The following is a 55,796-nucleotide window of genomic DNA, read 5'->3' on the forward strand; positions in this document are numbered from 1 at the left end:
GCTCGCTCGCGTACTGGCGCGTGGCGTCGATCGAGGCCACCACGGCCGGCGGCAGCGGGCGCACCGTGCGGTACTTCCACGCGGGCACCGAGGAGAGAAAGATCACGCCGTTGTCGTCGGTGACGAGCAGCGGCTCCGAGGCATCGGTGCCCGGAAACCATTCGAGATTGAGCTTCACCACGGCCACGCCGACGATCTTGCCGTCGCGCCGCACGGGCTGCGACACGTAGTAGCCCGGATCGTGCGAGATCGTGCCGATGCCGAAGAAGCGCCCCACGCCGCCGTTCATCGCGTCGATGAAATACGGCCGGAAGCGGTAGTCCACGCCCACGAAGCTATCGGGGTCGCGCCAGTTGCTCGCCGCGATGCTCATGCCGTCGGCGCGGATGATGTAGGTCGTCGTGGCGCGCGCGTGACGGTTCACGTCTTCGAGATAGCGGTTCGCGGCGGCCACCCACTCGGGTCTCGGATCGACCAGCACGTCCTGCACGAGCGGATGCTCGCCGACGATATAGGGCAGCGAGTCGTAGCGCTCGAGCGTGCTCTTGAGCGAAGCCGCGGTGCGGTCGCCGCGCACGGCGGCGTTGCGGCGCAGCGCGTCGATCCCGGTCTGCCACGTGAGCGCCCACGTCAGCGCGCAGACCGCGACGAGGCCGGCTGCGAGCGCGAAGAGGATGATGAGGCGGCGCGTCACGTGAGCGGCTTCCAGACGGTCGAGGGGGATGAGAGAGATTGTGGCACACGGCCGCGCCGCGCCGGGGCGTCCGGCTGGACTAAGCGCTTCGGACCCACTCAGCCAAACTGCGGCGAAGTCAGACGAGAAACAAAAACGGACGGCGCTCGCGCAGGGGAAACGCTCGCGCCGCCCAGCGGCCATGGCCGCGAAACATCGAGAGAACAGACATCGACGGGCGGCGCGCCTCACGGCCTGCGCGCGCCCGCCCAGCGCGGCTTACGCGCCTGCGCTTTCCTTCATTTCTTCGACCTCGCCGGAGAGCACGGCGCGCAGCTTGTTGCGGTCGAGCTCCTTCTCCCATGCCGAGACCACGACCGTCGCCACGCCGTTGCCGACGATGTTGGTCAGCGCACGGCACTCGCTCATGAAGCGGTCGATGCCGAGGATCAGCACCATGCCCGAGAGCGGAATGGTCGGCACCACGGCGAGCGTGGCCGCCAGCGTGATGAAGCCTGCGCCGGTCACGCCGCTCGCGCCCTTCGAGGTGAGCATCGTCACCGCGAGCAGCGTGAGCTGCTGCGTCCACGTGAGATCGGTGTTGGTCGCCTGGGCGATGAAGAGCACCGCCATCGTCATGTAGATGTTGGTGCCGTCGAGGTTGAACGAGTAGCCGGTCGGCACGACGAGGCCCACGACCGACCGCGAGCAGCCAAGGCGCTCGAGCTTCTGCATCAGTTGCGGCAGGGCCGATTCCGACGAGCTGGTGCCGAGCACGATCAGCAGCTCTTCCTTGATGTAGGAAACGAAGCGGATGATCGAGAAGCCCGTGAAGCGCGCGATCGCGCCGAGCACGACGAGCACGAACACGATCGACGTGAGGTAGAACGTGCCGATGAGCTTGAGCATCGGGATCAGCGAGCCCACGCCGTACTTGCCGATGGTGAACGCCATCGCGCCGAACGCGCCGATCGGTGCGAGCTTCGTGACGATCTTCACGACGCCGAACAGCACGCCCGAGATGCTGTCGATGAACTCGGTCACCACGCGGCCACGCTCGCCCAGTTGCGTGAGCACGGCGCCGAACAGCAGCGCGATCAGCAGAATCTGCAGGATTTCGCCCTGCGCGAACGCCGAGGTGATCGTGTCCGGAATGATGTGCATCAGGAAGTCGACGCTGCTCTGGCCATGCGCCTTTTCGGCGTAGCTGGCCACGGCCTTGGCGTCGAGCGAATGGACGTCGACGTTGAAGCCCGCACCGGGCTTCAGCACGTGCGTGGCGATCAGGCCGAGCACGAGCGCGAAGGTCGAGACGATCTCGAAGTAGAGCAGCGCCTTGCCGCCCACGCGGCCCACTTTCTTCATGTCCTCCATGCCGGCGATGCCGGTCACGACGGTACAGAAGATGATCGGCCCGATCACCATCTTGATGAGCTTGATGAAGGCGTCGCCGAGCGGCTTCATGTCGATGCCGATGGCGGGCCAGTAATGGCCGAGGATCACGCCGATGACGATCGCCACGATCACCTGGAAATAGAGGACTTTGTGGAGAGGTTTCTTCACGATGGTTCCTGCAAATGAGTTAAGCCAATGGCCGAACGAATCGAGTTCGGGCCGCGACAGGTCGAAACTGGGGATCAGCGAAACCGGAAGAGGGGATCGGACATCGGCTGTCTCCTTGCTGTTTTTTTGTCGCGGCCGGGGTGGCCGCGCGTTCTTATGTGCAAGGAGAATGCCAGCTAGCGCAACCGCTCACGCCATTGATTTATAAGGTTTTTTATCCAACGAACCAAGGCGCGAATCTGGTTTTCCAGAATCGCGCCCTATGAGCGTTCGGATTTCCAGAAAGACGGGAGCCGCCTTAGCCGCGTCCCTTCCACGGCACGAGGCGCCGTTCGAGCGCGCGCATGGCGAGGTCGAAGAACCAGGCAATGAGCCCGATCAGCACGATGCCCATCACCACGACGTCGGTGCGCAGGAAGCTCGACGCGTTGAGCACCATCTGCCCGAGACCTGCCGTCGCGGCGACCATCTCGGCGGCCACGAGCGTAGTCCAGCCGAAGCCGATGGCGATGCGCAGGCCCGTGAGGATCTCCGGCAGCGCGGCGGGCAGCACGACGAAGCGCACGATCTGCGCGAGGCTGCCGCCCAGCGACGCCGCCGCGCGTATCTGCTCGACGCTCGCGCTCTTCGCGCCGGCGCGCGCGGCCATAGCGATGGGCGCGAAACACGCGAGCCAGATCACGACGATCTTGGCCGTTTCGTCGATGCCGAACCAGATCACCACGAGCGGCAGGTAGGCAAGCGGCGGCAGCGGCCGGTAGAACTCGAGCGGCGGATCGAGCAGGCCGCGCGCGATGCGCGAGACGCCCATCAGAATGCCGACGGGCACGGCCGTCACCACCGCCAGCAAGAACGCACCGAACACGCGCAGCGCGCTCCAGAACAGATGCTCGGAGAGCGGCAGGCCCCCCTGGATGCGGCCGTGCAGCGCGTCCGTGAAGGCTTGCCAGACGGCTTCCGGCGTCGGCAGGAAAAGCGGCGGCAGCCAGTGCAGGTGCGTCGCGAGCCACCAGAGCAGCGCGAGCGCCGCCACCGACGCCGCGCTCAGCGCCGCCGTGGGGCCTTCGCCGGGCATGCGCCAGACTTTGGAGCGCGCCGTTTGCGCCGCGTGCGCCTCGTCAGTGCGGGGCAGCGCGCGGGCCGCTTTAAGCGCGACTTCTCTCAACGATTCGTGCGACACGCTCATACCGGCTCCTCGTGTGCATGTGCGCCCGCGTCTGCATGCAGCAATTCCACCAGCCGCTCGCGCCACGCGATGAACTCCGGCGACGACTTCACGGCGCGCGCGTCACGCGTGGCGAAATACCGGCGCGCGAACGGCACCTCGTACTCGCGCTCGATGCGGCCCGGGCCCGGCGTCATGACGACGATGCGCGTCGCCAGAAAGAGCGCCTCCTCCACGCTGTGCGTGATGAAGAACACCGTCTTCTGCGTGCGCGCCCAGACGTCGAGCACGAGCGTCTGGACCTGCTCGCGCGTCATGGCGTCGAGGGCGCCCATCGGCTCGTCCATCAGCAGGATCTGCGGATCGCTCGCGAGCGCGCGCGCAATGCCCACGCGCTGCTGCATGCCGCCCGAGAGCGCATACACGCGTTCGCGCGCCTGGGCTTCCAGGCCCACGAGCGCAAGCTGCTCGCGCGCGATGCGCTCGCGCTGCGCCTTCGGCACGCGCCGAAAGCGCAAGCCGAGCGCGACGTTATCCAGCACGTCGAGCCACGGCAGGAGCGCGTGCTTCTGGAACACCACGCCGCGCTCGGCGCCCGGCCCCTCCACGCGCGCGCCGTTCACGCGCACCTCGCCAAGCGCCGGCTCGATGAAGCCCGCGATGCAGTTGAGCAACGTGGTCTTGCCACAGCCCGAAGCGCCGAGCGCCACGACGAACTCGCCGCTCGCCACGTCGAGGTTCACGTTCGCGAGCGCGACGTTCGGCGCAGCGTCACGTCGAGCGCCTTCGTAGATGACGGTGAGATCGCGGATCTCGAGCGCGCTCATGGGTTGCTCCTTGCGTTCAATGCGCAGCGGCGCGCTGCACGTACTGCGGATCGACGCCTACCGAATAGTCGGGCAGCACGTTCTGGATCGTGCCTTGCTCCTTGAGGAAGGCCGCCGTGGCGAGCAGCGACTGCGCCGCCCCCGACTGCGCGCCACCGCCCAGCCAGGTCTTCGAGGCCTGCTCGGCGGGCGTGGGGAACGCGTAGAGCGCGAGGCTCGCGGGCACTTCGGCGGCATTCGCACCCGACTCTTTCGCCACCGCCAGCACCTGCGGCGAAGCCGCGTTCCATGCCGTGCGATGCGCGCTGTAATCGGCGTCGGCGGCGGCCAGCACCTTCACGAACCTGGCGACGAAATCGCCGTTGTCCTTCGCGAACTTGCGATCGACCACGAAGCCGTCGAAGGTCGCCTTGCCCGTGGCCTTCGCCACCTGGCCCGAAGTCACCAGCACCTTGCCGTTCTTCTTCACCTGCGCGAGCACGGGGTCCCAGATGTAGGTCGCGTCGATGTTGCCGCGCTGCCAGGCGGCCGCGACCTCGGGCGGACGCAGGTTGACGATCTTCACGTCGGCGGGATTCACGCCCGCGTTCTGCAGCGCGACGAGCGCGTGAAAGTGCGAGGTCGAGACATACGGCACGCCGATCGTCTTGCCCTTCAGACCCGCGATGCTCGTCACGCCCGAACCGTCGCGCGCGACGAGCGCTTCGGCGTCGTTGATGTTGTCGAGAATCCAGAAGAGCGAGAGATCCACGCCCTGCGAGAGGCCCGCCGCAATCGGGCTCGAACCGGCTTCGCCGAGCTGCACCGAGCCCGAGGCGAGCGCGCGGATCACATCGGCGCCGCTCGCGAGCTTACGGTAGGTGACCTTGTAGCCCGTTTCCTTCTCGACTTCGCCGGTTGCCTGCGCGTAGCGCCACGGCACCACCATGTCCTGATACGCGATCACGACCTCGCGCGTTTCGGCGTGCGCGCGCGGCGCGCCGAACGCGCTAGCGAGGCAGGCGGCGGCGAATGCGACGGCGGCGATGTGCGGGCGGCGTGCGAATGCAGGGATAGCGCGAGGGTTCATCGGGAGACTCCGGCGAAACGACGTTCGAGTGAATGAAGGTTCCGACTATAGGGAGTCTGGCGGCGGCCGGTTCTAACTTATCCGCGTTAGCTAATGACGCTGCTGGAGCATTGCTTTTCGCGTTGAGGTGGATGGTGCGGGAATCGATGCATGCATCGCGCTGTTCGAGCGCGGCGCGACGCAAAAAAGCAAAAAGCCCGCTTTTCAGCGGGCCTTTCGACTGGGTGCTTGCGAGAAGCGGGGAATTGTTTAAACCACCCCTGCCCCATGCGCCTGCAGATCGGCGTGATAGCTCGAACGCACCATCGCGCCAACGGCCGCGTGCGTGAAGCCCATCTTGTACGCCTCTTCCTCGTACATCTTGAAGGTGTCGGGATGCACATACGAACGCACTGGCAGATGGTGCTCCGAAGGCTGGAGGTACTGGCCGATCGTCAGCATGTCGACGTCGTGCGCGCGCAGGTCGCGCATCACCTGAAGAATTTCTTCTTCGGTTTCGCCGAGTCCCACCATCAGGCCCGACTTCGTCGCGACTTCGGGATGCAGCGCCTTGAAGTCCTTGAGCAGCTTGAGCGAGTGCGCGTAATCCGAACCCGGGCGCGCTTCCCTGTAGAGGCGCGGCACCGTTTCGAGATTGTGGTTCATCACATCGGGCGGCGCGGCATTGAGGATCTGCAGCGCGCGATCCAGACGGCCGCGGAAGTCCGGCGTGAGAATCTCGATACGCGTTTCGGGCGATTGCTCGCGCACCTGACGGATGCACTCCACGAAGTGGCCGGCGCCGCCGTCACGGAGGTCGTCGCGGTCCACACTCGTGATCACGACGTACTTGAGCTTGAGCGCGCCGATCGTGCGCGCGAGGTTCGCCGGCTCATCCGGATCGAGCGGATCGGGGCGGCCGTGGCCCACATCGCAGAACGGGCAGCGGCGCGTGCACTTGTCGCCCATGATCATGAACGTCGCGGTGCCCTTGCCGAAGCACTCGCCGATGTTCGGGCAGCTCGCTTCCTCGCACACCGTGTGCAGGTTGTGCTCGCGCAGGATGTTCTTGATTTCGTAGAAGCGCGAGTTGCCCGTGGCCGCCTTCACGCGGATCCACTCGGGCTTCTTCAGCTTCTCGATGGGAATGACCTTGATCGGAATGCGCGAGGTCTTGGCCTGCGCCTTCTGTTTTGCGGTGGCGTCGTAGGCAACGGCGTCGGCGCTCGTGCCAGCGGAGTTTGCGGCGGGGTTCGCGGTTACGTCAGTCATGCTTTCGATCCAGTCAGGCCGCCGGTGCAACGCCAGCCTGCGGTTGCGGCGGTTGCCCGCCTGATACGGCCGCTTCGGCCGGGTCCATCGCGGCCGCGTAAGCGGCCGCTTCCTTTTCAGCCGCCTCTGCGACCGGTTTCGTCCCGGCCGCTTCGGCTGAAGGGTCTGTGGCAGCCGCTTCGGCTACCGCGAGAAGTGTTGCTGCGTGCGCCGCGAGATTCGCCTCGAGCCGCGCCGCCAGCGTGGCGGCGACGTCGCGCCAGTCCGCCCGGACGCCAAGCGTGGCCATATCGACGGTTTCGAGACCGGCGTATCCACACGGATTGATCGCCAGAAATGGGTTCAGATCCATCGACACGTTGAGGCTCACGCCGTGATAGCTGCAGCCGTTGCGGATCTTCAGCCCGAGGGCGGCGACTTTCGCGCCCGGGTGCGCGGCGCTCGCGCCGCTGGCGCCTTCTGGCACGTAAATGCCGGGCGCGCCGGCCTTGCGCTCGCCCGCGAGATTATACGCCGCCAGTGTTTCGATCACGGCGTCCTCGATGAGCGTGACGAGCTCGCGCACCATCAGCTTGCGGCGCCGCAGGTCGAGCAGCAGGTAGGCCACCACCTGGCCCGGCCCGTGATACGTGATCTGCCCGCCGCGATCGATCTGTACGAGCGGGATGCCGCTGTTCGCCACCAGCAGATGCTCAGGCTTGCCGGCCTGGCCGAGCGTGAACACGGGCGGATGCTCGACGAGCCAGATTTCATCGGGCGTATTGGCGTCACGGGCGGCCGTGAACTCGCGCATGGCGTCAAAGCTTGCTTGATAAGCCTCGTTGCCGCGCCAGCGCACGACGATGGACGAACTTGCCGTTCGAGACGCGACCGCGGCCGCGCCGGGGTCGGAATGAATTTGCGAGGGTGAAACCGGGGTGGCGCACATGATTTCGGGAGTTTACCGAATTCGGGGCGAGCGCGCCGGGCATGCTGCGGACAACGGCGGCGATGGGTGGCTTTCCCATCGTCGCCGCTTTCGAGTGACGAGCCGTCAGGTCAAACCGTGCGCCAGCCGTCGCCGATGTGAACGCCTGCGCGCTGTGCGGCGCGCGCGGCCAGGTCGACCACGCGCTCACTCAGGCGCGCCGGCGCGGCGAACCCCACCCACGCGGGCGCGCCGCCTTCCGCGCCGATCCACAGGCGCTCGCCGCGCCGCAGCCGCATCGTGTGGCCGGGTTCGAGCCAGTAGTCGGCGGTGTCGTCGCTGCGCGTGACCCAGACGGTGCCGCACTTCACGCTCAGCCGCGTGCTGCGCGCGACGCGCACTGAAGCCGTTTGGCCGGCCGCCACTTCAAACGTGATATCCGAAGAAATTTCTCTCATTTTCGACTCCGAATGACCTGCTTCGATAGCTACAATCGTAGACACCATAAGGGGTCGAGCAAAACGATCAATTTTCACGCCTATGTGAGAAAAAATACGATATGGATCTGCGCCAGCTACCCGCGCTGAATGCGCTCAAGGCCTTCGAAGCCGCCGCCCGCCACGAAAGCTTCTCGCGCGCCGCCGACGAACTCTTCGTCACGCACGGCGCCGTGAGCCACCAGATTCGCGCGCTCGAAGCGGAACTGGGCGTGGCGCTCTTCGCCCGCGACGGCAAACGCGTGCGCGTAACCGACACCGGCCGCCGCTACGCCGGCCAGGTGCGCGACGCGCTCAGCCAGCTCGCGCACGCCACCCAGGAAATCCGCGCCGGCGACCGCGACCGGCGGCTCGTCGTTTCAATGCTGTCGTCGTTCGCGGCGCGCTGGGTCACGCCGCGCATCGGCCGCTTCATCGAGGCGCATCCGCAGTGGGACGTCGAGTTGCAATCGACGAATTCGCTCACCGACTTCGCGCGCGACGACGTCGATGTCGCCATCCGCTTCGGCTACGGGCACTATCCGGGGCTGCACGCCGAACTGCTGCTCGACGAAATCTTCTTTCCCGCCTGCTCGCCCGAATTCAACGGCGGCAATCTGCCCACCGATCCACACGAACTCGCGAAGCTGCCGCTACTGCGCTCGGACGACGAACTGTGGCGGCCGTGGTTCGACGCCGCTGGCCTCCAGGACCTGCCCGAGCCGAAGCGCGGCGTGCTTTACCAGGATTCGTCGAACCTGCTTCAGGCGGCGATGGACGGCCAGGGCATCGCGCTCGTGCGCCGCTCGCTCGCCATGCACGAGATCACACGCGGGCGCCTCGTGCGCCTTTTCAAGGACATCGACGGACCGAGCCCGTGGCGCTACTACTTCATCTGCCCGCCGCAACGCATGCAGACCGAGCGCGTGCAGGCGTTCCGCGACTGGGTGTTCGACGAGGTCGCGCGCTTTCGACGGCTCTACGAGGACGCTTGCGAAGCCGGTCCGCTGATGACGGCCGCCGCCGCGGCGCAGCGCGCGCGCATCGGCGACATGCCTTGATGATCCACTGGACGCCAGATGCGGCGCCCGATGCAAAAAGGGCCGCATATTGCGGCCCTTTTCGTTCGAACGCCTTCTGCTCGCTTACAGCACGATCTTCACCATCGGATGCCCGGTGAGGGCGCGATAGATGTCGTCGAGATGCGCCTGGCTCGTGGCGCGCACCGTCACGGTGAGGCCCGTGTAGTTGCCGCCGCTCGACGGACGCGTCTCGATGGTCGCGGCGTCGAAGCCACCGTCGAATTCGCGCAGCACCGTCACGATGGTGTCCTGGAATTCCGGATGCGTCTTGCCCATCACCTTGATCGGGAAGTCGCAGGGGAATTCGATCAGCGATTCTTTCGCTGCGGGGGTGTTTGCCTGTTGTGTCACGTTCATTTCTCCACTTCCTGTAGCTCGGCAACTGCTGCACGCAATGCCTGCGCCTCGCGTTGCTTCGCGCGCTGGTACGCCGCGTGAAGCGCCGCATAGACCGGGCCCGGCTTGCCGCCGCCTACCGGCTTGCCGTCGAGCGCGACGACCGCCAGCACTTCCTTCGTTGCCGAGGTCACGAGAATCTCGTCCGCCTCGCGCAGTTCGGCTTCGGCGATCTCTCGCGCTTCGAAGCGCACGCCGCACTCCCCGGCCAGCTCCTCGACCAGGCCGTAGCGAATGCCTTCGAGAATGCGGTTGCTGCGCGGCGGCGCAAAGAGCGCGCCGCCCTTCACGACCCACACGTTCGACGAGGACGCTTCGGTGAGCCAGCCGTCGCGCAGCTGGATCGTTTCGAACGCGTCGTTTTCCGCCGCGTGCTGCGCCATCAACACGTTGCCGAGCAGCGAGGTCGACTTGATGTCGCAATTGAGCCAGCGCTTGTCTTCAGCCGTCACGCAGCGCACGCCTTGTTCGCGCTGTGCAACGCCCGGCAGCTTGAGCGGATTGACCATCGCGAACACGGTGGGCGTGGCCGCCGCCGGGAAGGCGTGGCCGCGCGGCGCCACGCCGCGCGTCACCTGCACGTAGAAGTTGGCGTGGGCATCGCGCGCGAGCGCACCCGCCGCTTCGTTCGCCTCGACGAGACGCGCGAGGAGCGCGCGCCAGCCTGCTTCGTCGAACGGATTCGCGATGCCGACCTTCTCGAGCGAGCGCTTGAGCCGCGCGAGATGCTGCGCGATGCGAAACGGCACGCGCACCGTGCCTTCATCATCGGCGAGCGCATAGACGGGCACGACTTCGTAAATGCCGTCGCCGAAGATGAAGCCGCGATCGAGCACGGGAATGCGTGCTTCGGAAAGCGGCGTGAGCTCGCCGTTGAGCCAGACGAGCGGCTCGGCCGCCTGCGTCGCTGAAGCGGACGTCATGACTTCTTCTTGTTGACCATGAGCATGAGCGAATCCCACACGCGGCCGACGACACCGGCCTGCGGCACGGCTTCGAGCGCGACGAGCGGAACCTGCGCCAGCACCTTGCCGTCCGCACCCACGAACTTCGCCGAACCGACCTGCTGGCCAACGGCGAGCGGCGCGATCAGCGGGCTGCTGAGTTCGACCTGCGGCTTGGCCTTCTCGGCGGCGCCCTTGGGCAGCGTGACGAACTGATCCTTCTGCACGCCGACCTTCACGGCGTCGAGCGTGCCCTTGTAGATGCGCGGCGTCGCCACGGCCTGGTTCGCCTGATAGATGCGCGTGGTGTCGTATGCGCTATAGCCGTAGTTCAGCATTTTCAGGCTGTCCTGCACGCGGTCGTGTTCCTTCGGCTCGCCCATCATCACCGAAACGAGACGGCGGGAGGCGCCGCCCGCGATTGGACGCTTGGCCGATGCGATCAGGCAGTAACCCGCAGCTTCGGTGTGGCCGGTCTTCAGACCGTCGACGGTCGGGTCGATCCACAGCAGGCGATTGCGGTTCGGCTGCTTGATGTTGTTGTACTTGAATTCCTTGACCGAGAAGATTTCGTAGTACTCGGGATAGTCGCGGATCAGGCGCGCGGAGAGCCTGGCGAGGTCGCCGGCCGTCGTGTAGTGATTCGGGTCGGGCATGCCGTTCACGTCGGCGAAATGCGTGTGCGTCATGCCGAGCTTTTGCGCCTCGGCATTCATCATGTTGGTGAAGTTCGCCTCGCTGCCGCCCACGAGTTCGGCGAGCGCGATGGCCGCGTCGTTGCCCGACTGCACGATCATGCCGTACACGAGGTCATGCACCGAGACCGGCTTGTTGGCTTCGATGAACATGCGCGACTCGTCGTTCTTCACGCGGCGCACGGCTTCGCTCGGCTCGATGATCTGGTCCATCGAGATCTTCTTGCTCTGCAGCGCCTCGAACACGAGGTACGCGGTCATGAGCTTCGTGAGCGATGCGGGCTCGACGCGCTCATCGGCGTTGCCGGAGGCGAGCACCTGGTTCGCGGTGGCGTCGACGAGCACCCAGGAGCGCGCGTTCACGCCGGGCGGCGGCAGGCCGCCAAGCACCTGGTCTGCGGCGGCGCCGGCAGACACCTGCGCCTGCGGCTGTGCCTGCGCTTTCGCGCCGGCGGGTGCGGGCGTGCGGGCAAACGCGCTCGCGCTCACGAGAAGTGTGGCGGGCAGCAGCGTTGCGAGCGTGACATTGCGGACGACGGAGGAAGGAACGAAAGAAGACGGTTGGCCGGAGGAGAGAAAACGCATAGGTTCAGGTCGGGCTGAATTGGGACGGGATGAACGTAGCGCGCCATGCGGCGCACGGTCGGTGAAAGCCGGAATGCGGGTGCCGTGCATGCGCCGGTCGCGGCGCAGCAAGCACAAAATTGGCGAACATTATACGCGTCACGTCGTGGCGAATTTTCGCTAAGTCACACGTTTGCGCATACCTGTCGTGCATTTTTCACGCATTTCGGCAGACATACGCGAGGTGACGAAGGGCTAGCATCGGGCCCCGAAACTGTGGGGCCGACGCTTCAGCGCCACGCTTCGACGATGATGCGCTTGAGGATATGCAGCTTGCGGTGCAGGAAATGTTCTGCCCCCGGAATCACGACGACCGGCAATTCCTGCGGACGCGCCCATTCGTACACCGAGAGAATCGGCACGGTGTCGTCGAGCTCGCCGTGGATCACCAGCGTGTCGTCGCGCACGGGCGCGACTTCCCAGCGGCTCGCAGCCGTGCCGACGAACACCATGCGCTCGATCGCACCGCCCGCTTCGAGGTAGCGCTTCGCGACGTGCGAGAGCACGAAGGTGCCGAACGAAAAGCCCGCGAGCACGAGCGGCACGTCGGCGTGGCCCGGTTGCGCGCGCATGTAGGCGATGAGTGCGAGCAGGTCGTCCTGTTCGCCGATGCCGTTGTCGTGCGTGCCCGCCGTTTCGCCCACGCCGCGAAAGTTCGAGCGATAGGTCGTGTAGCCGAGTTGCACGAGCGTGCGCGCGAGCGTTTGCGCAACCTTGTTGTCCATCGTGCCGCCAAAGAGCGGATGCGGATGCGCGACGAGCGCAATGCCGCGCGGTGTCGTGCCGGCGTCGGGCACGTCGAGCGCGCACTCGATCTTGCCGACCGGACCGTCGATCTGGAATTTATGTGTCTGGGCGTTCATCGTGCGGCAGTCCTTACGGGTACTGTTTGGCCGTGCATTGGAGCAATCAGCGATCGATTTTCAGGCGCTCGACCACCTGGCCGTTCTGCAGATGCGAGACGACGATTTCGTCGATGTCGCTCTCGTCGATATACGTGTACCACGTGCCTTCCGGATACACGACGACGGCCGGGCCCTCCTCGCAGCGATCGAGACAGCCCGCCTTGTTGATGCGCACCTGGCCGGGACCGGCGAGGCCCAGCTGCTTCACGCGCTTCTTCGCGTACTCCTGCATGGCCTGTGCGTTGCAATTCGCGCAGCTCGGGCGGTCCGCGCCGGGGTCGCGCTGGTTCAGGCAGAAAAAGACGTGGTACTTGTAGAACGAATCGGTCATGGCGTGGGGCACCGGTGAGTGTCGCGCAGTGAGCGCGGGCTTGCTGAAAGCGTGTGGCCCGCCTTGGCGGCAATACATTGCGTGGCGCGCGAGCGTGGCTGCGCGGCGATCCGGTCGATTATAGCGAGCGCGGTGTGAACGCTCTTGCGAGCGCCGCGCGCCCTCACCGGTCGTGGCGAGCGCGCTTCGCGGCCCGGCGCGCGCGCCGCACGAGCCACGCGCGTTCGAGCGAGAACGCCGTCCATGCGAGCGCGGCCCAGGGCCACGTCCACGCGAGCCAGCGCGCGAGGCCGTTGAAGTGCAGGTAGCGGCCCTGGCGCCAGTCCGCGAGCACGACGTCGAAATACGGATTCACGGGCAGCACATTCACGAACACGAGAGCCGCCGCGAGCGCGAGCGTCGCCGCCGCGGCGCGCACGGCGCGCGGCAGACGCAAGGCGAGAAACGCGAGCAGCGTGCCCCACACGAGGCCCGCGAGCGCCCCCGGCGTCGCCCAGTCGAAGATCAGGCCGCTTTGCGACTGCAGAAAGGTCGCGCCTACCTTGACGACGAGTGTCACCGCAATCAGCGCAATGACGAGCCGCGCGCGCGGCGCCCGCGAGCGCATGGGGAGCGTCGCGAACGCCGCCGCGCCGAACAGGTTCAGCGTCGTGACGATCGCCTCCCAGCCGCTATCGGGCAGGCGCGCGGCCAGCATGTCGGGCAGCGAGCGCAGATGCCAGGCGGCAGGCGTCCAGGCGAGCACAGCGTCCTGCATCGAGACGTCGAGGCGCTGCCAGAGCGCACGCGCCCACTCGCCCAAGCCGAAGAGGCGCGGCGTGGGATACATCGTCGCGAACGGCCAAAGCCCCGCGAGCACCATCAGCACGGCCGCGTCGCGCTCGAACCAGCGAAAGCGCAGGCGGCGCAGGAAGCCGCGCTCGAGCAGCGCGCCGGTGGCGGGCGCCGCCACGAGCGCGCCGAGCAATGCGCCGAGCGCGTTCGAGGCGAGATCGAGATTGGACGCCACGCGCGTGGGCAGCCAGGTCTGCACGGCCTCCATGACGCCCGAGAGCAGCGTGCCCGCAATGGCGGCGAGCAACACGGCGAGCCAACCGCGCCAGCGCGGCCACGCGGCGAGCACGACGAGCGCGCCGAACGGCATGTAGCCGAGCACGTTGGTGACGATGTCGAACACCGTCCAGTAGCGTGGCCACGGATCGCCGAGATAGGCGAAGGGACTGAGGCCGAGCGAGCGCCAGCCAGTGAACGGATACCAGGAGCCGTAGACGATCAGCGCCGTGTAAAGCGCGAGTGCCTGGCGCGAGAGCGTCGAGGCCTGGCGCGGCAGCGGCTCGCGTGCGGCGGCAGGCGATGGCGATGGCGATGGCGCTGACGACGCGGGCGTGTCGCCGCTGGCGATCGCACCGCGTTCGTCGCCAGCGCCCTGGCCGTTGCTTTGGCCACCGCTTTGACCACCCTCGTCGCCGTCCATCCCGCGCCGCCCGCCGTGCGGGGCGCGCAGCCGGAGCCGTCCCGCTTCGATCATGCCGCTATCCCGCCCTTGCCCCCGATGTCACGCCGCACATCGCAATCGCGCGACGCCTCTCTATATCCCTCAAGGCGTGCCCGCGAACGACTGCGTGCTCAGCCACGCGCCCACTTGATTGGCGAAATCGTCACTGGCCGCCTGCAGCGCACGCACGCCGCCCGCGGCGTCGGGCGTGGGCGCCGGCGCGCGCGTGGCGAACGAGCGCTGCGCCAGCACCCTGCCGCCCTGCATGAGCGTTGCGCGCGCAGCCAGCACGCCCGCGCTTTGCGTCGGGCTCTCGAACACCTGCTCGAACTCGTACAGCTCGACCTTGAGCATCGGCGCCTGCACGGCGTCACCGCCCGCGAGCACCGTCGCGTGCGCGCCGAGCGACGTGCGCAGACGTTCCGTGAGCAGCCGCGCGGGCGACATCGTCCAGCGGCTGTTCGCGTAGCGCGCCGTGCGCTGCGAGTCGAAATTCATCCGGTAGAGGATGCCGTCGTTATCGAGCGGCGGCGGCGCGCTCACCGCCAGCACCTTCAAAAGCGGCCTGGCACCCGGCGCGCCGGGCGCCGTCGGGGCGGCCTGGGCGCCAGGCGCTTCCTGCGACGACTGCAGGCCGAGGTCGTAGCGAGCCTCGTTGATCGCCGGATTGCTCGCACAGGCGGCGAGGAGCGCACCGAGCGCGAGCGCCGCCAGCCAGGCTGAGCCGGCCGCTGCAGCGCGTTGCATCGATGGTGGCAGGCGTGATGTGCGTGACATTGCGTTTCCTTCTTTGGCGCGCGGCGCATGCGCCGCGCGAAGTGCATCGAATGGGTGTCCCGTAGGACCGTCAGGCAGCGGCGCGGCCTACCTCGTCCCCGCAGTAGCCGGCCACGCAAAGCCCGCCTCGCCGGGCCCGGGCGCCGGCTGCGGCGCGCCGCCGAACAGCACGCTGCGCGGGCTCGTGCTGAAGGTGCCCGCCGCGCGGTCCACGGCGCGCATGGCCGAGCGCACATCGTCGGTGAGCGAGTCGACGCGCGGCAGCGTGTCGTAGCCCACGCGCGCCGACAGGTCCTGGATCGAGGTGTCGATCGAGGTGAGCGCCGCGCCGGCCTGGGCCGCCGCCGTGCCGGCCTTGTTCAGGTTGGTCTGGAACGGGCCGTCCGGGCGGTTCATGCTCGTGATCAGCGTGTTGGTCGACTGCAGCGTGTGCTGCAGCTGCGTCACCGCGCCCGGTAGCTGCTTCGTGGCGGGCTGGAGCTGCTCGGCGAGCACGTTCACGCTGCTCGCGGCCTGCTGCAGGCTGTTCACGGCCTGCATCACCTGCTTGCGGTTGTCCTCGGAGAGCATTTCGTCGATGTCGCCGGCAATGTTGTCGAGCTTGCGCAGGAGCGCGTCGCCGCGGCGCTGGAGCTGGTCGAGCAAGCCCGGGCGCAGCGGCAGCTCGGCCACGCGCGCTGGCGAAGAATGCAACGGCGAGAGGTCCACGCCGTTGTCGTCGAGCTGCACGAACGCGATGCCCGTCACGCCCTGCAGCGCGAGCGAGCCGAAGGTGGAGCGCGTCATCGGCGCCTTCTGGTCGACGAGAATGCGAATGCGGATCTGGCCCGGATGCTGGGTATCGAACTTGATCGACTGCACCTTGCCCACGTCGATCCCGCGAAACCGCACCGCCGCGTCCGGATAGAGGCCCGTCACGCTCGAGCGCGAAATGAGGTCGTACGGCACGCGCACGGCCCGATCGGCGCTGAAGAAGACGACGACAAGCGCGATCACGATGAGCAGCCCTATCGTGAACATGCCCGCCCAGAACGCATGCGGTTTGTTTTCCATCGTCAGATTCCTTCTTTGGCGGCCGCGGCGCGCCGGTTGAGCCGGTCAGGCCGATCGAGCCGGATAGCGGCGCGCGCGGGCCCTACCACGGCTTGTACCCCACGGCTGCGGGAGCGAGCGCCGCCGGCGGCAGCTTTGCGCGCCGCTCGGGCGGCAGCGCCTGGAGCGCGCGGCGACCGCGCATGCCCAGAAAGTACTCGCGGATGAACGGATGATCGACGCTCGCCGCCTCTTCCACGGGCGCCGCCACGAGCACCCTGCGCTCGGCGAGCACGGCCACGCGCGTGGAGAGCGCGACCATGGCGTCGAGGTCGTGCGTGACGAGCACCACCGTGAGCCCCAACGCCCGGTGCAGCGTGCTGATGAGCTCCACCACTTCGTCGGAGGAGCGCGGGTCGAGCCCGGCCGTGGGTTCGTCGAGAAAGAGCAGCTCCGGCTCCAGCACGATCGCGCGCGCGAGGCCCACGCGCTTGATCATGCCGCCCGAGAGCGCGGCCGGCATTTTTGACGCGTGCTTGCACGGCAGCCCGACCATTTCGAGCTTGAGCATCACTATGTCGCGCAGCAGGCCGGCCGGCACCTTGCCGAGTTCGCGCACGGGCTGCGCGATGTTGTCGAACACCGTGAGCGACGAGAACAGCGCGCCCTGCTGGAACAGCATGCCGGTGCGCGTGCGCATGAGGCGCGCACGCTCGGCGTCGATGGTCGAAATGTTCTCGCCGAACATCTTGATGGTGCCCGAGGTCGGCTTCTCGAGCCCGAGGATCTGGCGCACGAGCGTGGTCTTGCCCGAGCCCGAGCCGCCTACCAGCGTGACGATCTCGCCACGGCGAATTTCCAGGTTCAGATGCTGATGGACGACGTTGCGCCCATAGCGCTTCGAGAGGTTGTGGACCTCGATCACCGGCTCGCCGATGGTCGGCAGCGGCAGATCCTGCGCGACCTCCTTGAGCGGCGTGGTGATCGTGCCGGTCGTTTTCGTCTCGATCGTCGTAACCGTCGTGCCAGTCGTGCTCATGAAAGCCCCACGTTCTGGAACAGGATCGCGAACACGGCGTCGGCGAGGATCACGATCGTGATCGACGTGACGACCGACGTGGTCGTGCCCTCGCCCAGGCTCTGCGAATTCGCCTTGATGCGAAAGCCGAAGTGACAGCCCACGATCGCCACCAGCATGCCGAACGCCACTCCTTTGCCGAGGCCGATCCAGAGATTGGCGATCGGCACGACGCTGGGCATCGAGCGCATGAACCACGAAATGTCGATGCCCAGCACGATCTTCGCCGCGATCGCGCCGCCTAGCAACGCAATGATGTCGGTCCAGATCACGAGCAGCGGCATTGCGATGCCGAGCGCGATCACCCGAGGCAGGATCAGACGCAGGCCGTGCGAGATGCCCATCACGCGCATGGCGTCGAGTTCTTCGGTCACGCGCATCACGCCGATCTGTGCCGTGATGGCAGAGCCCGAGCGCCCCGCCACGAGAATCGCCGAGAGCACGGGCCCGAGTTCGCGGATCACCGCAAGGCCGAGGATATTGACGATGAACTGGTTCGCGCCGAACAGGCGCAATTGCTGCGCCGAGAGGTACGACAGCACGATGCCGATCAGAAACGCGACGAGCGCCGTAATCGGCAGCGCGCGCGCACCGGCGTTGTAGATGTTTGCCGAAATCTCGATCCATGGCGTGACCTTGGGCTTGCGCACCACGAGCAGCAGATCGAGGATCACGCGCCCGAACATGGCGATGCCGCCGTACAGGTGGTCGAAGAACGAGAAGATCGCGAGGCCGAGCTGCGTGACCGGATCGATGCGCACGATGCGCTCCGCCGGCTCGCGCACGGAGTCGAGCAGGGCGATGCGCTCGAAGATATCGCGCTGCGTTTGCGTGAGGTCGACGAGGTCGGCCGGCAGCTTGTGGCCCCAGACGCGCCAGAGCGCCTGGCCGCCGACGTGATCCATGCGCTCGACGCCCGAGAGGTCCCAAGCGCCCACGCGCTCTTCGGCGAGCGCACGCAGACGGCGCGCGGCGCCGCCCTGATCGCGGTCGCGCGCGAGCGCGAGCGCCGTCCACTGGCCAGACAGGCGCACGGTCTTTCCGTGGGTGCCGGCCGAGACTTCAAGGCCGGGCGGCGTGTCTTGATTCAAGGGTAAGCACTCGACGGACGGGGTGAGCAAACATTGTAGCGAACGCGCCCCGTTTCGTCGGTCCGAAAGCGCACGGTTGGCTTTCAGACGCGAGGCGAACTGTGGGCAACTCTCTGGATAACTTGTGGACTGCCTGTGGGCGGCCTGTGAATTGCCTAAAGATTGGGCAAATTGCGGGGAATCGACGGGGCGATTGCCACCTTCGCGCCTGTGGACGATTCCGTGGATAACCTGTGAGCTGCCTGTGGGTGGCATGTGGATTGCCCACCTTTCGGGTCGAAACCAGCGTTGCGGGCTGTTCCCGCGCCCCAGCCACTACAATATGAGACATGAATGCGACGCCCCCCACCCCCGAGACTCCGAGCGCCGGCGACTGGCGCATCGACCGCGACCGCGCGATCACGCTGTTCGGCCCGGCCGCACACGACTGGCCCATCGAGATCGTCGAGGAAACCGGCTCGACCAACGCCGACCTCATGGCGCGCCTGAAGGCGCTGCCGCAAAAGCGCGACGCCCTCGCACGTCCGATCGTGCGCGTGGCCTATCTGCAGACGGCCGGCCGGGGCCGGCGCGGCCGCACCTGGGTCGCGCAGCCCGGCGACGCACTGCTGTTCTCGATCGGCTGCGTGCTGCCGCGCCCGATCGAAGGGCTTGCGGGCTTGAGCCTCGCCGTCGGCTCGGCGTTGGTGGACGGCCTGCGCACGCTGCCCGTCACGGCGCCCGGACAAATCGCGCTCAAGTGGCCCAATGACGTGCTGCTCGAAGGCGACAAGCTGGTGGGCATCCTCGTGGAAACCGCCTGGACCACCGCCGACGCCACAGCGGTCGTGATCGGCATCGGCACGAACGTGCGCGGCGAAGATGCGCTCGCCGCCAGCGTCGAGGCGCTCAACGCCGCGGGCGGCAGCGCGGCAGTCGTGCCCGGCACAATGCCCACGGCGCTTTCGCGCGCGTGGCCGAACGCCAATCTCACCGACACGCTCGCCGCCGAACTCAACGCACTCGAAGCCGCGCTGCAACGCTTCGGCGCGGCGGGCTTTGCGCCCTTCCAGGCGCGCTGGAACGCGTGCCACGCGTACGCGGGCCGCGAGGTCGCCATCTACGAGCAGGGCAAGGAACTGCTGCGCGGCACCGCGACCGGTGTGGACGAGCGCGGCCAGTTGCTCCTCGATACGCCGAACGGGCGCGAGACCGTCACGGCCGGCGACGTGTCGCTGCGGCTCGCGGACAGCGGCGCATGAGCCGCGGCCCCTTCCTCCTCATCGATGCAGGCAACAGCCGGATCAAATGGGCGCTCGTCGCGCAGGATGGGTCGCGCCTGCACGCGGGAACGATGGATCATGTGCGCGACGACGGCGCGCAATCCGCGCCCATCGCTCATGAAGCTGGTAGCAGCGAAGAATGGGCGACGCTGCCCCGGCCCGCCGGCGCGTGGATATCGAACGTCGCGGGCGCGGCGGTGGGCGATCGCCTCGGCGCGCTGGTCGAGGCGCACTGGCCCGGTCTCCCGCGCACTGTCGTGCGGGCCTGCGCGCAGCAGTGCGGCGTGACGAACGGCTATGCCACGCCCGACGCGCTCGGCAGCGACCGCTGGGCCGGCATGATCGGCGCGCACGCCGCCTATCCGGACGAGCCGCTCCTGATCGCAACATTCGGCACGGCCACCACGCTCGAAGCGCTGCGCGCCGACGGCACCTTCGTGGGCGGCATGATCGCGCCGGGCTTCACGCTCATGATGCGCTCGCTCGGCGAGCACACCGCGCAGCTGCCCGTGGTCGCCGGCGGCATGGCGAATGCTGCCCAGCCAGGCATCGTTTTCGCCACCGACACGCGAAGCTCGATTGCGGCGGGCTGTGCGCTCGCGCAGGCCGCGCTCATCGAGCGCGCCTGGGCGGATCTACAGGATGCGTGGAGAATGCCAGTGCGGCTCGTGGTGAGCGGCGGCGCAGCGGCCGAAATGACAGCGGCGCTCAAGGTGCCGCATACTCGCCACGACGCACTGGTGCTGTCGGGCCTGGCGCTCATCGCGGCGCAGTCCTGAGACGCGCGTCACCCGCGCGCCGCTTATATCCGGCCCTGAAACTGAACGAACGTTTTCGAAGGAGCTTCACACGATGCTGCGCTGGCTGATCGCCATTCTGATTCTCGCCAACGGCCTGGCCTTTGCGGCCATTGGCGGCGTGTTCGGCCCGACGCCCTCGTCGGGTTCGCGCGAAACCCAGCACCTGAACCGGCAGATCCACCCCGAGCGGCTCGTGGTGAAGCCGATCCGGCCGTCCGAATCGGCCGACGTGCCGACCGTCGGCGGCCCGGTGACGGAACCGTCGGTGCAGGCGTCGACCCTCACGCAGTAAGCGACAGCTCAAACGCAACCGGCCGGGGGTCGGGCGCGCCCATGCGTTGGGCGGGCCGGCCTGCGGCCGGTTTTGCATCGTCCGCCACATCGTGCGGACGTACGTCGCGACTTACTTCGATCCTTCCTGCGCGCGCACTTTCTGCAGCAGCTTCGTCGTGGAGCGGTCGTGCTCGAAGGCGATCGCGAGCGCCCGACCGCCCCAGCCGCGCACCAGCGCCGACTCGGGCAGCGCGTCCATGTCGTAGTCGCCGCCCTTCACGAGAATGTCCGGGCGCAAGGCTCCGATCAGCTCGACGGGCGTCTGCTCACCGAACTGCACGACCCAGTCCACACTCTCCAGCGCCGCCAGCAGCGCCATGCGGTCGTTCTCGTTGTTGATGGGGCGGTCGTCGCCCTTGCCGAGCATCTTCACCGACGCGTCGCTGTTCACGCCGACGATCAGCGTGGCGCCCAGCGCCTTCGCATCGGCGAGATAGGTGACGTGTCCGCGGTGCAGGATGTCGAAGACGCCATTGGTGAACACCACAGGGCCGGGCAGCGAGGCGCGCAGTTGCGCGAGCGCCTCGCGGGTCGTGATCTTGCGTTCGAAGGAAGCGGGCATGGAATGAGGCTCGGATAAAAAATAGGCGCGGATCGATTTGGGCTAGCCGCATTGAGCAAGCCAGTGAGACGCGCGCCAACGAAAACGGCCCGTCACGCGAGAAGCGCTTCGGGCCGTCCCGGTCGCGGCGCGCCACGAAAGCACGCACGCGAGATGTCCCGGCGCGTCAGGCCGGCTGTTGCGTGCCTTGCTCGGCCTGCAGGCGCTGCACCACTTCCTTGCGATAGCGGTTCAGTTCCTGCGCCGTGGTGAACGTGCGCTCGAACAGGATCGAGAGGTTGTGCAGAATGCGCTCGATCACCTTCTTTTCCCAGCCGTCGTCGAAACGGATCTGCTCGTCGAGCCAGCGCTCGAGCCATTCCGGGTCGGGCAGGCGCGACTGCACGGTGTCGCGCGGGAACAGCGCCTGGTTCACGTGCAGATTCGTCGGGTGCAGCGGCTTTTCGGTGCGGCGCGCCGAAGCCATCAGCACGCCGATCTTCGCGAACGCCGCGCGCGCGACGTCGCCGAAATTGTTGAGCGCCTTCTTCATGTAGCGCAGATAGGCGCCGCCGTGGCGCGCTTCGTCGCGCGAAATCGTTTCGTAGATGGCCTTGATGACCGGTTCCGTGTGCCATTCGGCGGCACGGCGATACCAGTGGTTCAGGCGGATTTCGCCGCAGAAGTGCAGCATGAGCGTTTCGAGCGGCGGCGCCGGATCGAACTCGAAGCGCACGGCGTGCAACTCTTCTTCCGTCGGCACCATTTCCGGCTTGAAGCGGCGCAGGTATTCCATGAGCACGAGCGAATGCTTTTGCTCCTCGAAGAACCACACGCTCATGAACGCCGAAAAGTCGCTGTCGTGATGGTTGTCGCGCAGGAACATTTCCGTGGCCGGCAGCGCCGACCATTCGGTGATCGCGTTCATCTTGATGGTCGCGGCCTGCTCATCGGTAAGGAGCGACGCATCGAACTTGTCCCAGGGAATGTCCTTTTCCATGTCCCATCGGACCGATTCGAGCGATTTGTAAAGTTCCGGATAAAGCATCGTGTTCATAGTCCCGCCCCTGATCTGCGCAAAACGCGCGCATGACGAATTCGTAGCGTGCCGCGTGCCCGCATACAACGCGGCCGCGCAGGCAAAAAGCATTTAATTTTACGCGGTATCCGGCCCTCTGGACGCAATCGCAGACCGGCGAACGCAACACGCGTTGCCCCACGACAATCCAGCCAACCGGAATGAAGGCGCCGTCGTGGATTCTGGGTAGCTGCTCCGTTCCTCGAACCCGGCCGCCTGATACCGCTGATCACTACCGATACCGGCAAGGCATGCAAGCCATCGCCGCGCGGCTATGCGACACAATGCCGCATTCTCGCACCTCACGTCGACGTCTTTTTGACACACCTGCTGGCTGATTTTCCAATGGGCCGACATCCCGCCCGTCAAGGCCGTGGAACCTGCGCGGCGGAGCGTCGCAACGCCGTCCGCAACTCCCACAAATGACCGGAAAAACCTTACACAATAATAGCATGCCGATGTTTCAGTTCCGCCGCGCCCCGAAATCCATGATCGCGCCGTCTGTCGGAGCTTTGAGCCAAGTCAAAAGAACGTCGCATTGAGCGAGCGTGTCGTGGTCACCCAGCTCGATCAATTCAGCCGTCGCCGAAATATTCGTGGCGGCCGTCGAGTTCGAGACGCACGGCCGGGAACACGAATGGAATCGCCGCCGAAGCGAGCAGATGCGCGAGCGTGAGCGCGACCATGCGCGCGGTGCGTTGCACGCGCCGCCACGACAATCGGCTTGCACCTGGTAGAACGTGACGTGCCGCCCCGACGAATAGCTGCGCCGTGACGGCGACCGCCGCGGCGCGCCTTATTCGGGCTGCGCCGGCGCCTTCTTCGCGCCGCGCGGCGCGCTGCGGCCTGCGCCGCCGCTGTTGCCATTGCCGTTGCCATTGCCGTTGCCGTTGCCGGTGTTGCTGCTCCGCTTGGCGGTGCTGCTGCGTTTGGCCGTGGCGGCTTCGGTCTTCGCCTGCGCCTCGCTCACCGCTTGCGCCGCCGCTTGCGCGGCCTGCGCCGCGGCGGCGGGCTGCGCCATCGCGAATTGCGCAAGTTGGTTGAACTGCGCCTGGACGAGATTCCACCACGAACCCGCGTCGAAGCCCGGCGGCGCGGCTGCCGCACCTTCGGACGCAGCGCCTGCGTTCGCGGCCTCGGGCTCGGTAGCCCGCTCGCGCGCGGCGCCCGCTCTCGGCGCTTCGGATTCGGCGTGCGTCGGAGTCATCTGCGCCTGCGCGAACGCGCCGAACGCACGCAGCGTGGTGAGCGTGGCGCGCTGTACCTCGAGCGCCTGGATGGCGGACTGCAATATACCGAGATTGAGCTTGAGCCACTGCTCGACGGCGCGCAGATCGGTGATCCGCTTGTCGAGTTCCTCGATGTTGGTGAGCGGCGTCATCATGTCGGTCATCATCGAAAGCGGCGGGCCAAAGGCTTGCGCCACGCCCGGTTCGCCGCCTGGAAACGCGCCGCCGAACGGCGTGAGGCGCATCATCCCCCACATCTGGTCGAGCATTTCGGCGGGCGGAAAGCCCGGAAAACCCGGGAACGGCGGCATGGTGCCTGCTGAGTCGGTCATGCGGTACTCCCTCGCATAGATAGGTGGTCAAATGCGCGCGCGCGGGCGGCACGAAACGATCTCTTCGATGATAGCGCGCGTAAAACCAGAAATCGGCAGAAAGCGCGAATCAGAATGGATCGCCGCCCGGAAACTCCGGCGCGCGCCGCTCGCGCAGCGACTTCACGCCTTCGCGCACATCGGGTCCCGCGAAGCCCATGAATTCGAGCGCGAGCGACGTGTCGAAGTTCGGCCCCGCCATGCGCAGCCAGTTGTTGAGCGCGTACTTGGTCCAGCGCAACGCGGTTTGCGAACCGTTGGCGAGGCGCTTCGCCACTTCGAACGCTTTCGGCAGCAAGTCGTTCTCGTCCACGGCGAGCGAGACGAGGCCGATGCGCTCCGCCTCCTCGCCGCTCACCGGCTCGCACAGCAGCAGGTAATACTTCGCCTTCGCCATGCCGCACAACAGCGGCCACACGATCGCCGCGTGGTCGCCCGCCGCGACGCCCAGGCGCGTATGGCCATCGATGATGCGCGCCGTTTTGGTGGCGATGGAAATGTCGGCCAGCAGTCCCGCGACGAGCCCCGCGCCCACCGCCGGACCGTGCATGGCCGAGACGATCGGCTTGCCGCAGTTGATCACGTTGTAGACGAGGTCGCGCGCCTCGCGCCACACACGCGCGCGCACGTCGAAATGCGTGGCCATGTCCTCGACGAGCTGCAAGTCGCCGCCCGCCGAAAAGCCCTTGCCCTCGCCGCGAATCACGGCGACGCGCGCGTCGGGATCGCGATCCACGTCGCGCCAGATCTCGGCGAGTTCGCGGTGCATGTTGGCGTCGGCGGTCGCGAGGCCGCTCTTGTTCGTGCCCTCGCCGCTCATCACGATCTCGACGATGCCGTGCTCGTGCCGCCGCACGCGCAAAGCGTGATAGTGGGCGTAAAAAGGATCGTTCATGGGCGGACCTCCTTTGCTTCGGATTACTGATTACGTGAAAGCGATGGCACTGCCGCTCATCAATGCGGCTGATACATCCACTTGCCATCGTGGATCTCGACCATCACGCGCGCTCGCGCGTCGAGGCCGAGGTGATCGGTGGCGCTCATGTTGACGACGCCATTGGTGTCATGCAGCCCGTGCGTCGCTTCGAGCGCGTCGCGCAGCGCGCGGCGAAACGCGGGCGTGCCGGGCGCTGCCGACTTGAGCGCGACGGGTATCGCGTTCTGCAGCAGGAGCCCCGCGTCCCACGTGTAGGCGCCGAATGCCGACACGGTGCCCGCGCCGTTACGGGCCTCGTAACGCGAAATATAGTCGAGCGCGAGGCGCCGGCCGGGCTGGTCCTCGGGCAGTTGCGCCGCCACCAGCACCTGGCTTGCGGGCAGGAACGTGCCGTTGCAGTCGGCGCCGCACACGCGCAGGAAGTCGCGGTTGCCCACGCCGTGGTTGTGATAGATGACGCCCTTGTAACCGCGCTCCTTGAGCGCCTTGGGCGGCAGCGCGGCGGGCGTACCGGCCGCGCCGACCACGACGGCATCCGGGTGCGCCGCGACGATCTTGAGGACTTGCCCCGTCACGCTCGGATCGGTGCGATTGAAGCGCTCGTTCGCGACCAGCTTGATGTCGTGCTGCTGCGCGGCCTTCGCAATCTCGGCGTAGAACGTCTCGCCGAGCGCGTCGGCCTGGCCGATATAGGCGAGCGTCTTCACGTTGTGCGCGGCTGCGTGCTCCATGATCGCGCCGGCCATCATCGCGTCGGTTTGCGGCGTCTTGAACATCCAGTGGCGCTTGTCGTCGACGGGCTCGATGATCTTCGCCGACGATGCGAGCGAGATCGTGGGCGTCTCGCCTTGCGCGATCACGTCGAGCATCGCGAGCGAGTTGGGTGTGATCGACGAGCCGATGATCGCATCGACATGCTGCTCGTCGATGAGCTTCTTCGTGTCCTGCACGGCCTGGGTCGTGTCGGAGGCGTCGTCGAGCACGATGTACTGAACTTTCTGACCCGCGATCTCGGTGGGGAACATCGCGGCGGTCTCGCGCGCGGGAATGCCGAGCGAGGCGGCCGGACCCGTGAGCGAAAGCACGAGACCGATCTTGACCTGCGCGAGCGCGATCGTGGGCGCACAGACAGAAAAAAGCAGGGCGATGCGTACAGCAAGACGGCTGGGGCGAGAAGCGTTCACGGTGTCTCCTTGTCGTTTTACGTTCGGATGCTGCGTGCTTCTACGGCTCGTACCTTGACTGCTCTGCCCGATGCGCTCGAAGAAAAAGGGCGTTCGCCAGTGTAGCCGCACGCGTGGCGCGCGGCATCCGGCGAAACCCTTCAGCGTTTGCGTGTCAATGCTCGCCGTGGAGCGACGCCACGGCCTGATCGATCGCGCCGAAAATCGACTTGCCCGCTTCGTCGAGCATCTCGATCTTCACGCTGTCGCCGAATTTCATGAACTCGGTGCTCGCCTGTCCGCTTTCGATCGTTTCGAGGCAGCGTTTCTCGGCAATGCAACAGTAGCCGCGCTTTGTGTCCTTGTTCGAGACCGTGCCCGAACCGACGATGGCGCCCGCGCGCAGATTGCGCGTTTTCGCAGCGTGCGCGATCAGCTGGCCGAAGTGGAACACCATGTCCGTGCCGGCATCGGGCTGACCCACCTTCTTGCCGTTCCAGTGCACGATGAGCGGCAGGTGCACGCGCCCTTCGCGCCAGTGCTCGCCGAGCTCGTCGGGCGTGACCATCACCGGCGCGAATGCGCTGGCCGGCTTGCTCTGGAAAAAGCCGAAGCCCTTCGCGAGTTCCGCGGGAATGAGATTGCGCAGCGAGACGTCGTTGACGAGCGCAACGAGCCGCACGGCCCGCAGCGCTTCGTCGGGGCTCGCGCCCATCGGCACGTCGCCGGTCACGACGGCGACTTCGGCCTCGAAGTCGATGCCGAACGCCTCGGACGCGCACACGATGTCGTCGCACGGCCCGATGAAGTCGTCGCTGCCGCCCTGGTACATGAGCGGGTCGGTCCAGAATTCGGCGGGCATCTCGGCGCCGCGCGCGCGACGCACGAGTTCGACGTGATTCACGTACGACGAGCCATCCGCCCATTGGTACGCACGCGGTAGCGGCGCCATGCAATTGCGCGCGTCGAAGCTGAACGCGTTGCGCGCGCGCCCGTAGTTGAGCGCGTCGTACAGCTCGGCGAGCTGCGGCGCGTAAAAGCGCCAGTCGTCGAGCACGCGCTGCAGCGTGGGTGCGATCGCGTCGGCAATGGCGGCGCTGCGCAGGTCGCGGGAAACGACGATCAGCTGGCCGTCGCGGGTGCCGTCCTTCAGCGTGGCAAGTTTCATGGAATCAGACGTGAGTGACGATAAGGGAAATGTATTCTACGATGGTGAATCGGCGGGCCCCAAGCGGGCGTGCCGTACGCCCCCAGTCGCCGTACGTTCGAACACCACAACGCATCCCATGCCGCCAACCGTCCGATCCGCCTCGCCGCGCGCGAGCGCCCCAGACGCCACGAACGCCGAAGATCTCGCCGATCCCCTCGACACCGCCGAAGCTGCGGAAGGCGCCGAAGCCGGCGAAGAAAAACTGCGCTCGGGCATCCAGTCGATCGAAGTGGGGTTTCGCCTGCTCGAAGTGCTCACGAACGAACCGCGCGCGATGATGCTGCGCGACCTCGCGCAGCGCGCGGGCATGAGCCCGGCGAAGGCGCACCGCTATCTCGTGAGCTTCATGCGCCTTGGCGTGGTCGCGCAGGACCCGCTCTCGGGGCGCTACGAACTGGGCGGCTTCGCGTTGCAGCTCGGACTCGCGCGCCTCGCGCGCGTGGACGGCGTCAAGCTCGCGCGCCTCGCGCTCACCGAATTGCGCGACGCGCTCGACATCACCGTGGGCATCGCCGTGTGGGGCAACCAGGGGCCGACCGTCGTGCACTGGCTGGAGTCGAGCCACCCCGCGAAAGCGTCGCTCAAGCTCGGCGATGTGATGCCGATGCTCAGTTCCGCCACGGGCCTGCTGTTCGCCGCCTACCTGCCGCGCAGCAAGACGGTCCCCATGATCGAGCGCGAACTCGCGGGCGCGCAGCAGTACTCATACGGCTCGACGCCGCGCACGGCCGATGCGCTCGAACAGGCGCTCGCGGAAGTGCGCGAGCATGGCGCAGCGCGTGTGGAAGGCATGTTGCTGCCGACCATCCACGCGTTCTGCACGCCCGTGTTCGACGCGAGCGGCGAACTCGCGCTCGGGCTCATCGCGCTCGGTCACGAAGGCGCGTTCGATATCGCCTGGAACGGCGCCGTGGACACCGCGCTGCGCGCGTGCGCCGAAAAACTGTCGTACGAATTGGGGTACAGTCCAACGCCGCGCTGAGGGCTGTGTCCCCGGGGCCGGCACATGTGACCCTGCTCGCGCGCGTCTGCGTTTCTGCAAGCACCCGGCGGGTTGTGTCACATTAACGTACGACCGATACCGACTCACGAACCGCCGATGTCCACGCCAGCCGCCCCGCGCGAGGCACGCCGCCTCGACACCGACTCACGCACGCCGCAGCACATGCGCGCGTGGCGCTGGGTCGGTGTGTTCGTCGCGGTCACGGCGCTGCATTGGCTCGCGGCCGAATGGTTCGAGCGGCATCACGGCGCGCCGCCGCCTGTCGCGCACGTGCGCGTGCCCGTGCAAGTGGCGCTCCTCAAACCCGAACGCATCGAGCGCGAGGCCAAGCCCGCGGGCCCCGCGGCAGCGCCCGCGCATGCCGCGCCCAAACCCGCACCGAAGCCTGCCGAGCCGCACACGCTGCACGCGGTGACGCCGCCCAAACCGCACCCCAAAGCGCCGGCTGCGCCGCCGGATACGCAGGCGGCGTCCGCGCCCGCAGCCGCGTCGCCAGCCAGCGCGAGCGCCGCCGGCACCAGCGGGACCGCTGGCACGGCGCCCGGCAACGGCAAGCAGCCTTCGGCGCAAGCCACGCAGGCCTCGCACGGACTGAAGTTTTCGGTGCCCCCATCGGGCGAACTGCAGTACGACACGTTCTATAACGGCGTGCGCAATCAGCCCGGCACGATCCACTGGTCGAGCGACGGGCAGCGCTACGAGATGGTCGTGCGTGTGCCCCTGCCCTTCGTCGGCGAGTTCAGCTGGACGAGCAAGGGCCGTGTAGACGCCTTCGGCCTCGCACCCGATCAGTACATCGAAAAGCGCGGCCATCGCCCTTCGGATGTGACGGTTTTCAATCGCACCGACAAGCAGATCGTGTTCACGCGCACGCCGAACTCGCTCGCGCTGCCCGATGGCGCGCAGGACCGCTTCAGCATGGTGATGCAGCTTGCGAGCCTCGTGCGCGGCGACCCCGACGCGTACAAGCCCGGCGTCACGCGCGAGTTCTATGTCGCGGACAACGACAGCGGCGAGACCTGGCCCATCACCACGATCGGCGACGAAACCGTGAGCACGGATCATGGCTACGTCACCGCGCGCCACTTCATGCGTCTGCCCCGTCGCGAGGGCGACAAGCGGCGCATCGACGTGTGGCTCGCGCAGTCGCTCGGCTGGTTGCCCGTGCGCCTCGTGCAAACCGAACCGAATGGCAACCAGTTCGAACTGGTGTGGCGTGGCGCACTCACGGTGCCGAGCGCATCGAACGCGCCCGCGCCAGCGCCCGATTCTGCGGCGGCCGCAACCGCCCCGGCGCCCAGCGCGGCAACCGACACAACATCGGCACAATCGGCAACACCGGAGGCGGCGCCGGCTTCTGCGCCTGCTGCATCACAAGCGCAACCGCAACCGTCTGCGCAGCCGGCGCCACCCGCCAATTTGCAGACAGAACAGCCAACAGAATCACCGCCTCAACCGTCTACTGGCGATGCGCAACCCTCATCCGCTTCGCCAGGCCCGGCGGCCGAGCATCCCTGAGCGCGCAAGCGCACGCACCACTTGATCCGGACGGCCCGCTTCACAACACAAATTCGCGAAATAGCGCATACTGGAATCGAGCCATGCGTCAAGGATCGCAAGGCATCGCGCGCATCACGAAGGGCCAAAGAACAAGCAGACGAAACACGGCAGCACGACGCCGCGCGCAAACAACGGACCAGTGAACGGACCGACAAACTGACCAGCAAACGGACCAACAAACGGACCAGCACGAACAAACCGATACACCGCTGCACAAGACGGACAAAATCGGCACGACACAATAAACAGCGCAGCAAACAGGGACGCGACACACAAGCTAACGAACATCGCATCGCGCATCGTCTGCGCGCGCCAGGCGCGCGGATTGCTCCACCAGCATCGCGTGCATGCAGTACCTCGCAAACGGCTTGACTCCCAGCCTGGAAGGCGAAGGAGGAACCCATGCAAGTGACTGTCAATGGCATCGATACGCACTATGTCTTCGACGACAGGAGCGGTGGGCCCGCGCTGGCGTTCATTCACCAACTGGGCGGCGACCTTGGCGTGTGGGACACGCTCGCCGGACATTTCCGCCACCGCCACAGCGTACTGCGCTATGACGTGCGCGGCCACGGCGCGAGCGCCGTCGCGAGCGAGCCTTTCGGCTTCACAGAACTCGCCGCCGACCTCGATGCGCTTTTCGACGCCACTGGCATCGAGCATGCGCATCTCGTGGGCATGTCGATGGGCGGCATGATCGCGCAGCAGTTTGCGCTCGATTTCCCGGAACGCGTGACAACGCTCACGCTTTGCGACACGGCGAGTCATACGCCGCCACAAGCGCGCGAAACATGGAACGAGCGCGCCGCCACAGTACGCAGCGAAGGCCTCGGGGCGCTCGTCGACGCAACGATGGCACGCTGGTTCACCGCCGACTTCCGGCATGCGCATGCGCCGACTGTCGAGCGCATTTGTGACGTTTTATTACGGACCCCTTCAGAAGGTTATGCGATGGCATGCGAGGCGCTACGCGATTTCGACGTGCAAAAGAGGCTCGCGCAACTGCGCGTGCCGACGCTCGCAGTCGCGGGTCGCCACGACAGCGGCACGCCAGTGGCCATGACGCAGGCCCTTGCAAGCGCGATAGAAGGGTCGCATTTCGTGGTGCTCGATGCCGCGCATCTGGCCCCGGTAGAGGAGTCGCACCGTTTCACTGCTTTGCTAGAAACGTTTCTCAAGCAGTTGGTCTAAGCAGTTCGAAGTAAAAGCATCATGGCAGTGGCAGCAGACACAGTTGTGAATTGAAGTAAAAAGGGAGAGCAGTCCACATAAGAGGTGATGCGGGACCCACCCCTTGAATTCCAGAACGAACGCTCCATGTATTGACCGAGAAGGTCAGGGGAGCACAGGAAAAAGGAGTGTCGCCATGCAAATGATCTACAACAGTCCCAACTATTGCGTCGTCGAGTTCCCACCGCAGGACGGCCACAGCGCGATGCGCGCAGGAGGCTACGAGATCGTCGACAAAAACGCACGCCGCGAGATCTTCATCGACGGCGTGATGGCGGCACGTTTTCGCGAAGACGTGCAAAAGCTGATGGATGAAGACCAGTCGCTCGACGAAGTCGACGAATTCCTCGGACAGTTCGACAGCCTCATGCAGCAACCCGTCGTGCTTCACTGACGCTAGCGCACCCCGCGGCACTCAACGCGCAGCGTCCTTCACACGAAACCCCGTCCGGCTTGCCCGGCCGGGGTTTTCTTTTGGCCGTCCGGCGCGAGCCACAGCGGTTGCCTGCGCGCGACGCCGCCCGCAGCGGCGCGTTGCCGCAGCGGCTACAATGTGGGGTTTCCCAGTTCAACCGGCACCACGCCCGCCCGCGATCCATGAACCAGCCCGCAGCCCTTGCCCCGCGCCCCGCCGGGGACGCCAAATACACGCGCGGCGCAGCGCTTCCCGCGCTGCTCGCCTCGCGTATCGTGATCCTCGACGGCGCGATGGGCACGATGATCCAGCGCTACAAGCTCGACGAAGCCGCCTATCGAGGTAAAGGCGGCGTCGAACGCTTCAAGGACTACCCGCGCGATATCAAGGGCAACAACGAACTGCTCTCACTCACGCAGCCGCAGATCATCAGCGAGATTCACGAGCAGTATCTCGCGGCGGGCGCGGACATCATCGAGACCAACACGTTCGGCGCGACCACGGTGGCCCAGGACGACTACGGCATGGGCGATCTCGCCATCGAGATGAACGTCGAGTCGGCGAAGCTCGCGCGCGCCGCGTGCGCAAAGTATTCGACGCCGGACAAGCCGCGCTTCGCCGCGGGCGCGATTGGGCCGACGCCGAAAACGGCAAGCATCTCGCCCGACGTGAACGATCCGGGCGCGCGCAACGTCACGTTCGAAGAACTGCGCAATGCGTACTACGAGCAGGCGAAGGCGCTCATGGACGGCGGCTGCGACCTCTTCCTCGTCGAGACGATCTTCGACACGCTCAACGCCAAGGCCGCGCTGTTCGCGCTCGACCAGCTCTTCGAAGACACGGGCGAGAATCTGCCGATCATGATCTCGGGCACCGTCACCGATGCCTCGGGCCGCATTCTCTCGGGCCAGACCGTCGAAGCGTTCTGGAATTCGCTGCGCCACGCGAGACCGCTCACGTTCGGCCTGAACTGCGCGCTGGGCGCGGCGCTCATGCGCCCGTACATCGCCGAGCTTGCGAAGCTCTGCGACACCTACGTCTCGTGCTATCCGAACGCGGGCCTGCCCAACCCGATGAGCGACACGGGCTTCGACGAAACGCCCGCCGATACCTCGGCACTGCTCAAGGAATTCGCGAGCGCCGGTCTCGTGAACGTGGCGGGCGGCTGCTGCGGCACGACGCCCGAGCACATCGCGGCCATTGCCAAAGCGCTCGCCGAGGTCAAGCCGCGCCGCTGGCCCGGCCAGTATCGCGACGCCGCCTGAAGGCAATTTCGACCGCTGCTTCCGAGTCCCGCTCCAACACCCTACGATCCGGTCCCACGCCATGACTGACCATACCCTGCGCCTTTCCGGCCTCGAACCCTTCAACGTGACCGAAGGCACGCTGTTCATCAACGTGGGCGAGCGCACCAACGTGACCGGCTCGAAGGCTTTCGCGCGGATGATTCTCAACGGCCAGTTCGACGAGGCGCTCGCGGTTGCGCGCCAGCAGGTCGAAAACGGCGCACAGGTCATCGACGTCAACATGGACGAAGCCATGCTCGACTCGAAGGCGGCCATGGTGCGCTTCATGAACCTCATTGCCTCCGAGCCCGACATTGCGCGCGTGCCGATCATGATCGACTCGTCGAAGTGGGACGTGATCGAGGCGGGCCTGCAATGCGTGCAGGGCAAGGCCATCGTCAACTCGATCTCGCTCAAGGAAGGCAAGGAGCAGTTCGTGCATCACGCGAAGCTGATTCGCCGCTATGGCGCGGCGAGCGTGGTGATGGCGTTCGACGAGCAGGGCCAGGCCGATACATTCGCGCGCAAGACCGAGATCTGCAAGCGCTCCTACGACATCCTCGTGAACGAAGTGGGCTTCCCGCCCGAGGACATCATCTTCGACCCGAACATCTTCGCGGTGGCCACGGGCATCGAGGAGCACAACAACTACGCGGTGGACTTCATCGAAGCCACGCGCTGGATCAAGCAGAACCTGCCCTACGCGAAGATCAGCGGCGGCGTGTCGAACGTGTCGTTCTCGTTCCGCGGCAACGACCCCGTGCGCGAGGCGATCCACACCGTGTTCCTCTACCACGCCATTCAGGCCGGCATGGACATGGGCATCGTGAACGCGGGCCAGCTCGGCGTGTACGCCGACCTCGACGCCGAGTTGCGCGAGCGCGTGGAAGACGTGGTGCTCAACCGCCGCGCCGACGGCACCGACCGTCTGCTCGAGATCGCCGACAAGTTCAAGACCGGCGCCGCGAAGAAGGAAGAGAACCTCGAGTGGCGCAACCAGGCGGTCGAAAAGCGTCTTGCGCACGCACTCGTGCACGGCATCACGAACTTCATTGTCGAGGACACCGAAGAAGCGCGCGAAAAGATCATGGGCGGCGGCGGCCGCCCGATCAACGTGATCGAAGGCCCGCTCATGGACGGCATGAACATCGTCGGCGACCTGTTCGGCCAGGGCAAGATGTTCCTGCCGCAGGTCGTGAAGTCGGCGCGCGTGATGAAGCAGGCCGTGGCCCACCTCATTCCGTTCATCGAGGAAGAAAAGCGCCTGCTCGCCGAGTCGGGCGCCGACGTGCGCGCGAAGGGCAAGATCGTCATCGCGACCGTGAAGGGCGACGTGCACGACATCGGCAAGAACATCGTGTCAGTGGTGCTCCAGTGCAATAACTTCGAAGTGGTCAACATGGGCGTGATGGTCCCGTGCAACGAGATCCTCGCGAAGGCCAAGGTCGAAGGCGCGGATATCGTCGGCCTCTCGGGGCTCATTACGCCCTCGCTCGAGGAAATGGCTTACGTTGCGAGCGAAATGCAGCGCGACGACTACTTCCGCATCAAGAAGATTCCGCTGCTCATTGGTGGCGCGACCACCTCGCGCGTGCATACGGCCGTGAAGATCGCGCCGCACTACGAAGGTCCGGTCGTGTACGTGCCGGACGCGTCGCGTTCGGTTTCGGTGGCGTCGAGCCTGCTGTCGGACGAAGGCGCGGCGAAGTACCTCGACGAGCTCAAGGCCGACTACGAGCGCATTCGCGACCAGCACGCCAACCGGAAGGCGACGCCGCTCGTGACGCTCGAAGAAGCGCGCGCGAACAAGACGAAGATCGACTGGGCGAACTTCCAGCCCGTGAAGCCGAAGTTCATCGGCCGCCGCGTGTTCAAGAATTTCGACCTGAACGAACTCGCGAATTACATCGACTGGGGTCCGTTCTTCCAGACGTGGGATCTCGCCGGCCCCTATCCGCAGATCCTCAACGACGAGATCGTGGGCGAGTCGGCACGCCGCGTGTTTTCCGACGCGAAGTCGATGCTTTCGCGCCTGATTCAGGGCCGCTGGCTGCAGGCCAACGGCGTGATCGCGCTGTTGCCCGCGAACACGGTGAACGACGACGACATCGAGATCTACACCGACGAGTCGCGCAGCGAAGTCGCGCTCACGTGGCGCAACCTGCGCCAGCAGTCGGTGCGCCCGGTGGTGGACGGCGTGATGCGGCCGAACCGGTCGCTTGCCGACTTCATCGCGCCGAAGGACTCGGGCGTGGCGGACTACATCGGCATGTTCGCGGTGACGGCGGGCATTGGCGTGGACGTGAAGGAAGCGCAGTTCGAGAAGGACCACGACGACTACAGCGCGATCATGCTCAAGGCGCTCGCGGACCGCTTCGCGGAAGCGTTCGCCGAAGCGCTGCACGCACGCGTGCGCCGCGACCTGTGGGGCTATGCGGCGAGCGAAACGCTCGACAACGACGCCCTGATCGCCGAAAAGTACGCGGGCATTCGCCCGGCGCCCGGCTACCCGGCCTGCCCGGATCACCTCGTGAAGCGCGACATGTTCGACTTCCTGCAGGCGGGCGAGATTGGCATGAGCGTGACGGAATCGCTCGCCATGCTGCCGGCCGCGAGCGTTTCGGGCTTCTATCTCGCGCACCCGGACAGCACGTATTTCTCGGTGGGCAAGATCGGCCAGGACCAGCTCGCCGACTATGCAAAGCGTATGTCGCTCTCCGACCAGGACGCCCGCCGCGCGCTCGCGCCGCAACTCTAGGCCGCACGGCGCGCCGCCCCGCGCGGCGCGCTTTTCCCCCGTTGCGCTACCCCCTGTTGTCGCCGCCCGACATACGCCATCCGGCAAGGTGAAGATTACGCGCGCGCGATTTTTCGGCTTTGTAAGATGGCCCGGCAAGACCCGGTATCACCTGCATGACACCCGGCCACATGCGGCAAGGCCGCGCCGGCTCGCTCATCAGCAAATCCTTAAAACGCAAAATCGAAGCAACCTCGACGGAGAAATCGTATGAAGAAGCTGATGTTGATGTTGACTGCCTTCGGCGTCGCGGCGCTTGCGCAGCCGTCGTTCGCCCAGCCGGCCGCGCCGGAGCAGGCGAGCCCGGCGACGTCGTATTCGGCGCCCACCGAAAAGCACGTGAAGAAGCCGAAGAAAAAGAAAATGATGAAGTCGGAGGCTTCTGCTGCCGAACCGGCGGCCGCCAGCCAGTAAGGTGAGCCGAAGGTGAACATAAGCAAAGAGCCCGCGAGATTGCGGGCTCTTTGCTTTTGGAACGTTGAATTGGGCGGGTCAACCAGGCGCAATGGCGCGCTCGCCCCCAGTCATGTCACGCAAGGACGTCAAGCACGGACCTCAAATGCCCCACAAAACGTCGTTGTCTTCCTTCTTCGCGGCGCGCAGCATATCGAGGAACGGAAAGGCGCGTTGCGCGAGGCCGACCGGCAGTTCGTGATGCACGTGGTCATCCTCGCCTTCGTGAAAGTGGCCTTCCTGCTCGTGGCGCTCTTTCTTGTCAGTGGCGATGGCTGCTTCGAGCTTGGTGATGGCGGTATCGAGTTCGTCGTGGGTGATCACGCCGCGCGGGCCGAGCCGCTTGCCGATGATGCCGAGAAGGTACTGTGCGAGGTTCTCCAGCATCGTGACGTCGGGCGCCGCGTGACATTTAAAAGTAACCAGCATGTCTGTTCCCTTTATGATTTTTTGGATCTGCGCGTGACGTTCCGGCCTGCGAAGCCAGACGGGCCAAGGCGACCCATGTCGCGCTACCTCATTTCACATATTAGCACCTGCTAAAATCCGTCAGGACGGAATTACCCGCAGGGCGCGGCGCCCGGACGTTCTGGCGTCAGGTACGCCGCCACGCCGCCTGCCGCAACGAGGCCCGCCGCGCATTGGCGCATGGCAATCGGGCCACCGCGAGGCTGGCGCGCCCTCACCCGTATCAGGCGGTCAGCGCCGGAAAGCCAGAGGCCATGCATGCCCCTGGACGCCCCGGCCCCGCATCCCATTACCCGCACAGGACTTGCAACCAGCATGCTGCCCGCACAGAAACACACCCTGGAGACCCTGCTCGCGCAAGCCGTAGCCCAGGTGGCGAAGGCCACCGAAGGCGCGAGCGAAGGCGCATTCGTCGTGCCCGTGATCACGCTCGAGCGCCCGAAGGTCGCCGCCCACGGCGATGTCGCCTGCAACGTCGCGATGCAGCTCGCCAAGCCCATGCGCGCGAATCCGCGCCAGCTCGCCCAGCAGATTGTCGACGCCGTGCTCGCCCAGCCCGAGGCCGCCGGCCTCGTCGAGGCGGCCGAAGTGGCCGGCCCCGGCTTCATCAACCTGCGTCTCACCGCCAACGCGAAGCGCGCCGTGATCGGCGCCGTGTTCGAGCAGGGCGAGGCATTCGGCCGCTCGCAGCGCGAAGCCGGCAAACGCGTACTCGTCGAGTTCGTTTCCGCCAACCCCACGGGCCCGCTGCACGTGGGCCACGGCCGCCAGGCCGCGCTCGGCGACGCCATCTCGAACGTGCTCGCCTCCCAGGGCTATGACGTGCACCGCGAGTTCTACTACAACGACGCGGGCGTGCAGATCGGCAACCTCGCCGTCTCCACCCAGGCGCGCGCGCGCGGCTTCAAGCCCGGCGACGCCGAATGGCCCGAGGCGGCCTACAACGGCGAATACATCGCCGACATCGCGCGCGACTACCTCGCGGGCGAAACGGTCGCGGCCAAGGACGGCGAGCCCGTCACGGGCGAGAAGGACCCGGAGAACCTCGAAGCGATCCGCCGCTTTGCCGTCGCCTATCTGCGCCACGAGCAGGATCTCGACCTGCAGGCGTTCGGCGTGAAGTTCGACCGCTACTACCTCGAGTCGTCGCTGTACACGGAAGGCCGCGTCGAGAAGACCGTCGAGGCGCTGGTCGCTTCGGGCCAGACCTACGAGCAGGAAGGCGCGCTGTGGCTCAAGACCACCGACTACGGCGACGACAAGGACCGCGTGATGCGCAAGTCCGACGGCACCTACACCTACTTCCTGCCCGATGTGGCCTACCACGTCACCAAGTGGGAGCGCGGCTTCACGAAGGTCATCAACATCCAGGGCTCCGATCACCACGGCACCATCGCGCGCGTGCGCGCGGGACTGCAGGCGCTCGGCATCGGCATTCCGAAGGGCTATCCCGACTACGTGCTGCACAAGATGGTCACGGTGATGCGCGACGGCCAGGAGGTGAAGATCTCCAAGCGCGCGGGCAGCTACGTGACGGTGCGCGACCTGATCGAATGGTCGGGCGGCGCGAACCCGGGCAGCGAAGTCTCGCCCGACCTGCTCGACGAGGCGACCATCCGCCGCGGCCGCGACGCCGTGCGCTTTTTCCTCATCTCGCGCAAGGCCGACACCGAATTCGTGTTCGACATCGACCTCGCGCTGAAGGAAAACGACGAAAACCCGGTGTACTACGTGCAGTACGCGCATGCGCGCATCTCGTCGATTCTCGGCGACTGGCAGGGCAAGTTCGGCGGCGATCCGGCCGCGCTGCCCAAGGTCGATCTCGCGCCGCTTGCCAGCGAGCGCGCGCTCGCGCTCATCGCGAAACTCGGCGAATTCCCCGACATGCTCACGCATGCCGCCAGCGAACTCGCGCCGCACGCGGTGGCGTTCTACCTGCGCGAACTCGCCGCTGAGTTTCACTCGTTCTACAATGCCGAACGCGTTCTCGTCGATGACGCCGCCGAACGCGACGCCCGCGTCGCCCTGCTCGCGGCCACGCGCCGGGTGCTCGCGAACGGCCTGGCCGTGATCGGCGTGTCCGCGCCGGAGCGCATGTAACGAGACGCGCGAGACCCGCGCGCAGCAGCTTGTTTGGGGCCGCCGCCTCGCGCGGACGGCCATTCCAGGATTCTCTTGTTTGCAGGTGATTCAGACGATGGCAAAACCGCGCCGCACTACAAAACAGCAGTCGAAGCAGTCCGGGGGAACCTTTCTCGGCATCGTGCTGGGCCTGATCGTCGGCCTTGCGATCGCGGTGGTGGTGGCGCTCTACATCACGCGCGCGCCCACGCCGTTCGTCTCGAAGGTCGCGCCGCCGGCCGCTTCCGACGTCGGCCAGAACAACGAGCAGGTCGATCCGAACCGCGCGCTGCAGGGCAAGTCGCCGGGCCAGCCGGTGCCGCAGGCCGCCCAAAGCACGCCGCCCAACACGGCCCCGGGGCAGACCACGAACCAGTCGCAGTCCTCGGGCATGCTCGAGGAGCCGCAGATCGTGGAAGTGCCGCCCTCGGGTTCGAACAGCAACGCCGCCAATAACAACGGCGTGGCCGTCGCGCCGCAACCGTCGACGGGTGAAAACGTCACGAGCGGCACGGCGATCGCGAAGAAGCCGCAGTCGGCCAGCAACTCGACGAGCAACCCGGCGCAGATCCTCGCGAACAACCCGCCGCAGAAGCCCGCCAACGCCGTGCCGACGCCCCCGGGCGCCAAGCCCGGCAGCGCCGCGCCCGCACCGGGCGACGCCAACACCGGCTACTTCCTGCAGGTGGGCGCGTACAAGACGTCGGGCGACGCCGAGCAGCAGCGCGCGCGCCTCGCGTTCCAGGGGTTCGAGTCGAAGGTCACGCAGCGCGACGCCGGCGGTGTGACGTACTATCGCGTGCGCATCGGTCCGTTCACGAAGTTCGACGACATGAACTCGACGCGTCAGCGCCTGTCCGACGCCGGTATCGATACGGCCGTCATCCGCTTCACGAAGCAGTAATCGCCGTCCGCGCCGCGCACCGCGCGCCCGCCCACCGAAGCCGCAGCCATTCAGCGGCATTCGCGTGAGGCCCGGCCACGGTGCGCGGCGCGAAGTCCGTCAACAAGCAACACCCGCGCAGCACCCGCATGCGTCTGGTTCGCGCCAACGGCGTCCTGCGGCAGACAACCGGCCGCCGCCGGTCCAAGAACAGTGGATTCCTACGCCATGAAACGACTTCTCGGTACGCTTTTTCTCTCGCTTTCGCTGATCGCCGGCGTGGCCCACGCCTCGGCCGCGGCACCCGTGGCCGGCAAGGACTACACGGTCCTGAAGGCACCCCAGGCGCTCGACGTGCCCGCGGGCAAGATCGAAGTGATCGAGTTCTTCTGGTACGGCTGCCCGCACTGCAACGCGTTCGACCCGTATCTCGAAGCGTGGATCAAGAAGCAGGGCCCGGACGTCGTGTTCAAGCGCGTGCCGGTGGCATTCCGTGACGACTTCATCCCGCACTCGAAGATGTACTACGCGCTCGACGCGCTCGGCCTCGCCCAGAAGCTCACGCCGGTCGTGTTCCACGAAATCCACGTGAACAAGAACTACCTGCTCACACCGGAAGAGCAGGCGAAGTTCCTCGCGACGCAAGGCGTGGATGCGAAGAAGTACATGGAAGCGTACAACTCGTTCTCGACGCAGAGCGCGCTGCAGCGCGACAAGGCCCTGCTCGACGCCTACAAGATCGACGGCGTGCCGACCATCGCCATCCAGGGCAAATACGAGACCGGCCCGGCCATGGTCCAGGGTCCGGAAGACAAGGCGCTGCCGGGCACGGCCCAGGTGATGGACTTCATCATCTCGCAGATCCGCGCGAAGAAGATGTGAGGTTAGCGCCATGCAAGACGCGCCACTGAAGGTCTTCATCACCGGCGCGTCGAGCGGCATTGGCGCCGCGCTCGCCGCCGTTTACGCGCGGCAGGGCGCCGTCCTCGGGCTCGTCGCGCGCCGCGGCGAGGCCCTTGCCGGCTTCCGGCAGTCCCACCCCGATCACCCCATCTCCATCTATCCCGCCGACGTGCGCGACGCCGATGCGCTCGCTGCCGCCGCGCGCGACTTCATCGCCCAGCACGGCATGCCCGACATCGTGATCGCCAATGCGGGCGTGAGCCGCGGCGTGCTGACGGGCGAAGGCGATCTCGCCACGTTCCGCGACGTGATGGACACCAACTACTTCGGCATGGTCGCCACCTTCGAGCCGTTCGCGTCGGCCATGGCGAAGGCAAGACGCGGCACGCTCGTGGGCATCGCGAGCGTGGCCGGCGTGCGCGGGCTGCCGGGCTCGGGTGCCTACAGCGCCTCGAAGGCCGCGGCGCTCGCCTATCTCGAAGCGCTGCGCGTGGAAATGCGTCCGTTCGGCGTGCCCGTCGTCACCATCGCGCCCGGCTACATCCGCACGCCGATGACGGCGAAGAACCCCTACCGCATGCCCTTCCTGATGGACGCGGACCAGTTCGCCGCGAAGGCCGCGCAAGCGATCGCGCGCGGCACGTCGTTCGCGGTGTTCCCCTGGCCGATGCGCGTGGCCGCCACGATGCTGCGCGCGCTGCCCCGCTGGGTCTACGACCGCGTGTTCGAAAAGGCGCCGCGCAAGCCGCGCGCGGCGAGCCACTAAGCCGCTTCGGCTTGCCGCACGGCGCCCCCATGCCATATGGGTATGTCGATTAAATTGTTGTCTCGGCAATTTCCCTTCGATAAGCTTGGCTCGTCCGGGCGCCCTTCCGAGCCTTCTCGCCTCTCCTGAATCGAACAAAACGGGGCGCCGCCCGCCACCGAAGAACCACGGAGATCCCATGCGCTTCACCTCGCCCTCCGCGCGCACGCTTGCGCCTGCTCTCGTGCTCGCGACCGCGCTTGGCACCGCGTTCGCGGCCACGCCCGCGCTCGCCAAACCGCTGACGGTCTGCACCGAGTCGAGCCCCGACGGCTTCGACGTCGTGCAGTTCAACTCGCTCGTCACGACCAACGCGTCCGCCGACGTCATCTTCAATTCGCTCGTGGCCTATGACGAAGCGCAGAAGAAGGTCGTGCCCGCACTCGCGGACAAGTGGGAAGTAAGCGCCGACGGCCTGACCTACACGTTCCATCTGCGGCCCGACGTGGCGTTCCAGACGACCGAGTGGTTCAAGCCCACGCGTACGCTCGACGCCGACGACGTGGTCTTCACGTTCGAGCGCATGCTCGACGCCAACAACCCGTGGCACAAGGTGGCCGGCGCGAGCGGCTTCCCGCACGCGCAGTCGATGGGCCTCGTGAAGCTCGTCAAGGCGGTCACGAAGGTCGACGCGAACACGGTCAAGTTCGAGCTCAACGAGCCGAATGCAACGTTCCTCTCGATCCTCACGATGGGCTTCGCGTCGATCTATTCCGCCGAGTACGCCGACCAGTTGCTCAAGGGCGGCAAGCAGGTCGACCTCAACGCGAAGCCGGTGGGCACGGGCCCGTTCGTGCTCAAGAGCTACACGAAGGACGCGGTGATCCGCTACGACGTGAACCCGACCTACTGGGGGCCGAAACCGAAGGTGGACCGCCTGATCTACGCGATCACGCCCGACGCCGCCGTGCGCGCGCAGAAGGTGAAGGCCGGCGAATGCCAGATCGCGCTCTCGCCCAAGCCCCAGGACGTGGCCGCGGCGAAGGACGACAAGTCGCTCAAGGTGGTGGAGACGCCAGCGTTCATGACGGCGTTCGTCGCGCTCAACACGCAGAAGAAGCCGCTCGACAACCAGAAGGTGCGCCAGGCGCTGAACATGGCGTTCGACCGCACGACGTACCTGAAGGCGATTTTCGACAACACCGCCACGCCCGCGACCAACCCCTGGCCGCCCATCACCTGGGGCTACGACCGGTCGATCCAGCCGTATCCGTATGACCCGGCGAAGGCGAAGCAGCTGCTCGCCGACGCGGGCTTCCCCAACGGCTTCGCGACGACGATCTGGGTGCGTCCGAACGGCAGCGTGCTGAACCCGAACCCGCGCGCGGGCGCGGAGCTGTTGCAGGCCGACTTCGCGAAGATCGGCGTGAAGGCCGAGATCAAGGTGATCGAGTGGGGCGAGCTGATCAAGCAGGCGAAGCAAGGCCAGCACGACACGCTCTTCATGGGCTGGGCCGGCGACAACGGCGACCCCGACAACTATCTCTCGCCGCTCTTTAGCTGCAATGCGGTGCAGTCGGGCATCAACTTCGCGCGCTTTTGCGATCCGCAGCTCGACAAGCTGATCGCCGAAGGCAAGGCCACCGCCGACCAGGCCAAGCGCGTGAAGCTGTATGAAGCCGCCCAGCAGATCATCCACGACCAGGCGCTGTGGATTCCGCTTGGCTACCCGACCGCCTCCGCCATCACGCGCACGAACGTGAGCGGCTATCAGGTGAGCCCGTTCGGACGCCAGAACTTCGCGAGCGTCGCGGTGCAGTGACGGCTCTCGCCGCGCCGGGCGTTCGCGCCCGGCGCGCCATTACAGAGCTGCCCTGACGATCACGAATTGAAACACGCCCGCTTGCGCCAGACATGCGGGAAGCGCGCCACAGGCGGGCGAGCGCCCTTTCCTCCCACTACCGCCGGTAAGATTCGCGCGCAGTTTGTTGCAGTTTGGTAACTCAAGCCGGCGAGCGCCCGGCTACATTGAAGCCATCGAATCTTCAACCGAAGGGGCTCAAAATGAAAACCAAACTCTTTGCCGCGCTGGGTGCTGGAGCGCTCGTCCTGGCCGCCTCGCAAACCGCCATGGCCGGTGTGGTAGTCGGCCTGAACGTCGGCGTGCCCGCACCGGTTTATGTTGCACCCGCACCGGTTTATGTTGCACCCGCACCGGTGTATGTCGCGCCGCAGCCCGTTTATGTCGCGCCGCGGCCCGTCTACGTCGCGCCGCCCGTGCGCGTGGCCTACGCGCCGGCTGTCGTGATCGGCTGGCACGGCGACCGCTACTGGGACGGCCGCCGCTGGTACGGCCGCAACGAATGGCATGGCCGTCGCGGCTGGTACTAAATCCGTCGCATGAAAGGCAACGCGCCTCGCCAATCGCGAGGCGCTTGTGTTTACGCGCTGTCCTGACGTGCCGCCCGGACTACTTACGGTCCGCGACGATCTGATCGAACGTGCCGCCATCGGCGAAATGCGTCGCCTGCGCGTTTTGCCAGCTGCCGAACACCTGCTCGACCGTGAAGGTCTTGATCGGCTTGAACTCGCTTGCGTGCTTCGCGAGCACTGCGGCATCGCGCGGACGCAGATGATGCTGCGCGATGATCTCCTGCGCGGCGGGCGAATACAGATAGTCGAGATACGCCTGTGCGCTCTTGCGCGTGCCGCGCTTGTCCACCACCTTGTCGACGATCGTCACCGGCGGCTCCGCCAGCAGACTCACCGAGGGATAGACCGCTTCGAAGTCCTTCGCACCGACGCCCGTATCGATGAGCGCCACTTCGTTTTCGAAGGTCACGAGCACGTCGCCGATGCCGCGCTGCGTGAAGGTCGTCGTCGCGCCCCGGCCGCCCGCGTCCAGCACCGGCACGTTCTTCAGCAGTGCGCGCTCGAAGTCGAGCGCCTGGGCGTCGCTCGCGCCCTGCTGCTTGCGATAGCCCCATGCGGCCAGATACGCGTAGCGTCCATTGCCTGAAGTCTTCGGATTGGCGATCACGACCTGCACGCCGGGTTTGGCGAGATCGTCCCAGTCCTTGATGTGCTTGGGGTTGCCCTTGCGCACGAGGAACACCATCGTCGTCGTGTAGGGCGCGCTCGCGTCGGGCAAGCGCGTGCGCCAGTTGGCGGGCACGAGATGACCCTGCTGCGCGAGCAGGTCGATGTCGTTGGGCTGGTTCATCGTCACGACGTCGGCTTGCAGGCCTTGCAGCACCGAGAGCGCCTGCGCGCTCGACGCGCCGTGCGACTGCTTGATCGACAGGGTCTGGCCGGTCTTCTTCTGATAGTCGGCGATGAAGCTCGCGTTGATGTCCTTGTACAACTCGCGCGTCACGTCGTACGAGACGTTCAGCAGCGACGTTTCGGCATGCGCCGCCGCTGCGCTCAATGCGATGATGCCCGCGCCGAGCCAGCGCGCCGTGCGTCCCAAACCTGCCATGGTGATCCCCGTCTGTCGTTGAAAAGCGTTTCGGCCTGCCTGCATGATTTTCGTAAGCAGGCCGAACGCCCGATTCTAGCGAGCCGGGGCGCACGGCTTATACCAATGCGAGCTTTGCTTTGCGGCTTTCGTGCTAAGCCATGATGTGCGCGCCGCCGTCGATATACACGGTGTTGCCGCTCATGCGCCGGGCGTAGCGCGTGGCGAGATACGCGGTGGCGTAACCCACGTCCATGATGTCGACGAGTTCGCCGAGTGGCGCGCGCTCCACGGCCTCGGCGAGCATGCGGTCGAAGTCGGGCAGCCCCGAGGCTGCGCGCGTCTTGAGCGGCCCGGGCGAGATTGCGTGCACGCGGATGCCGATCGGCCCGAGTTCGTACGCGAGATAACGGCACGACGCTTCGAGCGCCGCCTTCACCGGGCCCATCAGGTTGTAGCTGGGCACGACGCGGTTCGCGCCGTCGTAGCTCATCGCGAACAGCGTGCCGCCGTGCGGCATGAGCGGCACGGCGCGCTTCGCCATGCGGATGAACGAGTGGCACGACACGTCCATCGCATACGCGAAACCCTGCGCCGACGAATCGAGCAGGCCGCCTTGCAGATCCTCTTTCGGCGCATAGGCGATGGAGTGCAGCACGATGTCGAGCGATCCCCACGTTTCGCGCACGGCGTCGAACACGGCGTCGAGCTGGCCGTCTTCCTCGACGTTCAATGGCAGCAGCAATTGCGCGCCCAGTTCGTTGGCGAGCGGTTCGACGTAGGGCTTGGCCTTGTCGTTGAGATAGGTGATGGCGAGTTGCGCACCGAGATCGGCGAACGCGCGGGCGCAGCCGTAAGCGATCGAATCGGCGTTCGCCACGCCGGTGACGAGCGCGCGCATGCCGGCAAGCGGCCGTTGGGATGGATTATGCATGGCTGACCTCGCAGTGGAAGACGGCCGGTGATGGCCGCGGATGCAGTTGCCGACCTGGCTGCCGGTGTGTCGAGCTCAAAACGACGCGCCGCATCGGTGGGGATGCGGCGCGTGCAGGGTGAAACGAGAACGGGCTTCGTTACTCGCCTGCGTTGCGCGTCGCGCGGCGGCGCGTGGCCGTCGTGCCCGCAGCCCGCGTGGCGGTGGGCGTCGATGCCGCGCGCGAGCGGCGCGCCGCCGTCTTGGCGGCAGCCGGCGCCTTCTTCGCTTCGGCCGGTTCCGCGGCCTTTACCTTCACGCCGGCGCGCGCCGCACGCATGGGTTTCGTGGGCGTGGCGTGTTCGCCCGCAAGAGCGGCCTTCGCGCGGGAGGACTTTGCGGAAGCTGCCGGGGCTTCAGTTGCAGGCTCAGGTCCCTCAGCCTGCGCGGCGGAGGATGCCTGGACACCCTGTTCGGCGCCGCCGTCGCCAGCCGTGCCGCCGCCTGGGCCCGAAACACCGCCGCCCTCCGACGACGACCCGCCGCCATCGAGCGGCGGCAGTCCCGTCTTCTCGCTGCCCGGCTCGACGCCCAGCGCGCGCTGCACGTGGCGATAGCGCTCGCGCCGCTCGCCTTCGAGCGGCCCGGATACGGTCGCGATGCGGTACACGGCTGCGAGCAGCGCGCGGCGCGTCTTCATGTCGGGCACGATCTCGGGCAACGCGTCGATCGCGGCCTGCGGATCGAGCTGCACGATCGCGCCCTGGCGGCGCGCCGATTCCTTCAGCTCGGCGATGCTCGGCTGGCGATCGCCGAGATACTCCCGCGCGAGTTCGCGCATGCGCTGGAACGGCCGGTACTGCACGGCATGCATTTCATCGACGATATACGCGGCGATGCGCATGAAGGCGTCGACGAGCGAGCCCTTCGCGAGATGCGCGCGCGCCGCACGCAGGCGGTACTGCGCAAGCTCCTTGCGCAGCGCCATGAGCGGCGGCGCGATGGGCTCGAGCGGCTGGTTGGGCGCCACGCCCACACAGGCCTGCACCCACGGCGCGGTGTACACGTTGTAGAACGTGCTCTCGACCCACGCGTCGCGCGCGTCGCGATACGCATCGAGGGTTGCCTCGATGGTCGCCGACGCCTGCTTTTCGAGAAGCGTGAACGGATTGTCGGGCGCGGCCGGCTTGCGATGCGCGCGCACCGCTTCCGCCATGGCGGGCAGCACGCCCAGCGTAGGATTCGCGTCGCTCAGCACGCTGCGCTCCACGCGCGACGGATGCGACTCGCGCAGCGCATGCGCGCTGAACGCGTTGCTCGACGCACGCACGAACGGCGAGACGAACAGGTCATACAGGCGCTGGTTGTTTTCCGCGAGACGGCGCACCACCTCGAAGGGCTGCTCGTCGTCGCGGCCGTCGTCGAGCGCGAGAATGTCTTCGATCGTGCGCAGCTCGAAGCGGATCTCGTAGCGCCCTTCGAGCGCTTCGAGGCGCCCGGCTTCCGGCGTCGAGTCGGTGATTTTCGCTTCGTAGAGGCCCGGCGGCAGCACGTCGATCAGATCGAGCGCCGAGAATAGTTCGGTGTGCTCCTTATTGGCCACGCTCGCCGAAACGAAGATGCCGAGGTGCCCCACCTTGTCGTGCAGGCAGTACACGATCACCTGCTCGTTGGCGACGATCTCGTCGACGCTCGCGTAGAGATCGGGAATCCAGTTGAGCGCCTGCTGCGGCGGCGTGATGTTGTCGCCCCAGGAGGCGAGCACGATGATCGGCGTGCGGATGTTGCGCAGGTCCACCGGCGAGCGAGCGTTCTTCGCGAACACTTCATTGCGCGTGAGGTGGTTGCCCACGAAGAGGTTCTGCACGATCCAGTCGATCTCGGCGCGGTTCAGCTGGAAATGGCCGCCCCACCAGCGCTCGAATTCGAGGAAGCGCTCGCGCTCGGAATCGACCTTCGAATAGAGGTTGTAGAGCTTGCCCCAGTACGTGTTGGCCGGATTGAGGTACTCGAAGTTCTGCACGAGATACGCGCCGTCGAAGCGGCCGTCGCCCAGGTCCGCCGCGAGCGAGGACATCCACGAGCCGCCCAGCATGCCGCCCGAATAGCGCATGGGGTTCTTGCCGCGCACGCCGGCCCAGTAGGACAGCGGCGAGCCCGCGAGCATGAGCGGGCCGACCAGTGCGGGCGCGGAGGCCGCGAGCAGCGCCGCGGCCCAGCCGCCCTGGCAGTTGCCGATGATGAACGGCAGGCCGTCCGCGTCGGGATGCAGCTCGCGCACACGTTGAATGAAAACGGCTTCGGCCTGCGCGACCGACTGGATCGTCTGCGTTTCGCAGGGCAGCGGGAAGAACGTCACGAAATAGCACGGGTGGCCTTTGCGCAACGCGATGCCGACTTCGCTGTCCATCTTGAAGCCGGCAATGCCGGGGCCGTGGCCCGCACGCGGGTCGATCACGACGAAGGGGCGCATGCGCGGATCGGTCGGCACGCCCTCTTCGGGCTTGATGCGCAGCAGCGCGTAATTGCACGGATCGTCGAGTTCGCGGCCATCGACGATCACTTCATAGTCGAACGCGAGTACCGGCGGCATGCCCGCCTGCTCGTGCACATAAGTCTGGTTGCCGCGCTCGCGCAGCGCGTCGAGGAACAGCACGCTGCGCTGCCAGGCGTCGTAGACGTAGTCATAGAGCGGCTGCGCAACCGTGGGTGCGGATTGCGCCGTTTCGATTGCCTGGTTTACGGCCGAGGACACGGCCGAAGCCGCTTCGGTCAGCGGCGTCTGGGGCGATGACTCCTCGTCGGATGCGCCCGCGAGGGGCCAGAAAGGCGCGAAGGGCCAGAAAGACGTGCCCGATGCGAGCGTGGGCAGAAACGAAAACGGCGACGAAACGAGCGGCGAGGAGGCGGGAACTGCCACGAGACGAATCTCCTTTAAGGGAGCGCCGGCTCGCCTCGCGGCAAGCAAGCGCCAGGCCGACGCGGGCCGTGGACGCGTGCCGTCACGACGAACGACGCGCGAGGCCTGGCCGCTGCCCCTGTTCTGCCGCCCTCGGAGCGGCGGCATTGCGGGCAACGGGGCCGGCAAAAGGTATTCGCGGCCGCGTGCGCGTTTCGTACGCCACGCGACCGCGACGTGAAAAGAGCCAGATCATGTTGCACTGCGGCATCTAAAAACTTAGGCGGCGGCCCTGTGAAAGTCAAGGTTCGCGGCGGGCTCTAGTGCCTCTTCCATGATCGCAACGCCTTGTGAACGAAGCATGACAGGCGCGACTGCCGGACCCCGCCGCGACGCGTCACGATGCCGCGCCGGCCCGGCGTGCATCCAGCCGACCGCCTCGTTCGCGCTGGTCTACACTGTTACGGCTTTGCGCGCCGCAGCATGGTCCAGATGCAAATCCTGGAGGAGACCGTCATGCCTTCATCGCCTGACAAGTATTCGGTTCTGCTCGCCCGTTGTGGCGGCCTTGCGCCCGTGCCCACCGCCGTGGCGCACCCGTGCGACGTGTCCTCGCTCACCGGGGCGCTCGACGCCGCGAACCTCGGCTTGATCGTGCCGATTCTGGTCGGCCCCGAAGCGAAGATCCGCGCGGTGGCCGAGGAAGCCGACCTGCGCCTCGACGGCATCACCATCATCGACGCGCCGCACAGCCACGCCGCCGCCGAATTCGCCGTGCGCGCCGTGCGAGAGGGCCAGGCCGAACTGCTCATGAAGGGCAGCCTGCACAGCGACGAGCTGCTCCACGAAGTCGCGCTCGGCGCCAATGGCCTGCGCACCGAGCGACGCCTCTCGCACGTGTTCGCGATGGACGTGCCCTCGTACCACAAGCCGCTTTTCATCACCGATGCGGCCGTCAACATCTTCCCCAAGCTCGCCGACAAGGCCGACATCGTGCGCAACGCGATCGACCTCGTGCAGTCGCTGGGCGTGGGCACGCCGAAGGTCGCCATCCTCGGCGCCGTGGAAACGGTGTCCGAAAAGATGCCCTCCACCATCGACGCCGCCGCCCTGTGCAAGATGGCCGACCGCGGCCAGATCACGGGTGGCCTGCTCGACGGCCCGCTCGCCTTCGACAACGCGATCAGCGCCGAAGCCGCGCGCATCAAAGGCATTACGTCGCCCGTTGCAGGCGACCCCGACATCCTGCTCGTGCCTGACCTCGAAGCGGGCAACATGCTCGCCAAACAGCTCACCTTCCTCGCCGGCGCGGAAGCGGCCGGCATCGTCCTCGGCGCGCGCGTGCCGATCATCCTCACGAGCCGCGCCGACAGCGTGCGCTCGCGCATCGGCAGTTGCGCGATCGCCGTCCTGCTCGCGCATGCGCGACGTGCGCGCAAAGCAACGGAGATTCTGTGAGCAGCGTCCAAGCCCAGCCGGCCGTGGAAGGCCATGTCGTGCTCGTCGTGAATGCGGGGTCGTCGAGCATCAAGTGTTCGGTGTTTCGCGTGATCGAAGACGACCACGTGGAAGGCGGTGCGCGCGCGCTGCATGGCGCGGGCGGGCAGATCGAGGGCATCGGCGTCGCGCCGCGCGTGGTCGCGCATATGGCCGACGGGCGCCTGATCGTCGACGAGAAGTTTCCGGTTGCCCAGGTCGCCGATCACGACGCCGCGTTTCGCCTCCTGCGCCTCGTGCTCGCCGTTGGCCTGCGCGACACGCCGCCCGCCGCGATCGGCCACCGCGTGGTGCACGGCGGCGCGCGCTACGCCGACGCCGTGCTCATCGACGACGAAGTGATCCAGGAGCTCGACGCGCTCACCCCGCTCGCGCCGCTGCATCAGCCGCACAATCTCGCCGCGATTCGTGCGGTGCGTCAGGCCGCGCCGGAGCTGCCGCAGGTGGCGTGCTTCGACACCGCGTTCCATGCGGGCAACGACATCATGGCGCAGCTCTTCGCGCTGCCGTACAGCTACTACGGCGAGGGCGTCCGGCGCTACGGCTTTCACGGTCTCTCGTATGAATACATTGCCAGGCACCTCCATCAGGTCGCGCCCGACATTGCGCGCGGGCGCGTCGTCGTTGCGCACCTGGGCAACGGCGCGAGCCTGTGCGCGATGAAGGACGAGAAGAGCATCGAGACCACCATGGGCCTCACCGCGCTCGACGGCCTGCCCATGGGCACGCGCTGCGGCGCGCTCGACGCAGGCGCCGTGCTCTGGATGATGGCGAAGGGCATGGACTACCACGCCATCGAGAAGGTGCTGTATCAGGAGTCGGGCCTGAAGGGCCTGTCGGGCCTGAGCAGCGACATGCGCGAGCTGCTCGCGAGCGGCAGCGACCGGGCGAGGCTCGCGATCGACTTCTATACGTATCGCATCGCGCAGGACGTCGGCAAGCTCGCCGTGGTGCTAGGCGGGCTGGACGCGCTCGTGTTCACGGCGGGCATCGGCGAGCATGCCGCGCCCATTCGCGCGCAGGTGTGCGAGCGGCTCGCGCCGGTGTTCGGCACCGTGCTCGACGCGCAAGTCAACGAGGTGGGCAGCAGCAACGGCAACGAGCGCGTGAGCACGCGCGAAAGCCGCGTTCCCGTTTTCGCGATCCGCACCGACGAAGAGGGGATGATTGCGCTCCATACGGCGCGGCTGTTGCGGGCGGCGCTCAGGCACTGAGCGGGCACGGCGCCGCGGTTCGCTACGCCTGACTTCAGGCGTACGCCGGACCGCCCCGGTCGAATGCCGCGTCGCGCAAGCGCCCCGGCGCCGCGCCGTGAACGAGCGTATCGACGAAATACTTCGCGCGCGGCCACGGCCCAAAGCCTGCCGCCGTGTTGATATGACCCGCATCGCCGAGATTCACGAACGTGCTGCCCAGTTGCTGCGCGAGCGCGCGGGCGCCTTCGAGCGGCATCCACGGATCGGTTTCGCTGCCGATGAGGATGGACGGCACGGGCAGCTGCCGCGCCTCGAACGCGCCGGCAAAGCGGAACTTCTCGGGACTCGCGGGCGCGACGAACAACACGCCGGCAATGTCGGCGCCGCTTTCCCCCAGCATGCCAGTGTGCAGCGCATGCGCAGCCACGAGGCAGCCGAAGCTGTGCGCGGCCAGCAGGAACGGCCCGCGCTCGCCCGCCAGCCGCCGCGCGAGCCCCGCGCCCCACACCGCCAGATCGGGCGCGTCCCAGTCGTCCTGTTCCGCGCGCAGCGAACGCGCGAACTGGCGTTCGAGCCAGCTCTGCCAGTGAGCGCCGTCGCTGCCGTGCAGGCCCGGCACGGTGACGAGGCGGGGCGGCCAACGCATTTGCGCGCACGAAAGCATGATTTTTTCCTCGCTGGAACACGGCGTGAATCGATTGTGGCCTGCGAGCCGCGCACCCCGAACCAATTTTTTTTGCTTAGCTTTTCGGCGCCCCCGGCCTGGTCCTGTCCGAGACAGGCCGCGGGCAGGCGCGCCGCGATTTGCGCGGCGGGCGCGGGCCTGAAAAAGTAGAATGGTGCCGGTGCACGCGGCTCTCGCGGCCCTCGCGGGCTGCAGGCAACGCAACAGCGCGCGTAGGCTCGAGCCGCACAGCCGTTACCAGGGACAGGTTCACCCATCATGAAGATCATTTTCTGGTTCCCGCAGACCGACGCCTCCACGTGGCTCCACGGCCTCGCGCGCGCGCTGCCCGATGCCGAGTTGCGAGAGTGGCAGCCCGGCGACACCGATCCCGCCGACTATGCTGTCGTCTGGCACCCGCCGCGCGAACTCTTCGGCGTGCCGGGGCTTCGCGCTATCTTCAATCTGGGCGCGGGCGTCGACGCGATCCTCGCCCACGAACGCGAGCGGCCGGGCACGCTGCCCGGCACCGCCATGCTCGTGCGGCTCGAAGACTCGGGCATGGGCCGGCAAATGAGCGAGTACGTGCAGCACGCTGTACTGCGCTACCTGCGCCGTTTCGACGAATACGCGCTCGCGCAGACGCGCCGCGAATGGCACGTGCTCGCGCCGCATCCGCACGAGACCTTCACGGTGGGCGTGCTCGGCCTCGGCGTACTGGGCGCGCAGGTCGCGCACGCGGTCGCCTCGCTCGGCGTGCCGGTGCGCGGTTTTTCGCGCGGCATGAAGACGATCGAGGGCATCGAAACGTATTCGGGCGAGTTGCACGGCGAGCAGTTCGACGCCTTCCTCGACGGCGTCAAACTGCTCGTGAACCTGCTGCCCGCCACGCCCGACACCGAAAGCGTGCTCAACGCGCGCACCTTCGGCAAGCTCTCGCGCGGCGCGTATCTCGTGAACGTGGCGCGCGGCACGCATCTGAACGAACAGGATCTGCTCGACGCACTCGCCAACGGCACGCTTGCGGCGGCGACACTCGACGTGTTCCGCGAAGAGCCGCTGCCGCCCGATCATCTCTTCTGGCGCGAGCCGCGCATCACGATCACGCCGCACAGTTCGGCGCTCACGTTGCGCGACGAAGCGATCTCGCAGGTCGCCGACAAGATCGGCGCGCTGGCTCGCGGCGAGACCGTGAGCGGCGTGGTGCATGTCGGGCGCGGTTACTGAACATCGCGGCGGCACATCGAAGCCTTTTCAAAAAATTGTTGGAGACACGGCAATGGCATTACCCACCGCAGTCAAGATCGTCGAAGTCGGCCCGCGCGACGGCCTGCAGAACGAGAAGGAATTCGTTCCCACCGCAACCAAGATCGAACTGATCAACCGGCTCTCGGCCGCGGGCTTTCCGAACATCGAGGCCGCCTCGTTCGTCTCGCCCAAATGGGTGCCGCAGATGGCCGACGGCGCCGAAGTCATGGCCGGCATCGAGCGGCGCAGCGGCGCGATCTACTCGGTCCTCACGCCGAATCTGCGCGGCTTCGAAGGCGCGCTCGCCGCGCGCGCGGACGAGATCGTGATCTTCGGCGCGGCGAGCGAGGCGTTCTCGCAGAAGAACATCAACTGCTCGATCGCAGAAAGCATCGAGCGCTTCGCACCGGTGGCGCAAGCCGCGAAGGAGCGCGGCGTGCGCATTCGCGGCAGCGTGTCGTGCGCGCTCGGCTGCCCGTATCAGGGCGAAGTGCCGGTCGCTTCGGTCGTCGATGTCGTGGAGCGCTTCGCCGCGCTCGGCTGCGACGAGATCGACATTGCCGACACCATCGGCGTGGGTACGGCGAAGCGCGTGCACGAAGTGTTCGAGGCGGTGACGAAGGTGTTCCCGCGCGAGCGCCTGTCGGGCCATTTCCACGACACCTACGGCCAGGCGCTCGCCAACATCTATGCGGCGCTCGAAGAAGGCATCGCCATTTTCCACGCCTCGGTGGCGGGCCTGGGCGGCTGTCCGTATGCGAAGGGCGCCACGGGCAACGTCGCGACCGAAGACGTGCTGTACCTCATGAACGGCCTGGGCATTCATACCGGCATCGATCTGAATCAGGTCGTCGCGGCGGGCGACTTCATTTCGACCGCCATCGGCCGGGCGAACGTCTCGCGCGCGGGTAAGGCCCTGCTCGCGAAGGCCCGCAGCGAAGCCGCATGCTCGTGACACGCGACCCATCGAATCGCAGTACGAAGGAAATCAATCTATGACGGAAACCCTCGATAACCTCGACGCCCTGCCCGAGTCCGCGCGCCGTGTCGCCCTGATGCTGCGCGAGCGCGGCCACGCCAGACCCGTCGTGATGCTGCCCGAGACCGGCAAGACTTCCGCCGAAGCCGCCGCGGGTCTGGGCTGCGAAGTCGCGCAGATCGCCAAGTCGATCCTGTTCCGCCGCCGTGAAGACGACGCGCCCGTGCTCGTGATCGCGAGCGGCGCAAACCGCGTGGACGAAAAGAAAGTGGCCGCGCACGTGGGCGAGATCGGCCGCGCCGACGCGAAGTTCGTGCGCGAGAAGACCGGTTACGCCATTGGCGGCGTGTGCCCGATCGGCCACGCCACGACGCCCGTCACGCTGATCGACGCCGATCTGTTCGAGCTCGAAAGCCTCTGGGCCGCTGCCGGCCATCCGCATGCGGTGTTCAACCTCTCGCCACAGGAGCTCGAAGCGCTGACCGGCGCGCCCGTGGTGGACGTCGCGCTGCGCGACGCGTGAGCATGACCGCGATACACGACACCGTCACGCCGCCGCCCTCGCCTTGCATCAACATCTGCCGTATGGATGAGCGCAGCGGCTTGTGCGAGGGCTGCCTGCGCACCATCGACGAAATTGCGAACTGGTCCACGCTCGACGACGAGGCCAAGCGCGCCGTCTGGGACGCGATCGAGACGCGGCACGCCGAATGGGTCGCGAAGCGCTTCGCGTCGCAAGGAGAACAACAATGAACGCGCCCGCCCGCGTCGTCACGGTCGGCGAGACGTTCCGCTCGACGCTTCAGCTCACACCCGAATCGGTGAAATCATTCGGACTGCTCGTGAACGACCTGAACCCGCTGCATCACGACGAAGCCTACGCGGCGCAAAGCCGCTTTGGCGGCCTGATCGCATCGGGCACGCAACCCACGGCGCATTTCATGGCGCTGCTCGCCACGCACTACTCGCAGTACGCGCAACCGCTCGGGCTCGAATTCGACATGAAGCTCAAGCGCGCCGCACACGCGAACGACACGATCACGTTCGAGTGGCGCGTGGACGAAGCGTGGTGGAAGCCGAGCCTGAACGGCGATCTCGTGAAGCTCGTGGGCGAGGCCGTGAACCAGAAGGGCGAAACGCTCGTGGTGGGGCGCGCGACGATCCTCGTCATGCCCAAGGCCGAGCACGCACCGGCATGAGCGCCGCGCCCGCCCTCCCTGAATCGATCCGCGTCTTCGAGCGCGGCTGGCTGTCGTCGAACAACGTGCTGCTCGTCGACGAGGCGCGCGCCGCACTCGTCGATACCGGCTACGCCACGCACGCCGAACAGACGCTCGCGCTCGTGCGCCAGGCGCTCGGCCCGCGCGCGCTCGACCTTATCGTCAACACGCATCTGCACTCCGACCATTGCGGCGGCAACGCGCGACTGCAGGCGCAATGGCCCTGCGCGACGCTGATCCCCGCGCCGAGCGCGACGATTGTGCGCGACTGGGACGAAGCGCGTTTGAGCTTTCTCGCCACCGGGCAGACCTGCGACCGATTCGCGTTCACAGGCACGCTCGCGGCAGGCGAACGGCTCGCGCTAGGCGGCTTCGACTGGGAAGTGATCGGTGCGCCGGGGCACGACCCCGACTCGGTGATGCTCTATGCAGCCGGACCGCGCCTGCTCATCAGCGCTGATGCGCTCTGGGAGAATGGCTTCGGCGTGATTTTTCCCGAGCTCGAAGGCGAAAGCGGGTTCGCCGAGCAGCACGCGGTGCTCGAAGCCATC

Annotated in this window: 54 protein-coding genes and 1 pseudogene (2 of these 55 only partly in view); 25 read left to right on the forward strand and 30 right to left on the reverse strand. The window is 66.7% G+C overall.

Annotation, left to right across the window (positions count from 1 at the left end; genetic code table 11):
* From AB3X98_RS33520 to AB3X98_RS33555, 8 genes are all read right to left on the reverse strand, one after another.
* Positions 1–796 carry the 5' end (the start) of an ATP-binding protein gene (locus AB3X98_RS33520; RefSeq protein ID WP_368606431.1) on the reverse strand. 1,184 nt of this gene lie to the left of the window's left edge, so the window shows 796 of its 1,980 coding nt (coding positions 1–796); it begins with the start codon at positions 794–796; its stop codon lies beyond the left edge, outside the window.
* Between the two features lie 156 nt (positions 797–952).
* Positions 953–2,239 (reverse strand): dicarboxylate/amino acid:cation symporter, encoded by a 1,287-nt coding sequence (locus AB3X98_RS33525; RefSeq protein WP_254314733.1) that lies wholly within the window; start codon positions 2,237–2,239, stop codon positions 953–955.
* Between the two features lie 295 nt (positions 2,240–2,534).
* Positions 2,535–3,422 (reverse strand): ABC transporter permease subunit, encoded by an 888-nt coding sequence (locus AB3X98_RS33530; protein WP_368606418.1) that lies wholly within the window; start codon positions 3,420–3,422, stop codon positions 2,535–2,537.
* Positions 3,419–4,228, reverse strand: a complete 810-nt coding sequence (locus AB3X98_RS33535; RefSeq protein ID WP_368606419.1) for a taurine ABC transporter ATP-binding protein — start codon at positions 4,226–4,228, stop codon at positions 3,419–3,421. Before AB3X98_RS33535 ends, AB3X98_RS33530 begins: the two co-directional genes overlap by 4 nt.
* Positions 4,229–4,244: 16 nt before the next feature.
* Positions 4,245–5,297: a taurine ABC transporter substrate-binding protein gene (tauA, locus tag AB3X98_RS33540; protein WP_368606420.1), complete on the reverse strand. Its 1,053-nt coding sequence runs from the start codon at positions 5,295–5,297 to the stop codon at positions 4,245–4,247.
* A 249-nt stretch (positions 5,298–5,546) separates the two neighbouring features.
* Positions 5,547–6,548, reverse strand: coding sequence for a lipoyl synthase (gene lipA, locus AB3X98_RS33545; RefSeq protein ID WP_368606421.1), 1,002 nt, complete (start codon positions 6,546–6,548; stop codon positions 5,547–5,549).
* Positions 6,549–6,561: 13 nt separating this feature from the next.
* Positions 6,562–7,476: a lipoyl(octanoyl) transferase LipB gene (gene lipB, locus AB3X98_RS33550; protein WP_368606422.1), complete on the reverse strand. Its 915-nt coding sequence runs from the start codon at positions 7,474–7,476 to the stop codon at positions 6,562–6,564.
* Positions 7,477–7,586: 110 nt separating this feature from the next.
* Entirely contained in the window at positions 7,587–7,913 is a 327-nt protein-coding gene (locus AB3X98_RS33555) for a DUF2917 domain-containing protein (RefSeq protein ID WP_069265084.1), read from the reverse strand.
* 101 nt (positions 7,914–8,014) lie between these two features.
* Between AB3X98_RS33555 and AB3X98_RS33560 the strand changes: the two genes are divergently transcribed.
* A complete protein-coding gene (locus AB3X98_RS33560; protein ID WP_069265086.1) occupies positions 8,015–8,992 on the forward strand; it encodes a transcriptional regulator GcvA in 978 nt (325 codons plus the stop codon).
* Positions 8,993–9,076: 84 nt separating this feature from the next.
* On the opposite strand, the gene AB3X98_RS33565 is transcribed toward AB3X98_RS33560, so the two are convergent.
* The 10 genes from AB3X98_RS33565 to AB3X98_RS33610 form a co-directional block, all read right to left on the reverse strand.
* The gene (locus AB3X98_RS33565; protein WP_342949555.1) at positions 9,077–9,370 is read right to left on the reverse strand and encodes a DUF493 family protein; all 294 of its coding nucleotides are present in this window, start codon (positions 9,368–9,370) and stop codon (positions 9,077–9,079) included.
* On the reverse strand, positions 9,367–10,332 hold the full coding sequence (locus AB3X98_RS33570; RefSeq protein ID WP_368606423.1) for a D-amino acid aminotransferase: 966 nt from the start codon (positions 10,330–10,332) through the stop codon (positions 9,367–9,369). Before AB3X98_RS33570 ends, AB3X98_RS33565 begins: the two co-directional genes overlap by 4 nt.
* Positions 10,329–11,633 carry a D-alanyl-D-alanine carboxypeptidase family protein gene (locus AB3X98_RS33575; RefSeq protein WP_368606424.1) on the reverse strand — a complete coding sequence of 435 codons (1,305 nt, stop codon included), beginning with the start codon at positions 11,631–11,633 and terminating at the stop codon, positions 10,329–10,331. Before AB3X98_RS33575 ends, AB3X98_RS33570 begins: the two co-directional genes overlap by 4 nt.
* A gap of 269 nt (positions 11,634–11,902) precedes the next feature.
* Positions 11,903–12,535, reverse strand: a complete 633-nt coding sequence (locus AB3X98_RS33580; RefSeq protein WP_368606425.1) for an alpha/beta hydrolase — start codon at positions 12,533–12,535, stop codon at positions 11,903–11,905.
* 46 nt (positions 12,536–12,581) lie between these two features.
* A complete protein-coding gene (locus AB3X98_RS33585) occupies positions 12,582–12,908 on the reverse strand; it encodes a ferredoxin (protein WP_069265095.1) in 327 nt (108 codons plus the stop codon).
* Between the two features lie 163 nt (positions 12,909–13,071).
* The gene (locus AB3X98_RS33590) at positions 13,072–14,436 is read right to left on the reverse strand and encodes a VanZ family protein (RefSeq protein WP_368606426.1); all 1,365 of its coding nucleotides are present in this window, start codon (positions 14,434–14,436) and stop codon (positions 13,072–13,074) included.
* Between the two features lie 69 nt (positions 14,437–14,505).
* Entirely contained in the window at positions 14,506–15,150 is a 645-nt protein-coding gene (locus tag AB3X98_RS33595; protein ID WP_342949627.1) for an ABC-type transport auxiliary lipoprotein family protein, read from the reverse strand.
* A 117-nt stretch (positions 15,151–15,267) separates the two neighbouring features.
* The gene (locus AB3X98_RS33600; protein ID WP_069265099.1) at positions 15,268–16,233 is read right to left on the reverse strand and encodes an MlaD family protein; all 966 of its coding nucleotides are present in this window, start codon (positions 16,231–16,233) and stop codon (positions 15,268–15,270) included.
* 82 nt (positions 16,234–16,315) lie between these two features.
* The gene (locus AB3X98_RS33605) at positions 16,316–17,251 is read right to left on the reverse strand and encodes an ABC transporter ATP-binding protein (RefSeq protein ID WP_083245276.1); all 936 of its coding nucleotides are present in this window, start codon (positions 17,249–17,251) and stop codon (positions 16,316–16,318) included.
* Positions 17,248–18,381 (reverse strand): ABC transporter permease, encoded by a 1,134-nt coding sequence (locus AB3X98_RS33610; protein WP_069265102.1) that lies wholly within the window; start codon positions 18,379–18,381, stop codon positions 17,248–17,250. The genes AB3X98_RS33605 and AB3X98_RS33610 overlap by 4 nt, the downstream gene beginning before the upstream one ends.
* A 329-nt stretch (positions 18,382–18,710) precedes the next feature.
* On the opposite strand from AB3X98_RS33610, the gene AB3X98_RS33615 reads away from it, so the two are divergent.
* The 3 genes from AB3X98_RS33615 to AB3X98_RS33625 all read left to right on the forward strand — a co-directional run bounded on the left by AB3X98_RS33615 (position 18,711) and on the right by AB3X98_RS33625 (position 20,735).
* Positions 18,711–19,622: a biotin--[acetyl-CoA-carboxylase] ligase gene (locus AB3X98_RS33615; protein WP_368606427.1), complete on the forward strand. Its 912-nt coding sequence runs from the start codon at positions 18,711–18,713 to the stop codon at positions 19,620–19,622.
* The gene (locus AB3X98_RS33620; RefSeq protein ID WP_368610376.1) at positions 19,619–20,422 is read left to right on the forward strand and encodes a type III pantothenate kinase; all 804 of its coding nucleotides are present in this window, start codon (positions 19,619–19,621) and stop codon (positions 20,420–20,422) included. Before AB3X98_RS33615 ends, AB3X98_RS33620 begins: the two co-directional genes overlap by 4 nt.
* Before the next feature lie 73 nt (positions 20,423–20,495).
* The gene (locus tag AB3X98_RS33625; RefSeq protein ID WP_069265108.1) at positions 20,496–20,735 is read left to right on the forward strand and encodes a hypothetical protein; all 240 of its coding nucleotides are present in this window, start codon (positions 20,496–20,498) and stop codon (positions 20,733–20,735) included.
* Positions 20,736–20,846: 111 nt separating this feature from the next.
* On the opposite strand, the gene rfaE2 is transcribed toward AB3X98_RS33625, so the two are convergent.
* From rfaE2 to AB3X98_RS33660, 7 genes and pseudogenes are all read right to left on the reverse strand, one after another.
* Positions 20,847–21,338, reverse strand: a complete 492-nt coding sequence (rfaE2, locus tag AB3X98_RS33630) for a D-glycero-beta-D-manno-heptose 1-phosphate adenylyltransferase (RefSeq protein WP_342949562.1) — start codon at positions 21,336–21,338, stop codon at positions 20,847–20,849.
* Positions 21,339–21,504: 166 nt separating this feature from the next.
* Positions 21,505–22,374 carry an acyl-ACP desaturase gene (locus tag AB3X98_RS33635; RefSeq protein WP_028201777.1) on the reverse strand — a complete coding sequence of 290 codons (870 nt, stop codon included), beginning with the start codon at positions 22,372–22,374 and terminating at the stop codon, positions 21,505–21,507.
* 599 nt (positions 22,375–22,973) lie between these two features.
* Positions 22,974–23,161, reverse strand: a pseudogene (locus tag AB3X98_RS33640) (patatin-like phospholipase family protein); the annotation flags it as partial.
* A gap of 30 nt (positions 23,162–23,191) precedes the next feature.
* On the reverse strand, positions 23,192–23,956 hold the full coding sequence (locus tag AB3X98_RS33645; RefSeq protein WP_368606934.1) for a PhaM family polyhydroxyalkanoate granule multifunctional regulatory protein: 765 nt from the start codon (positions 23,954–23,956) through the stop codon (positions 23,192–23,194).
* A gap of 109 nt (positions 23,957–24,065) precedes the next feature.
* Positions 24,066–24,890, reverse strand: coding sequence for an enoyl-CoA hydratase/isomerase family protein (locus tag AB3X98_RS33650; protein WP_342949565.1), 825 nt, complete (start codon positions 24,888–24,890; stop codon positions 24,066–24,068).
* A 59-nt stretch (positions 24,891–24,949) separates the two neighbouring features.
* Positions 24,950–26,080 (reverse strand): ABC transporter substrate-binding protein, encoded by a 1,131-nt coding sequence (locus tag AB3X98_RS33655; protein ID WP_368606942.1) that lies wholly within the window; start codon positions 26,078–26,080, stop codon positions 24,950–24,952.
* A 190-nt stretch (positions 26,081–26,270) separates the two neighbouring features.
* Complete coding sequence (locus AB3X98_RS33660; RefSeq protein ID WP_368606935.1) at positions 26,271–27,263, reverse strand: fumarylacetoacetate hydrolase family protein; 993 nt, start codon at positions 27,261–27,263, stop codon at positions 26,271–26,273.
* Between the two features lie 118 nt (positions 27,264–27,381).
* Between AB3X98_RS33660 and AB3X98_RS33665 the strand changes: the two genes are divergently transcribed.
* The 7 genes from AB3X98_RS33665 to AB3X98_RS33695 all read left to right on the forward strand — a co-directional run bounded on the left by AB3X98_RS33665 (position 27,382) and on the right by AB3X98_RS33695 (position 36,010).
* Positions 27,382–28,287: an IclR family transcriptional regulator gene (locus tag AB3X98_RS33665; protein WP_368606936.1), complete on the forward strand. Its 906-nt coding sequence runs from the start codon at positions 27,382–27,384 to the stop codon at positions 28,285–28,287.
* Positions 28,288–28,470: 183 nt separating this feature from the next.
* Positions 28,471–29,826 carry a DUF3108 domain-containing protein gene (locus tag AB3X98_RS33670; protein ID WP_368606943.1) on the forward strand — a complete coding sequence of 452 codons (1,356 nt, stop codon included), beginning with the start codon at positions 28,471–28,473 and terminating at the stop codon, positions 29,824–29,826.
* Between the two features lie 444 nt (positions 29,827–30,270).
* Positions 30,271–31,059, forward strand: a complete 789-nt coding sequence (pcaD, locus tag AB3X98_RS33675) for a 3-oxoadipate enol-lactonase (protein ID WP_069265121.1) — start codon at positions 30,271–30,273, stop codon at positions 31,057–31,059.
* Between the two features lie 175 nt (positions 31,060–31,234).
* Complete coding sequence (locus tag AB3X98_RS33680) at positions 31,235–31,492, forward strand: DUF3567 domain-containing protein (RefSeq protein WP_028201771.1); 258 nt, start codon at positions 31,235–31,237, stop codon at positions 31,490–31,492.
* Between the two features lie 203 nt (positions 31,493–31,695).
* Complete coding sequence (locus AB3X98_RS33685) at positions 31,696–32,778, forward strand: homocysteine S-methyltransferase family protein (protein ID WP_368606937.1); 1,083 nt, start codon at positions 31,696–31,698, stop codon at positions 32,776–32,778.
* 61 nt (positions 32,779–32,839) lie between these two features.
* Positions 32,840–35,557 carry a methionine synthase gene (gene metH, locus AB3X98_RS33690; RefSeq protein WP_083245277.1) on the forward strand — a complete coding sequence of 906 codons (2,718 nt, stop codon included), beginning with the start codon at positions 32,840–32,842 and terminating at the stop codon, positions 35,555–35,557.
* A 249-nt stretch (positions 35,558–35,806) separates the two neighbouring features.
* Positions 35,807–36,010 carry an acid-shock protein gene (locus AB3X98_RS33695; RefSeq protein ID WP_069265125.1) on the forward strand — a complete coding sequence of 68 codons (204 nt, stop codon included), beginning with the start codon at positions 35,807–35,809 and terminating at the stop codon, positions 36,008–36,010.
* A gap of 141 nt (positions 36,011–36,151) precedes the next feature.
* On the opposite strand, the gene AB3X98_RS33700 is transcribed toward AB3X98_RS33695, so the two are convergent.
* Complete coding sequence (locus AB3X98_RS33700; protein WP_069265127.1) at positions 36,152–36,478, reverse strand: DUF1840 domain-containing protein; 327 nt, start codon at positions 36,476–36,478, stop codon at positions 36,152–36,154.
* A 354-nt stretch (positions 36,479–36,832) separates the two neighbouring features.
* Between AB3X98_RS33700 and argS the strand changes: the two genes are divergently transcribed.
* The 6 genes from argS to AB3X98_RS33730 all read left to right on the forward strand — a co-directional run bounded on the left by argS (position 36,833) and on the right by AB3X98_RS33730 (position 43,560).
* Entirely contained in the window at positions 36,833–38,617 is a 1,785-nt protein-coding gene (argS, locus tag AB3X98_RS33705; protein ID WP_069265129.1) for an arginine--tRNA ligase, read from the forward strand.
* A 79-nt stretch (positions 38,618–38,696) separates the two neighbouring features.
* On the forward strand, positions 38,697–39,542 hold the full coding sequence (locus AB3X98_RS33710; protein WP_342949569.1) for an SPOR domain-containing protein: 846 nt from the start codon (positions 38,697–38,699) through the stop codon (positions 39,540–39,542).
* Between the two features lie 207 nt (positions 39,543–39,749).
* A complete protein-coding gene (locus tag AB3X98_RS33715; RefSeq protein ID WP_069265132.1) occupies positions 39,750–40,403 on the forward strand; it encodes a thiol:disulfide interchange protein DsbA/DsbL in 654 nt (217 codons plus the stop codon).
* Positions 40,404–40,413: 10 nt separating this feature from the next.
* Positions 40,414–41,190, forward strand: a complete 777-nt coding sequence (locus AB3X98_RS33720) for an SDR family oxidoreductase (RefSeq protein WP_368606938.1) — start codon at positions 40,414–40,416, stop codon at positions 41,188–41,190.
* A 178-nt stretch (positions 41,191–41,368) separates the two neighbouring features.
* Positions 41,369–42,991 (forward strand): ABC transporter substrate-binding protein, encoded by a 1,623-nt coding sequence (locus AB3X98_RS33725; RefSeq protein WP_368606939.1) that lies wholly within the window; start codon positions 41,369–41,371, stop codon positions 42,989–42,991.
* A 242-nt stretch (positions 42,992–43,233) separates the two neighbouring features.
* On the forward strand, positions 43,234–43,560 hold the full coding sequence (locus tag AB3X98_RS33730; protein WP_069265141.1) for a hypothetical protein: 327 nt from the start codon (positions 43,234–43,236) through the stop codon (positions 43,558–43,560).
* A 79-nt stretch (positions 43,561–43,639) separates the two neighbouring features.
* On the opposite strand, the gene AB3X98_RS33735 is transcribed toward AB3X98_RS33730, so the two are convergent.
* The 3 genes from AB3X98_RS33735 to AB3X98_RS33745 all read right to left on the reverse strand — a co-directional run bounded on the left by AB3X98_RS33735 (position 43,640) and on the right by AB3X98_RS33745 (position 48,462).
* Positions 43,640–44,650, reverse strand: coding sequence for a sulfate ABC transporter substrate-binding protein (locus tag AB3X98_RS33735; RefSeq protein WP_368606940.1), 1,011 nt, complete (start codon positions 44,648–44,650; stop codon positions 43,640–43,642).
* Positions 44,651–44,783: 133 nt separating this feature from the next.
* The gene (gene fabI, locus AB3X98_RS33740) at positions 44,784–45,563 is read right to left on the reverse strand and encodes an enoyl-ACP reductase FabI (RefSeq protein WP_368606941.1); all 780 of its coding nucleotides are present in this window, start codon (positions 45,561–45,563) and stop codon (positions 44,784–44,786) included.
* 139 nt (positions 45,564–45,702) lie between these two features.
* Entirely contained in the window at positions 45,703–48,462 is a 2,760-nt protein-coding gene (locus AB3X98_RS33745) for a DUF3141 domain-containing protein (protein WP_368610377.1), read from the reverse strand.
* 495 nt (positions 48,463–48,957) lie between these two features.
* Between AB3X98_RS33745 and AB3X98_RS33750 the strand changes: the two genes are divergently transcribed.
* Complete coding sequence (locus AB3X98_RS33750) at positions 48,958–49,899, forward strand: bifunctional enoyl-CoA hydratase/phosphate acetyltransferase (protein ID WP_342949575.1); 942 nt, start codon at positions 48,958–48,960, stop codon at positions 49,897–49,899.
* On the forward strand, positions 49,896–51,152 hold the full coding sequence (locus tag AB3X98_RS33755) for an acetate/propionate family kinase (protein ID WP_368606339.1): 1,257 nt from the start codon (positions 49,896–49,898) through the stop codon (positions 51,150–51,152). The genes AB3X98_RS33750 and AB3X98_RS33755 overlap by 4 nt, the downstream gene beginning before the upstream one ends.
* Positions 51,153–51,186: 34 nt before the next feature.
* Here AB3X98_RS33755 and AB3X98_RS33760 read toward each other — a convergent pair whose 3' ends face one another.
* Entirely contained in the window at positions 51,187–51,798 is a 612-nt protein-coding gene (locus tag AB3X98_RS33760) for an alpha/beta hydrolase (RefSeq protein ID WP_069265145.1), read from the reverse strand.
* A 279-nt stretch (positions 51,799–52,077) separates the two neighbouring features.
* On the opposite strand from AB3X98_RS33760, the gene AB3X98_RS33765 reads away from it, so the two are divergent.
* The 6 genes in view from AB3X98_RS33765 to AB3X98_RS33790 are tightly spaced (at most 52 nt apart) and all read left to right on the forward strand, a layout consistent with a single transcriptional unit that may run on beyond the window.
* Positions 52,078–53,025 carry a glyoxylate/hydroxypyruvate reductase A gene (locus AB3X98_RS33765; RefSeq protein WP_069265146.1) on the forward strand — a complete coding sequence of 316 codons (948 nt, stop codon included), beginning with the start codon at positions 52,078–52,080 and terminating at the stop codon, positions 53,023–53,025.
* A gap of 52 nt (positions 53,026–53,077) precedes the next feature.
* Positions 53,078–54,001, forward strand: coding sequence for a hydroxymethylglutaryl-CoA lyase (locus tag AB3X98_RS33770; protein WP_069265147.1), 924 nt, complete (start codon positions 53,078–53,080; stop codon positions 53,999–54,001).
* 40 nt (positions 54,002–54,041) lie between these two features.
* Positions 54,042–54,548 (forward strand): YbaK/EbsC family protein, encoded by a 507-nt coding sequence (locus AB3X98_RS33775; RefSeq protein ID WP_368606338.1) that lies wholly within the window; start codon positions 54,042–54,044, stop codon positions 54,546–54,548.
* A 2-nt stretch (positions 54,549–54,550) separates the two neighbouring features.
* Positions 54,551–54,778 carry a DUF1289 domain-containing protein gene (locus AB3X98_RS33780; RefSeq protein ID WP_368606337.1) on the forward strand — a complete coding sequence of 76 codons (228 nt, stop codon included), beginning with the start codon at positions 54,551–54,553 and terminating at the stop codon, positions 54,776–54,778.
* The gene (locus AB3X98_RS33785) at positions 54,775–55,224 is read left to right on the forward strand and encodes a MaoC family dehydratase (protein ID WP_368606336.1); all 450 of its coding nucleotides are present in this window, start codon (positions 54,775–54,777) and stop codon (positions 55,222–55,224) included. Before AB3X98_RS33780 ends, AB3X98_RS33785 begins: the two co-directional genes overlap by 4 nt.
* On the forward strand, positions 55,221–55,796 hold the 5' portion of the coding sequence (locus AB3X98_RS33790) for an MBL fold metallo-hydrolase (protein WP_368606335.1). The gene runs 357 nt beyond the window's last position; only the first 576 of its 933 coding nucleotides appear in the window; its start codon is at positions 55,221–55,223; its stop codon lies off the right edge, out of view. Before AB3X98_RS33785 ends, AB3X98_RS33790 begins: the two co-directional genes overlap by 4 nt.

It is taken from the genome of Paraburkholderia sp. BR14312 (assembly GCF_040948675.1).
Classification (GTDB): Bacteria; Pseudomonadota; Gammaproteobacteria; order Burkholderiales; family Burkholderiaceae; genus Paraburkholderia; species Paraburkholderia nodosa_A.

What these genes read in the sequence shown, in the direction of transcription:
- AB3X98_RS33530 (WP_368606418.1), bottom strand. Translation starts at nt 3,422, where the DNA reads ATGAGCGTGTCGCACGAATCGTTGAGAGAAGTCGCGCTTAAAGCGGCC.
- AB3X98_RS33535 (WP_368606419.1), bottom strand. Translation starts at nt 4,228, where the DNA reads ATGAGCGCGCTCGAGATCCGCGATCTCACCGTCATCTACGAAGGCGCT.
- tauA (WP_368606420.1), bottom strand. Translation starts at nt 5,297, where the DNA reads ATGAACCCTCGCGCTATCCCTGCATTCGCACGCCGCCCGCACATCGCC.
- lipA (WP_368606421.1), bottom strand. Translation starts at nt 6,548, where the DNA reads ATGACTGACGTAACCGCGAACCCCGCCGCAAACTCCGCTGGCACGAGC.
- lipB (WP_368606422.1), bottom strand. Translation starts at nt 7,476, where the DNA reads ATGTGCGCCACCCCGGTTTCACCCTCGCAAATTCATTCCGACCCCGGC.
- AB3X98_RS33555 (WP_069265084.1), bottom strand. Translation starts at nt 7,913, where the DNA reads ATGAGAGAAATTTCTTCGGATATCACGTTTGAAGTGGCGGCCGGCCAA.
- AB3X98_RS33560 (WP_069265086.1), top strand. Translation starts at nt 8,015, where the DNA reads ATGGATCTGCGCCAGCTACCCGCGCTGAATGCGCTCAAGGCCTTCGAA.
- AB3X98_RS33565 (WP_342949555.1), bottom strand. Translation starts at nt 9,370, where the DNA reads ATGAACGTGACACAACAGGCAAACACCCCCGCAGCGAAAGAATCGCTG.
- AB3X98_RS33570 (WP_368606423.1), bottom strand. Translation starts at nt 10,332, where the DNA reads ATGACGTCCGCTTCAGCGACGCAGGCGGCCGAGCCGCTCGTCTGGCTC.
- AB3X98_RS33575 (WP_368606424.1), bottom strand. Translation starts at nt 11,633, where the DNA reads ATGCGTTTTCTCTCCTCCGGCCAACCGTCTTCTTTCGTTCCTTCCTCC.
- AB3X98_RS33580 (WP_368606425.1), bottom strand. Translation starts at nt 12,535, where the DNA reads ATGAACGCCCAGACACATAAATTCCAGATCGACGGTCCGGTCGGCAAG.
- AB3X98_RS33585 (WP_069265095.1), bottom strand. Translation starts at nt 12,908, where the DNA reads ATGACCGATTCGTTCTACAAGTACCACGTCTTTTTCTGCCTGAACCAG.
- AB3X98_RS33590 (WP_368606426.1), bottom strand. Translation starts at nt 14,436, where the DNA reads ATGATCGAAGCGGGACGGCTCCGGCTGCGCGCCCCGCACGGCGGGCGG.
- AB3X98_RS33595 (WP_342949627.1), bottom strand. Translation starts at nt 15,150, where the DNA reads ATGCAACGCGCTGCAGCGGCCGGCTCAGCCTGGCTGGCGGCGCTCGCG.
- AB3X98_RS33600 (WP_069265099.1), bottom strand. Translation starts at nt 16,233, where the DNA reads ATGGAAAACAAACCGCATGCGTTCTGGGCGGGCATGTTCACGATAGGG.
- AB3X98_RS33605 (WP_083245276.1), bottom strand. Translation starts at nt 17,251, where the DNA reads ATGAGCACGACTGGCACGACGGTTACGACGATCGAGACGAAAACGACC.
- AB3X98_RS33615 (WP_368606427.1), top strand. Translation starts at nt 18,711, where the DNA reads ATGAATGCGACGCCCCCCACCCCCGAGACTCCGAGCGCCGGCGACTGG.
- AB3X98_RS33620 (WP_368610376.1), top strand. Translation starts at nt 19,619, where the DNA reads ATGAGCCGCGGCCCCTTCCTCCTCATCGATGCAGGCAACAGCCGGATC.
- AB3X98_RS33625 (WP_069265108.1), top strand. Translation starts at nt 20,496, where the DNA reads ATGCTGCGCTGGCTGATCGCCATTCTGATTCTCGCCAACGGCCTGGCC.
- rfaE2 (WP_342949562.1), bottom strand. Translation starts at nt 21,338, where the DNA reads ATGCCCGCTTCCTTCGAACGCAAGATCACGACCCGCGAGGCGCTCGCG.
- AB3X98_RS33635 (WP_028201777.1), bottom strand. Translation starts at nt 22,374, where the DNA reads ATGAACACGATGCTTTATCCGGAACTTTACAAATCGCTCGAATCGGTC.
- AB3X98_RS33645 (WP_368606934.1), bottom strand. Translation starts at nt 23,956, where the DNA reads ATGACCGACTCAGCAGGCACCATGCCGCCGTTCCCGGGTTTTCCGGGC.
- AB3X98_RS33650 (WP_342949565.1), bottom strand. Translation starts at nt 24,890, where the DNA reads ATGAACGATCCTTTTTACGCCCACTATCACGCTTTGCGCGTGCGGCGG.
- AB3X98_RS33660 (WP_368606935.1), bottom strand. Translation starts at nt 27,263, where the DNA reads ATGAAACTTGCCACGCTGAAGGACGGCACCCGCGACGGCCAGCTGATC.
- AB3X98_RS33665 (WP_368606936.1), top strand. Translation starts at nt 27,382, where the DNA reads ATGCCGCCAACCGTCCGATCCGCCTCGCCGCGCGCGAGCGCCCCAGAC.
- AB3X98_RS33670 (WP_368606943.1), top strand. Translation starts at nt 28,471, where the DNA reads ATGCGCGCGTGGCGCTGGGTCGGTGTGTTCGTCGCGGTCACGGCGCTG.
- pcaD (WP_069265121.1), top strand. Translation starts at nt 30,271, where the DNA reads ATGCAAGTGACTGTCAATGGCATCGATACGCACTATGTCTTCGACGAC.
- AB3X98_RS33680 (WP_028201771.1), top strand. Translation starts at nt 31,235, where the DNA reads ATGCAAATGATCTACAACAGTCCCAACTATTGCGTCGTCGAGTTCCCA.
- AB3X98_RS33685 (WP_368606937.1), top strand. Translation starts at nt 31,696, where the DNA reads ATGAACCAGCCCGCAGCCCTTGCCCCGCGCCCCGCCGGGGACGCCAAA.
- metH (WP_083245277.1), top strand. Translation starts at nt 32,840, where the DNA reads ATGACTGACCATACCCTGCGCCTTTCCGGCCTCGAACCCTTCAACGTG.
- AB3X98_RS33695 (WP_069265125.1), top strand. Translation starts at nt 35,807, where the DNA reads ATGAAGAAGCTGATGTTGATGTTGACTGCCTTCGGCGTCGCGGCGCTT.
- AB3X98_RS33700 (WP_069265127.1), bottom strand. Translation starts at nt 36,478, where the DNA reads ATGCTGGTTACTTTTAAATGTCACGCGGCGCCCGACGTCACGATGCTG.
- argS (WP_069265129.1), top strand. Translation starts at nt 36,833, where the DNA reads ATGCTGCCCGCACAGAAACACACCCTGGAGACCCTGCTCGCGCAAGCC.
- AB3X98_RS33715 (WP_069265132.1), top strand. Translation starts at nt 39,750, where the DNA reads ATGAAACGACTTCTCGGTACGCTTTTTCTCTCGCTTTCGCTGATCGCC.
- AB3X98_RS33720 (WP_368606938.1), top strand. Translation starts at nt 40,414, where the DNA reads ATGCAAGACGCGCCACTGAAGGTCTTCATCACCGGCGCGTCGAGCGGC.
- AB3X98_RS33725 (WP_368606939.1), top strand. Translation starts at nt 41,369, where the DNA reads ATGCGCTTCACCTCGCCCTCCGCGCGCACGCTTGCGCCTGCTCTCGTG.
- AB3X98_RS33730 (WP_069265141.1), top strand. Translation starts at nt 43,234, where the DNA reads ATGAAAACCAAACTCTTTGCCGCGCTGGGTGCTGGAGCGCTCGTCCTG.
- AB3X98_RS33735 (WP_368606940.1), bottom strand. Translation starts at nt 44,650, where the DNA reads ATGGCAGGTTTGGGACGCACGGCGCGCTGGCTCGGCGCGGGCATCATC.
- fabI (WP_368606941.1), bottom strand. Translation starts at nt 45,563, where the DNA reads ATGCATAATCCATCCCAACGGCCGCTTGCCGGCATGCGCGCGCTCGTC.
- AB3X98_RS33750 (WP_342949575.1), top strand. Translation starts at nt 48,958, where the DNA reads ATGCCTTCATCGCCTGACAAGTATTCGGTTCTGCTCGCCCGTTGTGGC.
- AB3X98_RS33760 (WP_069265145.1), bottom strand. Translation starts at nt 51,798, where the DNA reads ATGCTTTCGTGCGCGCAAATGCGTTGGCCGCCCCGCCTCGTCACCGTG.
- AB3X98_RS33765 (WP_069265146.1), top strand. Translation starts at nt 52,078, where the DNA reads ATGAAGATCATTTTCTGGTTCCCGCAGACCGACGCCTCCACGTGGCTC.
- AB3X98_RS33770 (WP_069265147.1), top strand. Translation starts at nt 53,078, where the DNA reads ATGGCATTACCCACCGCAGTCAAGATCGTCGAAGTCGGCCCGCGCGAC.
- AB3X98_RS33775 (WP_368606338.1), top strand. Translation starts at nt 54,042, where the DNA reads ATGACGGAAACCCTCGATAACCTCGACGCCCTGCCCGAGTCCGCGCGC.
- AB3X98_RS33780 (WP_368606337.1), top strand. Translation starts at nt 54,551, where the DNA reads ATGACCGCGATACACGACACCGTCACGCCGCCGCCCTCGCCTTGCATC.
- AB3X98_RS33785 (WP_368606336.1), top strand. Translation starts at nt 54,775, where the DNA reads ATGAACGCGCCCGCCCGCGTCGTCACGGTCGGCGAGACGTTCCGCTCG.